Genomic DNA, 42988 nt, shown 5'->3' with positions numbered 1-42988 from the left:
CCACCCGCTATGACAAGACCCGCGAGTCCTACCAGGCCGCCGTCACCATCGCCTCGATCCTGCTCTGGATCTGATCTTTGAAGACGATCTCTAGGGCGCGTCTGACAATTCCCGCCGGGCGGTCGCCGCCAATTGTCAGACACGCCCTAAGCCAGCACCCGGGGCAGCACCACCCGCAGCCACTCCTCCGGCTGCGACAGGTGCGGCGCGTGCCCGGCGCCCCGGTAGAGGTGGCGTTCGGCCTTCGGCAGCGTGAGGTCGACGAGGTCCAGCACCTCCCCGAACATCGGCGCGCTGTCGTCGCTCTGGGTGAGCAGCGCCGGTTCCCCGAACCGGCCGAGGTCGGCGAGGTCGAGGTCGAGGGCGTCCGGGTCGCGCAGCTCGTCGAGGTAGGTGGCCGCGTTGCGCACGTACGTGTGCCGGATCGGCGCGGGCAGCTGCTCCCAGGCGCCGGGGCCGAAGGCCAGGCTGTCCACGTACAGCTCGGCGGCCGCGGCCGACTCGGCCTGCTCCAGCAGCTCCCGTACGGCGGCGATCCGGTCGGCGAAGGCGGTGCCGATGGGCCGCAGGTCGGCGTCGGCGAGCAGGATGCCGCTGCCGGGCGGCTCGTGGACGGCGAGGCCGCGCAGCAGGTCCGGACGGGCGGCGGCCAGGCGCAGCGTGACGAGGGCGCCGTACGAGTCGCCGTAGACGAAGGCGGGGGCGAGGCCGAGGCCCTGGACGAGCCCGGCGAGGTCGGCGGCGTCCTCGTGCACCGAGCCCTGGGTGAGCAGGTCCTCGCTGCGGCTGTGCCCGCGCCGGTCGTAGGTGACGACGCTGGTCCGCCCGACGAGGCCCGGCAGCACCCGGGCCCAGGAGTCGGCGTCGCTCCAGGAGCCGTGCACCAGGACGACGCCGGGGCCCGAACCCCGGGCCTCGTAGTGCAGCGACACCCCGTTCACCCTGATCCCGGCCATCACGAGCCTCCCGGTCCCGGCGCACCGAAGCACACCGAAGCTCACCGAACGAGCGACGGTGCTCCCCCACCAGCCTGACACGGACGCCCTACTCGAGCCCCCGCACCGGAGGCTCGTCCCGCGTCCCGTCCTCCGCGACGACGGTGAACCGCTCCGCCCCCGCCAGCGCGAGGTCGACGGGGTAGAGCGAGGCGGTGCCGTTGACGTCCAGCTGCCGGGTCGTCCGCCCGGTGGACGCCTCGATCCTGGTCAGCCGGTTCCTGGTCATCGCCCACACCGAGTCGCCGTCCAGCAGCACCCCGGTGACCTGGTCATCCAGCCCGGCGGTCCAGCGCCGCCGCCCGTCCGCCAGCGAGTAGGCGACGAGCCTCCCGGTGGCGACGCGGACGGGCCTGCGGCCGCCGCTCATCCGCACGTCCCCGGGCTTGCCGCCGGGGGCGATGTACAGGTCCCCGACCACGACACCGCCGAAGAGCGGGCGGGCGCTGAACTCGTCGAAGGCGTGGACCCCGCCGAGCATCACGTCGAGGTCGTACTCGTCCCCGGAGACGGGGATCGCGGCCCGCTGCCGCCCGTCGCCGTCGAAGCTGAGCACCGCGTGGGTGCCGCCCTGGGACTGGTCGTCCACCCAGACGGCCAGCGGCGCGACGGAGACGACGGCGAGGTTGCGCACGCCCCCTTCGGCGGGCAGGGCGATGCGGCTGCGCTCGCGCCCGTCCGAGGGCGCCAGGGCGCGCAGCACGGGCGGGGCGGCGGCGCCGCACTGGGCGACGGTGACCACCGCATCCGTCCCGCCCGCGACCTGGAGCGGGGTGCAGCCGGCCCCCGCCTCGCTGTGCCACAGGGCCCGGCCGTCGGAGAGCCGTACGGCCCGCCAGTCGTCCTTGCCCTGGAGGACGGCCTCGTCCCCGGCGACGGCGAGCTGGTCGGGGGAGGCGGAGTCGCCGTCCCGGGCGGGGGCGTCGACGGTCTCCGTCCAGCCCTGCGCGCCGCCGGCGAGGCCCAGCGCGGTGACGGCGGCGCACGGCCGGCCGTTCGCGGAGTGCCCGATCAGCCCGACGCGGCCGGGCCCGACGCCCCGGCTCATCGCGCAGACGGTCTCGGCGCCGGGCGGCGTCCACCGCCAGGCGACGGCCCCGCTGGCGCCCCGGTAGGCGACGACCTGGTCGGGGCGCACCCGCACCACGAGGTCCCCGCTGGTCCAGCTGCCCACCGCGCGGGCGGTGGCGGGCCGGTCCGGCGGGGCCTGCCAGGAGTCGTTGAGCCCGTCCCCGGCGAAGCAGCCGAACAGGCAGAGCCCGAGCGCCGTGCCCAGGGCGACGGCGGGCAGGCCCCGGCGGGGGTGGATCAGCGCCCACACCAGCCCGGCACCGCAGGGCATCAGCCCGAGGATGCTGACCACCCCCATCACGGGCAGGCCCGCGCCCCCGAATCCGTTGGCGGGGCCGAACAGCACCGCCAGCCCCATCGCGGCGAACATCGCGCCGAGCACCCCGCCGGCGACGACCATCCAGGCTTCCCGGTCCAGGGCGCGCCCGGGAAACCCCCTACCCCACCGTCTCCCCCGGACGGCGCTGTCCACGGGCCCCTCGGCCATGCCGGTCTCTTCTCCCCCACGCTCCGAAGCCCCTCGGACCGGGGCGGACGATCACCGGATCGTCGCAGAGCGGGGAGGGCGGGCGGAACAAAGAGCATGGAAAACCCTTCACCCCGGACGGGAAGCCCAGCGACTCCGTTCCCCTCGGCCGCGACCCCGCAGACCCGGTCGAGTGAGCCTCACCCCCGGGCAGTGCGCGCACGCCGCCGGGCTCGTTCTGCAGTGCATGACCCCCGCTCCGACTCCCGCTCCGCCCCTCGCTCCGACCCCCGCTCCGCCCCCCGCCCCCCTGTGCCCGCCGCAGGCCGTACCGAGGCGTTCGTGGCGGTGATCGGCCGGGCGACCGCCGCCGTGATCGCCCTCGCCATCCTGCTCGTCCCCGCCGCCGTCACCCCCGAGGCCGCCCGCCCGCCCGAGGTCGGGACCGGCTGGTGGGAGGTCTCCGCCAACGCCGCGAACGTCCGCCGCGACCACTCCGGTACGGACACCGTCCTCGGCCTGGCCCGCACCGGCGACCGCGTCGAGGTCCTCGACACCTGGACCTCGACCCTGGGCGCCCGCTGGGCCAAGGTCCTGGTCGCCCGCACCCGCACCACCGGCTGGGTCCTCTGGTCCCTGCTCACCCACCACGACCTGTGAATCGCATTGGCGAACGGGCGCGTCCGCTGCCTATCGTCGGCGCATGACCACTCGAACCTTCCGCATCATGGTGCGCGGCGTCTTCGACGGCCTCACCGACGGGCAGCGCGCCGAACTCCTCGCCGAGGCGCCCCGGCACGACGTGCTGCACGCGGCCTTCACCCGCGAGGGCCACCTCTCCTACGACCTCACCGCCCGCACCGCCTTCACCTTCCGCTTCCTCGACGAGGGCGAAGAGGAGGAGGACATCCTCCTCGCCACCGAACGCGCCGAACAGGCGGCGCGCGCCTGGCTGGAGGAGCGCGGCTACGGCTGCAGGAACCTCCGCTCCCAGGCCGAGGACCTCTCCCAGGCCCCGCTCGGCAAGCGCCAACGCCGCGCCGCCCAGTCCCCCCGCTAACCCGCCCCACCCCCTCCCCCCGCCACCTCCTTGACGGCTCAGCCCTGACCTATACTTGAGCAGTCAAGGAGGTGGCAATGACAACCCCGACCCCAGCCCCCAGCCCCGACCCGCTCGACACCGCCCTCCGCCTCGTCCGCGCCCAGGCCGCCCTGGTCAAGCGCTTCGACTCCACCCTCGGCGGCCTCCACGGCGTCAGCCTCTCCGACTTCACCCTGCTGCTCCACCTCGGCCAAGCCCCCGGCGGCCGGATGCGCCGCGTCGACCTCGCCGAAGCCCTCGGCCTCACCGCCTCCGGCGTCACCCGGGGCCTCGCCCCGCTCGAACGCATCGGCCTGGTCTCCCGCGAGGCCGCCGCCCGCGACGCCCGCGTCGCCTACGCCGCCCTCACCCCCACCGGCCGCGAACGCCTCGCCGAGATGCTCCACACCGCCCGCCAGGTCGCCGCCGACCACTTCGCCGCCCCCACCTGGAGCCCCGAGGACCTCGACCGCCTCACCACCCTCCTCACCCGCACCGGCGGCACCGCCCCCGACACCCGCCCGCCCGGACCCGCCTCCTAGGCTTGCGCCCCGACGCACCAGCACCAGCACCCGCACCACCGCGAAGGGCCGCAGCATGACCGACACCCCCGACCTCACCGTGGACGGCACCGGCCTGCTCTGCGTCCAACTCCTGCTGCGCCTGCGCGCCAAGATCGCCCACCTGCCCGCCGGCGCCGTCGTCCACATCCGCACCACCGACCCGGCCGCCCCGCTCGACCTGCCCGCCTGGTGCCACCTCACCGGCCACACCTACCTCGGCCCCCTCCCCCACCCCGCCGAGTCCTACGAGGTCTACGGGCTGCGCCTCACCTCCGCTCCCGTCCCCACCCGCCCCGACCGCCCCTGGCACCCCGCTTCCTAGCCGGACACGGCATCAGCGTCCTCAACCACCGCCCCCTGAAAGCCCTCTGGCCACGATCCACCTGACCGAGAGCCCGCTGTGCCACCATGAGGACAGCCGAACACCCCCGTGTCCCAGGGAGGTTGAGCACCATGAACCCGATCCTCAGCTGCCGCTGGCACGACCGCGAGGGCGAGTGGGCGCTGACCGTCGCCCACAACGCCTCCGGCTGGGAGCTGATGGCCTCAGCACCCCGCTGGTCCGAGTCCCTGCCCTTCTCCGACCCCGACGACGTCCGCCGCCTCGCCCAGGCCCTCCTGGACCTCCCCGCCGAGCCCGAGCCCTACGAGTGCGAGTGGCAGCTCACCCGCACCGACCACGAGCGCACCCACTTCGCCACCTTCGCCGTCGGCCTCGACCCCGACGACGACCACCGCCCCTACCTCGCCTACCAGTCCTACTACCACGTCGGCCAGGCCACGGGCCTCGGCCTGGAGGTCATCTGCGAGAACCCCCCGGTCGACCACCTCCGCGCCCAGGCCCACGCCTTCCTCACCACCCACCACTGACCCCACCCCGCCCCACCCCACCCCGCCCCGCCCAGCGGCCACCCACCGCCCCCACCCCCGACTCCCCCCACCCACAGCCCACAGCCCACAGCCCACTCAACGAAAATCGGCCAACGCGCAGGCAGCGCCCGCACGTTGGCCGTGGCCCCCGAAGTCCGCTACGCGGTACGCCGCAGCAGCGCCAGGTACATCGCGTCCGTCCCGTGCAGGTGCGGCCAGAGCTGCACGTCCGGGCCTTCGCCCAGCGCCGGGACGCCCGGCAGCAGCGGCCGCGCGTCGATCCACTCGACCCGCCCGCCCTCACCGCGCAGCACGTCGTCCACCACCGCGCGGGTCTCCGCCAGGTGCGGCGAGCAGGTCGCGTAGCCGACGACCCCGCCGACCCTCGTCGCCTCGATCGCCGAGCGCAGCAGGTCCCGCTGCAACGGCCCGAAGGCCGCCACGTCCGCCGGGCGCCGACGCCACCGCGCCTCCGGCCGGCGCCGCAGCGCGCCCAGCCCGGAGCAGGGCACGTCCACGAGCACCCGGTCGAAGCCGCCCTCGCGCCAGGCCGGCCGCGTCCCGTCCGCCGCGATCACCGTGTACGGGCCGGGGTTGCCCTCCAGCGCCCGCGCCACCAGCCGGGCCCGGTGCGGCTGCTTCTCGCTCGCGACCAGCGCCGCGCCCCGCTCGGCGGCCAGCGCGCCCAGCAGGGCCGCCTTCCCGCCGGGCCCGGCGCAGCCGTCCAGCCAGAGCCGGTCCGGCCCCTCGACCGGAGCCGCGGCCAGGGCGAGCGCCACGAGCTGGCTGCCCTCGTCCTGCACGCCGGCCCGGTTCTCCCGTACGGCGTCGAGCGCCCCCGGGTCACCGCCCTCCGCGAGCCGCAGCGCGAAGGGCGACCAGCGCCCCGGCTCGGCCTCGGGCAGCACCTCGGCCAGCTCGCCGACGGTGACCCGCCCGGGCCGGGCGACGAGGGTCACCTCGGGCCGCTCGTTGTCGGCCCGCAGCAGTTCCTCCACGGCCGTGCGCCCGGAGGCGTCGGGCTGCCAGCGTCCGAGCGAGTCCCACAGCGCGGAGACGACCCAGCGCGGGTGGGAGTGGACGACCGCCAGGTGGTCCTCGGCGTCCTTCTCGTACGGGGGTGCGACCTTCTCGATCCAGGTGTCCAGGTCGTGGGCGCTGATCCGCCGCAGGACGGCGTTGACGAACTTGGCCTTGCCGTCGCCGAGCACGACCCGGGCCAGCTCGACGGTCGCCGAGACGGCCGCGTGGCTGGGGATGCGGGTGGTGAGCAGCTGGTGGGCGCCGAGCGAGAGCACGTCCAGCACCGGCGGGTCGACCTTGCCGAGGGGCCGGTCGATGCAGGCGGCGATGACGGCGTCGTAGGTGCCCTGCAGGCGCAGGGTGCCGTAGACGAGCTCGGTGGCGAGGGCGGCGTCGCGCCGGTCCATGCCCTTCTGCTCGGCTTCGCGCAGCAGCGAGGGGAGGATCAGGTTGGCGTACGCGTCGCGCTCGTCGACGGCGCGCAGGGCGCGGAAGGCGACGATCCGGGCCGGGTCCTTCTTGGGACGGCGGTGCGGGCGGGGGGCGCGGGTCGCGCCGGGCGGGGTGGTCACAGGTGCCTCAAGGTGCTACGGAATTCATCAGACGAAAACGAAACTCGTACGAACACTAACGCCATCCGGAAACCTCAGCCCCCGAACCGCTCCCCCGCCTCCAGCCGCGCCCCGCGCGCCCAGTCCGCGGCCCGCATCTCCTTCTTCCCCTGCGGCCGCACCTCCCCCAGCTCCACGTCGTGGCTCCCGGTCCCGACGCGCACGCTGTTCTTGCCCACCATCGCGACCTCGCCGGGCGCCAGCTCCGCGGACTCCGGCAGCAGCCTGACCGGCCCGGTGACCTTCAGCCGCTCGCCCCGGAACTCCGTCCAGGCCCCGGGCGCCGGCGCGCAGCCGCGCACCACCCGGTCGACCCGCAGCGCGGGGTGGCTCCAGTCGATGCGGGCGTCCTCGACGCTGATCTTCGGCGCGAGGGTGACGCCCTCGCCCGGCTGCGGCACGGCGTGCAGCGAGCCGTCCTCGATGCCGTCCATGGTGGCGGCCAGCAGCCGCGCGCCGCTCTCCGACAGCCGCGTCAGCAGTTCCCCGCTGGTGTCCGAGGGCCGGATCTCCTCCGTGATCACCCCGTAGACCGGCCCGGAGTCCAGCCCCTGCTCGATCAGGAAGGTGGACGCCCCGGTGACCTCGTCGCCCGCCAGCACCGCGTGCTGGACGGGCGCGGCGCCGCGCCAGGCGGGCAGCAGCGAGAAGTGCAGGTTGACCCAGCCGTGCTTCGGGATCTCCAGGGTGCCGGGGCGCAGCAGCGCGCCGTAGGCGACCACTGGGCAGCAGTCGGGGGCGAGTTCGGTGAGCCGGGCGACGAAGTCGGGGTCGCTGGGCTTCGCCGGCTTGAGGACCTCGATCCCGGCCTCCTCGGCGCGCAGGGCGACCGGGCTGGCGACGAGCTTGCGCCCGCGCCCGGCGGGGGCGTCGGGGCGGGTGACCACCGCGACGACCTCGTGCCGGCCGGAGGCGATCAGCGCGTCGAGCGCGGGAACGGCGACCTCGGGGGTGCCGGCGAAGACGAGACGCATCAAGTGCCTTTCTGCGAACGGAACTTCAAAAAACGAACGAACAGGCTCAGCGCGCCGACCCGAAGGTGCCGTGCGGCGAGACCTTGACGACGGGCGCGGGCGCGCCGCCCCACTCCGCCTCCCGGATCGCCTTGAGCGCGGCCTTGCGCTGCTCACGGTCGAGCCGGTCGATGAAGATGATGCCGTCGAGGTGGTCGGTCTCGTGCTGGATGCACCGGGCGAGCAGCTGCGTGCCCTCCACCGTCACCGGCTCCCCGTGCATGTTGAGGCCGCGGGCGACGACCCCGTACGAGCGCCGGGTGTCGTAGCGCAGCCCGGGCAGCGACAGGCAGCCCTCGGGGCCCTCCTGCTCCTCCTCGCTGAGCGAGAGGTCCGGGTTGATCAGGTGCCCGGTGACGCCGTCCACGTGGTAGGTGAACACCCGCAGGGAGATGCCGAGTTGGGGCGCGGCCAGGCCCGCGCCGGGGGCGTCGAGCATGGTGTCGGTGAGGTCCCGTACGAGGGTGCGCAGCTCCTTGTCGAAGGTGGTCACCGGCTGCGCGGTGGCCCGCAGGACGGGGTCTCCGAAGAGACGGATCGGCTGGATCGCCACGGGTTGCGGGCTCCTGTGCGTCGGGGGTTCTCCGGGTTCCGGTGCCCAAGTCTATGCAACGCCCGTGGCCCCTCCCCCGGCCACTGGCATATCCCGAGTCACCGCCACCGCGTTACCCCGGCCCCCGCTTCGGCGTTGGTCAAGAGAGATTGACCGGGCCGGGGGCGCACGGGACACCGCGCCCCCGGCCGAGCCGAACCGTCTGAACCGTACGGAAGGTGGCGCGTAAGCCATGGCCGAGCAGATCAACCACGACGCCCGGGCGCGGGCGAGCCTGCACCTGCTGGTGCGGGACATCGAGCGGGTGAGGCGCCAGGTCGACGCGCTGCGGACGCTCACCGCCCAACTGGGCAACGTGTACCGTCCCCGCCGCCCGAGTACCTCGGCCGGCTTCGTCGTGTACGGGCGGGCGCCCGCGCCGACCGTGCGCCTGGCGCAGGAACTGCGGGAGAGCGTGGAGACGCTGGTCGCGGCGGCGGTCGAGTTCGACCGGGCGCTGGGCTTCTCCTGGGACTCGGTGGGCTCCGCCCTCGGCGTCACCAAGCAGGCCGTGCACCGCCGCTACGGCATGCGCCGCCCGACCAGCGAGCTGCTCGCCGCCGGCGGCGGAGTCCCGGGCCCGACCCGCCCGGACCGCTCCGAGGAGCTGCCCGCCGTCCCCGAGCACACCGCCCTGACCAGCGACCGCCCCGAACGCATCGAGCGTCCCGAACGCATCGAGCGCATCGAACGCCCCGACCGTATCGAGCGCCCCGAGCGCCCCGAGCGCCTCGACCGCCCGGGCCTGAGCACCACCGTCCCCGCCGCCCGCCAGGGCGGCCTCGACCGCGCCGCCCTGGACCGCGCGGCCCACGACCGGGCCACCCCCGCCCCGCGCCCCCCGGAGCGCACCGACCGCCCCGGCATCCCCCTGCGCGGCTGACACCCCCAGCGGGGCGGGGTGGCCCACTCACCCCGCCCCCGCCGGCCACGCCTACGCGCAGGGCGCCGTCACCCGATGTCCAGCGGATCCACCCGCACCCGCACCGCCTCCGGTGTCCGCAGCGCGATCCGCGCGATCTGCGCCGCCTTGAGCGCCGCCGCCAGCGCCGCCCCCTGCCCCGGAGGCACCCGCAGCAGCGCCCGCTCCTGCTCCTCCCCCCGTAGCTTGGACGCGGGCACCGGCCCGAGCACATCGGCCCCCTCCGGCAGCCGGATCAGCCCCAGCAGGTCGGCGACGGCCCCCGGGCTGCCGCTCACCGAGGCCATCCGTGACACCGGCGGGAAGTGCAGCGCCGCCCGCTCGTCCCGTTCGAGCCCGGCGTGCCCCAGCGGATCCCACCGCACCAGCGCCTGCACGGGCCGCGCGGAGGGCTCGGCGACGACGACCACCGTCCCCCCCTCCTCGGAGGGCCGCACCAGCGCCGCCGCCGCGAGCCAGAGCCGCAGCGTCTCCTCACCGGCCCGCAGGTCGGGCCGGCTCAGCAGCGCCCACCCGTCCAGCAGCAGCGCCGCCCCGTAACCCCCGGAGCCCTCCACCACCGGCTCGGCCCCGGGCGTGGAGATGACCAGCGAGGGCTCGTCGGGCACGCTCGTCAGCACCGCGTCCCGCCCGGAGGTCCGCACGGGGATCCGCGGGAACGCCTTGCCCAGCTCCTCCGCCGTCCGCCGGGCGCCGACCACCTGCGCCCGCAGCTTGAACGACCCGCACTCGGGGCAGTGCCAGTCGTTCTCCGGCTCCCCGCACCATCCGCAGCTGAGCGGCGCGTCCGCCGAGGCCGCCTCCAGCGGCCCCTCGCAGCGCCGACAGCGTGCGGGCGTGCGGCAGCGCCCGCAGGCCAGCCGGGGCACGTACCCGCGCCGGGGCACCTGGATGAGCACCGGGTGCCCGGCGGCCAGCGCCTCCCGCGCCGCCTCCCAGGCCACCGAGGGCAGCCGGGCGGCCTGCGCGGCCGCGTCCCGGTGCTGGTCCTGGTCGGTGACGGTCCGCACCCTGGGCGCCGTGCGCCGTACGGTCTCCCGGTCGGCGACGAGCGGCCGCGCCCACCCGGTGCTGACGAGCTGCGCGCCCTCGACGGTCACCGCGTGCCCGCCGAGCAGCACCGCCGCCCCCTCCTCGGCGGCCCGCAGCAGCGTCACCTCCCGCACGTGCGGGTGCGGCGCCCGGGGGTCGCTGTGGCTGCCGTCCCCGTCGGACCAGACGACGACCAGCCCGAGGTCCCGGACGGGCGCGAACATGCTCGCCCGGGTGCCGATCGCGGCGCGCACCGAGCCCCGGCTGACGGCGAGCCAGCGCCGGTAGCGCTCGGCCGGGCCGAGCTCGGCCTCCAGGGCCACGTGCATCCCGGCCCCGAGCAGTTCGGTGAGCGCCTGGTCGACCCTGGTCACCGACCGCCGGTCGGGCAGCATGACGAGCGCGCCGCGCCCCCCGGCCAGCGTGGCCGCCACCGCCCGGGCGATCTCGTACGGCCAGCCGGGCCCGGGCAGCGCCGCCCAGACGGCCCGGGGCGAGCCGCCGCCGGCCAGCGCGGCGAGGAAGTCGGGGCCGGCCGGGTAGCGCTGCCACCCGCCGGGCGCGGGCGCGGCGGGGCGCGGCCGGGGTTCGGGCGAGGGCTCGGCCTCGGCCTTGGCGTGCCGGGGCGGCACGGCCAGCTGCAGCACGTCGGCCAGCGTCCCGGCGTAGCGGTCGGCGACGGTGCGGCACAGCCGCAGCAGCGCCGGGGAGAGCACGGGCTCGGGCGAGAGCACCTGGGCGAGCGGGGCGAGCGGCCCGGGGAACTCGCTCTTCTCCAGCCGGGCGACGATGAACCCGTCGTGCAGTTCCCCGCCCTCGCGCTGCCCCCGCACGACCCGCGCGCCGAAGCGCACCCGCACCCGCACGCCCGGCTTGGCCTCCTCGGCCATGGCCTCGGGCACCTCGTAGTCGAAGAACTTGTCGATGGTGAGCACGCCCTTGTCCACCACCACCCGGGCCACCGGCAGGTGCTCCGCCCGCTTGGCCCCGCGCCACGTCCGGGGTTTGGCCCGCTTGACCGTCTCCCGGATGAAGGCCAGCTGCTCGGGCTCCTCTGTGCTGCTCATCGCCACCAAGTACTACCAGGTCACACCGACACGAAGCGGCGCCCACCCCCGAGCCGGGGATGGGCGCCGCTCCTCACACGAGTACGTCAGTCCTGCACGGCCGCCTTCAGGGCGTCCACGCGGTCCGTGCGCTCCCAGGTGAAGTCCGGCAGCTCACGGCCGAAGTGGCCGTACGCGGCGGTCTGGGAGTAGATCGGACGCAGCAGGTCCAGGTCGCGGATGATCGCGGCCGGGCGCAGGTCGAAGACCTCGGAGACGGCCTTCTGGATGGTGAGGACCGGTACGGTCTCGGTGCCGAAGGTCTCCACGAACAGGCCGACGGGCTCGGCCTTGCCGATCGCGTACGCGACCTGCACCTCGGCGCGGCTGGCGAGGCCCGCGGCGACGATGTTCTTCGCCACCCAGCGCATCGCGTACGCGGCCGAGCGGTCGACCTTGGACGGGTCCTTGCCGGAGAAGGCGCCGCCACCGTGGCGGGCCATGCCGCCGTAGGTGTCGATGATGATCTTGCGACCGGTGAGGCCGGCGTCGCCCATCGGGCCGCCGATCTCGAAGCGGCCGGTCGGGTTGACCAGCAGGCGGTAGCCGTCGGTGACGAGCTTGATGCCCTGGTCGGCCAGCGCCTTGAGCTCCGGCTCCACGACGAACTCGCGCACGTCGGGGGTGAGCAGCGAGTCGAGGTCGATGTCGCTGGCGTGCTGGGTCGAGACGACCACGGTGTCCAGGCGGACGGCCTTGTCGCCGTCGTACTCGATGGTGACCTGGGTCTTGCCGTCGGGGCGCAGGTACGGGATGGTCCCGTTCTTGCGGACCTCGGTGAGACGGCGGGAGAGGCGGTGCGCCAGGGTGATCGGCAGCGGCATCAGCTCGGGCGTCTCGTCCGACGCGTAGCCGAACATCAGGCCCTGGTCGCCGGCGCCCTGCTTGTCCAGGTCGTCCTCATCGCCCTCGACACGGGCTTCGTACGCGGTGTCGACACCCTGTGCGATGTCGGGCGACTGCGCGCCGATGGACACCGACACGCCGCAGGAGGCGCCGTCGAAGCCCTTCTTGGAGCTGTCGTAGCCGATCTCCAGGATCTTGTCCCGGACGAGCTGGGCGATCGGCGCGTACGCCTTGGTGGTCACCTCGCCGGCCACGTGCACCTGGCCGGTGGTGATGAGCGTCTCCACGGCGACCCGGGAGGTCGGGTCCTCCCGGAGGAGAGCGTCAAGGATGGTGTCGCTGATCTGGTCAGCGATCTTGTCGGGGTGTCCCTCGGTCACGGATTCCGAGGTGAACAGGCGGCGAGACACAGCGCTCCCTGGGGTTGCAGCGGCTGCTGACTGAAGGCCCCCGGCCGAAACCGAGGACATCCGGAAAGACTTGATTCCTGGAGTCTAACGGGATCGTTCCGTCAAACGTCACCCGCTTCGGGAAATAGAGATCGGTTCTGGAGAGAAATCGATCACTTATCGGCCGGATCGAGGCCATTCACGACGAGATCCCACACCACGTCCGCCAGGGCTTCCTTGGGGCCCACCGGTACCGGCGTCTCGGACCCGTCCGAACCCAGCACCACGGCCTCGTTCACGTCCGACCCGAAAGCCTTGCCGTTGCCCACCTCGTTGACGACCAGCAGGTCACAGCCCTTGCGGGCGAGCTTGGCCCGGCCGTTGGCGAGCACGTCGTCGGTCTCCGCCGCGAAACCCACCACCACTTGGCCCGAACGGGGACGGCTGGCCGAAATCTCGGCCAGCACATCGGGATTGCGCACCAGCGCGACCGGCGCCGGTTCGACGCCCTCGACCTTCTTGATCTTGCCGGTGGCGTACTCGGCGGGGCGGAAGTCGGCCACCGCCGCGGCCATCACCACGGCGTCCGCGTCCCCCCCGGCCTTGAGCACCGCCTCCCGCAACTCCAGCGCGGTGGAGACGTGCACCACGTCCACCCCCGCCGGATCGGGCAGCTCCGCATTGGCCGAGACCAGCGTCACCCGGGCGCCCCGCGCGGCGGCCGTCACGGCCAGCGCGTAGCCCTGCTTGCCGGAGGAGCGGTTGCCGAGGAAGCGCACCGGGTCCAGCGGCTCCCGGGTGCCGCCGGCGGAGACCACCACGTGCCGGCCCGCCAGGTCGGTGGGCACGGCGCCGCCGCGGCGCAGCACCGCCTTGCACGCCTCGAAGATCGCGGACGGCTCCGGCAGCCGCCCCTTGCCGGTGTCCTTGCCCGTCAGCCGCCCGACGGCCGGCTCCAGGACGATCACGCCCCGGCGGCGCAGCGTGGCGACGTTCTCCCGGGTGGCCGGGTGCTCCCACATCTCGGTGTGCATGGCGGGCGCCATCACCACCGGGCAGCGGGCGGTCAGCAGGGTGTTGGTGAGCAGGTCGTCGGCCAGTCCGTGGGCCGCCTTGGCGATCAGGTCGGCGGTGGCGGGGGCGACCACGACCAGGTCGGCCTGCTGCCCGATCCGCACGTGCGGCACCTCGTGGACCCGCTCCCAGGTCTCGGTGGCGGCCGGGCGCCCGGACAGCGCCGCCCAGGTGGCCTCCCCGACGAAGTGCAGCGCGGCCTCGGTGGGCACCACGGTGACCTGGTGGCCCGACTCGGTGAACCGGCGCAGCAGCTCGCACGCCTTGTACGCGGCGATCCCGCCGCTGACACCGAGGGCCACGCGGGGGGCGTCCACAGTCGGGTTCATCTCTCCGGCCTCTCTCCGCATCGGGAACCCGCCCACCCTACGGCCCCGCACACAGAGCGAGAAACGCCGGAGGGCCCGGCGGAATGTTTCCGCCGGGCCCTCCGGGAAGAGTCGTGAACCGCCTCAGGCGGCACCCTCGATCGCCTCGGCGGTCAGCATGCCCGCGTTGATCTCGCGCAGCGCGATCGACAGCGGCTTCTCGTGCACGTGGGTGTCGACCAGCGGGCCGACGTACTCGAGCAGGCCCTCGCCGAGCTGCGAGTAGTACGCGTTGATCTGGCGCGCGCGCTTGGCCGCGTAGATCACCAGGCTGTACTTCGAGTCGGTGGCCTCAAGCAGCTCGTCGATCGGCGGGTTGATGATGCCCTCGGGCGCGGTCATGGAAGAGGACACGCGAAAACCTTCCGAAAGGGTGGAAAAAAAGACAGACAGGTCAGGCTACACCGAGCAAGGCTAGCAGTTCGGCCGCTACCTGCTCGACCGAGGTGTTGACAAGGGTCGTGTCGAACTCCGACTCCGCCGCCAGCTCGACCTTGGCGGCCTCGAGCCGCCGCTCGATGACGTCCTGCGGCTCGGTGCCCCGCCCGGTGAGCCGGCGCACCAGCTCGTCCCAGCTCGGCGGGGCCAGGAAGACCAGCTGCGCCTCGGGCATCGACTCGCGCACCTGGCGGGCGCCCTGCAGATCGATCTCCAGCAGGACGGGCTCGCCGCGCTCCAGCTTCTCCAGCACCGCCGCACGCGGGGTCCCGTAGCGGTTCCCGGCGAACTCGGCCCACTCCAGCAACTCGCCGTTGGCGACGAGCTTGTCGAACTCGTCGTTGTCGACGAAGTGGTACTGGACCCCGTTCTTCTCGCCCGGCCTCGGGTGGCGGGTCGTCGCCGACACCGAGAGCCAGACCTCGGGGTGCATCTTCCTCATATGAGCGACGACCGTGCTCTTGCCGACCCCCGAGGGGCCGGAGAGCACGGTCAGCCGCGGACGCTCACTCATGCACCGATTATCCCGGATCGCGGACGATCCCGGCACCACGGGGGCACGATCAGGCGGCGCCGCCGCCGAACTCCCGCTCCAGGGAGGCGATCTGGTTCGTGCCGAGACCTCGGACACGTCGGCTCTCACTGATGCCGAGGCGCTCCATGATCTGCTTGGCACGGACCTTACCGACGCCCGGAAGGGACTCCAGCAGGGCCGACACCTTCATCTTTCCGATGACGTCGTTGTCGTTCTTGCCCGCCTTGATGACCTCGTGCAGGGAGGCGCCGGAGTGCTTGAGCCGGTTCTTGACCTCGGCGCGCTCCCGGCGAGCCTCGGCGGCCTTGGCGAGCGCGGCGGTGCGCTGTTCAGGGGTAAGGGGCGGAAGAGCCACGCCGTTCACCTCAGGGTGTGGAAGGTAGGAATTGAGCTATGACTGTTTTGGTTCCCAGGACACCGTCCGCAAGTGGAACCACAGGGCTCTGACCTGCGGGAGCTACGAGTTCGCGGCTCACCGATGACCTATCGCCGGACACTACCCGCATTGCGGCGCCGCGTCAGGAAAAGAACACGAAAAGTCCTGGTCAGCCAAGGCCGACCAGGACTTTCCCGGGCAAAATGACCGCGATTGCGAGGCTTGGGCACCGCCGATGTGACGGCGCTCACGTCAACTCGGGCGCCGCGCCGCCGTCCTGCGGACACTGCGCACGGTCACCGAACGGCTACCCCGAGGGTCACCGCCCCGCCTCGCAGGGCTACTTGACGGCCTCCGCGAACTCGCCCACGAACCGCTCCGCCGACTCCCGCAGCGCCGCCACCGACGGCCCGTGCCTGAGCACGTCCCGGCTGACGCTCGGCACCACGTTGAGCACCGAGGCGCCGAACACCCGCGGCAGGTCCGCCATGGTCGCGCCCTGGGCGCCGATGCCGGGGGCCAGCAGCGGGCCGTTGATCGCCAGGTCCACGCCCGCGTCGTCCAGCGTCGCGCCGACCACCGCGCCGAAGGAGCCCAGCGGCTCGGCCCCGGCGTTCTCCGCCGCGAGCTGCCGCAGCACCGAGGCCGCCACCGACTCCCCGCCGGCCCCGAGGGCGCGCTGCACCTCGGCGCCCTCCGGGTTGGAGGTCAGCGCCAGCGCGAAGGCGCCGCAGCCGTTCTCCTTCGCCAGGTCCAGCGCCGGGCGCAGCGAGCCGAAGCCCAGGTACGGGCTCACCGTCACCGCGTCCGAGAACAGCGGGCTGCCCGGCGAGAGGAACGCCTCGGCGTACGCGGCCATGGTGGAGCCGATGTCGCCGCGCTTGGCGTCCATCAGGACGAGCGCGCCGGCCGCCCGGGCCTCCTCCACGCTCCTCTCCAGCACCGCGACGCCCTTGCTGCCGAAGCGCTCGAAGAAGGCGGCCTGCGGCTTGAGCACGGCCACCCGGTCGGCCAGCGCCTCGACCACGGTGCGGCTGAAGGTCTCCAGTCCGGCGAGGTCGTCGCCGAGGCCCCAGGCGGCCAGCAGCGAGGCGTGCGGGTCGACGCCGACGCAGAGCTGGCCACGGGTGTCCAGGGCCTCGCGCAGGCGGGCACCGAAGGGGGCGAGGGTCATGTCTAGATCTCCGATGGTGGTAGCGGGGGTCAGGAGGGCGTGTCTTTCGGATCACGTCGGATGAGCGGGCGGCGTTGGGGTGCGTGCATCGGCGGTGCCGAGGAGGGAGCCCATGCGGAGCATCGGCGACCGAGGAGAAGCCGTCGAGGTGCGTGCCCCGGCGGCGCCCGCCCGGCGTGATCCGAAAGACACGCCCTAGCGCACGGCGCTGCCGACGGCCTCGTCCAGGCTGCGGAAGCCGGAGGCCCGCAGGCGCGCGGAGAGGCCCTTGTGGATGCGGCGGCACCAGAAGGGGCCCTCGTAGATGAAGGCGCTGTAGCCCTGCACGAGGTCGGCGCCGTGGACGATCCGCTGCCAGACGTCCTCGGCGGTCTCGATGCCGCCGACCGAGACCAGGGTCAGCCGGCCGCCGGTGCGGGCGCGCAGCCGCTGGAGGACCTCCAGGGAGCGGGCCTTGAGCGGGGCGCCGGACAGGCCGCCCATGCCGATCTCCTCGACGCGGGCGGCGTCGGTGCGCAGCCCCTCGCGGGCGATGGTGGTGTTGGTGGCGATGATGCCGTCCAGGCCCAGCTCCAGGGCGAGGTCGGCGACGGCGTCCACGTCCTCGTCGGCCAGGTCGGGGGCGATCTTGACCAGCAGCGGCACCCGGTGGGCGGTGGTGCGGTCGGCGGCCTCGCGGACGGCGGCCAGCAGCGGACGCAGCTGGTCCACGGCCTGGAGGTTGCGCAGCCCGGGGGTGTTGGGCGAGCTGACGTTGACCACCAGGTAGTCGGCGTACTTCGCCAGCCGCTCGGTGGACTTGACGTAGTCGGCGACGGCCTCGGCCTCCGGCACGACCTTGGTCTTGCCGATGTTGACGCCGATCACCGGGGTGGAGGTGGTGTGCGGGCGGGCGGCCAGCCGGGCGGCGACGCGGGCGGAGCCCTGGTTGTTGAAGCCCATCCGGTTGATCAGGGCCCGGTCCTCGATCAGGCGGAACATCCGGGGCTGCGGGTTGCCCGGCTGGGGCTCGCCGGTGATGGTGCCGATCTCGACGTAGTCGAAGCCGAGCATCGCCAGGCCGTCGATGCCGATGCCGTTCTTGTCGAAGCCCGCGCCGAGCCCGAACGGGCCGGGCAGGTCGAGCCCGAGGGCCTTGGTGCGCAGCGCCCGGTCCTGCGGGGCGAGGACGAGCCCGACCAGGGTGCGCAGGCCCGGCACGGAGTTCGCGAGGCGGATCCAGAAGAAGCCGAGGTGGTGCGCCTTCTCCACGTCCATCTTCTTGAACACGAGGTCGAAGAGCAGCTTGTACAAGGGGGTCAACTCCCGCAGGTGGTGAGCGGATTCGGACATGGGAGTGGGGGGCACCCGAGGAAGTCCGGGGCCCCCCACTGTGGTGGTGCTACCTGCGGCCGGCGTTGATCAGCTCGGCGTGCTCCTGGAGGGACATCACGCCGACCTCGTCGCGCAGCTGCGCGTCCATGCCCTGGACGGCCGCGCCCATCGCCTGGACGGTGGTCAGGCAGGGCACCCCGCGCGAGACGGCCGCGGTGCGGATCTCGTAGCCGTCGAGGCGCCCGCCGGTGCCGTACGGGGTGTTGATGATGAGGTCGACCTCACCGTCGTGGATCAGCTGGACGATGGTCTTCTCGCCGTTGGGGCCCTCGCCCTCGCTGTGCTTGCGCACCAGCGTGGACGGGATGCCGCCGCGCTGGAGCACCTCGGCGGTGCCGGCGGTGGCGAGCACCTCGAAGCCGAGGCCGACGAGCGCGCGGGCCGGGAAGACCAGGTTGCGCTTGTCGCGGTTGGCGACGGAGACGAAGACCTTGCCCTTGGTCGGCAGCGCGCCGTACGCGCCGGACTGCGCCTTGGCGTAGGCGGTGCCGAACACCTTGTCGATGCCCATGACCTCACCGGTCGAGCGCATCTCCGGGCCGAGCACGGTGTCGACGCCGCGCCCGTGGATGTCGCGGAAGCGGCTCCACGGCATCACGGCCTCCTTGACGGCGATCGGGCAGTCGGCCGGCAGGGTGCCGCCGTCGCCCTCGGCCGGGAGCAGGCCCTCGGCGCGCAGCTCGGCGATGGTGGCGCCGAGCGAGATCCGGGCGGCGGCCTTGGCCAGCGGCACGGCGGTCGCCTTGGAGGTGAACGGGACGGTCCGGGAGGCGCGCGGGTTGGCCTCCAGGACGTAGAGGATGTCCCCGGCCAGGGCGAACTGGATGTTGATCAGGCCGCGCACCCCGACGCCGCGCGCGATGGCCTCGGTGGAGGTCCGCAGGCGCTTGATGTCGTGCCCGCCGAGGGTGATCGGGGGCAGGGCGCAGGCGGAGTCGCCGGAGTGGATGCCGGCCTCCTCGATGTGCTCCATGACGCCGCCGAGGTAGAGCTCGGTGCCGTCGTAGAGCGCGTCGACGTCGATCTCCACCGCGTCGTCGAGGAAGCGGTCGATCAGCACCGGGTGCTCGGAGATCAGGCCCGCGTGGCGCTCCAGGTAGGAGGCCAGCGACGCCTCGTCGTAGACGATCTCCATGCCGCGGCCGCCGAGGACGTACGAGGGGCGGGCGAGCACCGGGTAGCCGATCTCGTCGGCGATGGCCTTGGCCTCGGCGAAGGAGAAGGCGGTGCCGTGCTTGGGGGCCGGCAGGCCCGCGTCGCGCAGCACGCGGCCGAAGGCGCCGCGCTCCTCGGCGAGGTCGATCGCCTCGGGCTGGGTGCCGACGATCGGCACGCCGTTGTCCTTGAGCGCCTGGGCCAGGCCCAGCGGGGTCTGGCCGCCGAGCTGGACGATGACGCCCGCGAGCGGGCCGGCCTGCTGCTCGGCGTGGACGATCTCCAGGACGTCCTCCAGGGTGAGCGGCTCGAAGTAGAGCCGGTCGGAGGTGTCGTAGTCGGTGGAGACGGTCTCCGGGTTGCAGTTGACCATCACGGTCTCGTACCCGGCCTCGGCCAGCGCGAAGGAGGCGTGGACGCAGGAGTAGTCGAACTCGATGCCCTGGCCGATGCGGTTGGGGCCCGAGCCGAGGATGATCACGGCGGGCTTGGTGCGCGGGGCGACCTCGTTCTCCTCGTCGTAGGACGAGTAGAAGTACGGGGTCTTGGCGGCGAACTCGGCGGCGCAGGTGTCGACGGTCTTGAACACCGGCCGCACGCCCAGGGCGTGGCGCACCTCGCGGACGACGTCCGGCTTGAGGCCGCGGATCTCGCCGATCTGCTGGTCGGAGAAGCCGTGGCGCTTGGCGTGGCGCAGCAGCTCGGGGGTGAGCTCGGGGGCCTCGGCCAGCTCGCCGGCGATCTCGTCGATGAGGAAGAGCTGGTCGACGAACCACGGGTCGATCTTCGTGTACTCGAAGACCTCCTCCGCGGTGGCGCCGGCGCGGATGGCGTCCATGACGGTGTTGATCCGGCCGTCGGTCGGCACGACCGCCTTGGCCAGCAGCTCGGCCTTGTCGCCCACCGGGGACGTCCAGGTGAACTGGGAGCCCTTCTTCTCCAGCGAGCGCAGCGCCTTCTGGAGCGCCTCGGGGAAGTTGCGGCCCATGGCCATGGCCTCGCCGACGGACTTCATGGTGGTGGTCAGCGACGCGTCGGCGCTCGGGAACTTCTCGAACGCGAAGCGCGGGACCTTGACCACGACGTAGTCGAGGGTCGGCTCGAAGGACGCCGGCGTCTGCTCGGTGATGTCGTTGGGGACCTCGTCGAGGGTGTAGCCGATGGCCAGCTTGGCGGCGATCTTGGCGATCGGGAAGCCGGTGGCCTTGGAGGCGAGCGCCGAGGAGCGGGAGACGCGCGGGTTCATCTCGATGACGATGACCCGGCCGTCCTCGGGGTTGACCGCGAACTGGATGTTGCAGCCGCCGGTGTCGACGCCGACCTCGCGGATCACGGCGATGCCGATGTCGCGCAGGATCTGGTACTCGCGGTCGGTGAGGGTCATCGCCGGGGCGACGGTGATCGAGTCACCGGTGTGCACGCCCATCGGGTCGAAGTTCTCGATGGAGCAGACGACCACGACGTTGTCGCTCTTGTCGCGCATCAGCTCCAGCTCGTACTCCTTCCAGCCGAGGATGGACTCCTCCAGGAGCACCTCGGTGGTCGGCGAGAGGGCCAGGCCCTGGCCGGCGATGCGGCGCAGGTCCTCCTCGTTGTGGGCGAAGCCGGAGCCGGCGCCGCCCATGGTGAAGGAGGGGCGCACGACGACGGGGTAGCCGCCGAGGGTGTCCACCCCGGCGAGGACGTCGTCCATGGTGTGGCAGATGACCGAGCGGGCGGACTCGCCGTAGCCGATCTTGGCGTTGACGGCCTCGACGACGCCCTTGAACAGGTCGCGGTCCTCGCCCTTGTTGATCGCCACCACGTCGGCGCCGATCAGCTCGACGCCGTACTTGTCCAGCGTCCCGGCGGCGTGCAGGGAGATGGCGGTGTTGAGCGCGGTCTGGCCGCCCAGGGTCGGCAGCAGCGCGTCGGGGCGCTCCTTGGCGATGATCTTCTCGACGAACTCGGGGGTGATCGGCTCGACGTACGTGGCGTCGGCGATCTCCGGGTCGGTCATGATCGTCGCCGGGTTGGAGTTGACCAGGATGACGCGCAGGCCCTCGGCCTTGAGGACGCGGCAGGCCTGCGTACCCGAGTAGTCGAACTCGGCGGCCTGGCCGATCACGATCGGGCCGGACCCGATCACCAGGACGGACTTGATGTCAGTGCGCTTAGGCACGCTGGCCCTCCATGAGCTTCACGCTGTGCTTGTCGTCGCCTCGCATGAGCTCGACGAACCTGTCGAACAGGTAGGCGGCGTCGTGCGGGCCGGCGGCCGCTTCGGGGTGGTACTGCACGCTGAACGCGGGGACGTCGAGGGCCTGCAGGCCCTCGACCACGTCGTCGTTGAGGCAGACGTGGGAGACCTGGACGCGCCCGTACGGGGTGTCGCTCACCTTGTCCAGCGGCGCGTTCACGGCGAAGCCGTGGTTGTGGGCGGTCACCTCGACCTTGCCGGTGGTGCGGTCCTGCACCGGCTGGTTGATGCCGCGGTGGCCGTACTTGAGCTTGTAGGTGCCGAAGCCCAGCGCGCGGCCGAGGATCTGGTTGCCGAAGCAGATGCCGAAGAACGGGGTCTTCCGCTCCAGCACGGCCTGCGCCAGGGCGACCTGCTGGTCGGCGGTGGCCGGGTCGCCCGGGCCGTTGGAGAAGAACACGCCGTCGGGGTTGACGGCGTAGACGTCCTCCAGGGTGGAGTTCGCCGGGAGCACGTGCACCTCGATGCCGCGCTCGGCCATCCGCTGCGGGGTCATCGCCTTGATGCCGAGGTCCAGGGCGGCCACGGTGAACTTCTTCTCACCGATCGCGGGGACGACGTACGCCTCGGTGGTGGCCACCTCGGCGCACAGGTCGGCGCCCTTCATCTCGGGCGACTGCTGCACCCGGGCCAGCAGCGCGGCCGGGTCGGCGAGCGCCTCGCCGGAGAAGATGCCGCAGCGCATGGCGCCGCGCTCGCGCAGGTGGCGGGTCAGGGCGCGGGTGTCGACGCCGCTGATGCCGACGACGCCCTGGCGGACGAGCTCCTCGTCCAGCGAGCGGCGCGAGCGCCAGTTGGAGGCGACGCGGGCGGGGTCGCGCACGACGTACCCGGCGACCCAGATCCGCGAGGACTCGTCGTCCTCGTCGTTCCAGCCGGTGTTGCCGATCTGGGGGGCGGTCATCACGACCACCTGGCGGTGGTACGAGGGGTCGGTGAGGGTCTCCTGGTAGCCGGACATGCCGGTGTTGAAGACCGCCTCGCCGAAGGTCTCGCCGATCGCGCCGTACGCCTCGCCGCGGAAGGTCCGGCCGTCCTCCAGGACGAGCACGGCGGGGACGCGGGCCCGCCGTTGGCGCTGCGTGGTGGGGGCAGGTGCGGTCATCGAGTGGCCTCTTCCGTCTTCGTCTTCGTACGTGTTGCGAGTTGGGCGATCGCCTCGACCCAGGCGGTGTGCTCGTCGGGGTGGTCGGCCCGGAAGCCCGAGTCGAGGGCGGTGCCCTCGTGGTTCCAGGTCACGACGAGCAGTCCGGACGGGACGACCTTGCCGGCGATCCCGGAGTCCGTGCGGGCACCGGTCAGGTCCTCCGCCGGGATCCACAGGTCGACGTCGCCGGGGCGCCGCACCAGCAGGCCGTCCTCCCCGAGGGTGAGGTCGGCCCGGCTGCGGGTGCCCAGGCCGTGCGCGACGACCCGGTCCAGCCAGTTCCCGGCCGTGGTCGTGCCGTGGTACCGGCCGCTGGTCTCCAGGATGGTGCGCCCGGCCTTCTCCGGCACGGCGGGCAGCGGCGGCATGCCCGACTGCAGGGTGCGCCGCCAGTTCCAGCCCTGGCGCATCAGCCAGTAGACCAGGCCGATGATGATCAGCAGGCCCACGGCCCAGCCGATGTAGCCGGGCCAGTTGGTGACCTTCGCCTGCTCCTTGGCGAGAGTCGTGATCACGCCTGGCCGCCCTGCTCGGCGAGCTCCCCGGCGAGGACGGTGGCGCGCCCGCGCAGGAAGGTGGCGTGCACCCGTCCGGGCAGGTCCAGGCCCTTGTACGGGGTGTTGCGGCTGCGGGTGGCGAAGGTGTCCGGGTTCACGGCACCACGGTACGCGGGATCGAAGAGCACCAGGTTGGCAGGCTCACCGACCGAGATGGGGCGGCCCTGTCCGGTGAGACGGCCGATCCGCGCCGGGCGGTGCGACATCCGGTCGGCGACGCCCTCCCAGTTCAGCAGGCCCGTGTCGACCATGGTCTGCTGCACGACCGACAGCGCGGTCTCCAGGCCGACCATGCCCATCGCGGCCACGGCCCACTCGCAGTCCTTGTCCTCGTCCGGGTGCGGCGCGTGGTCGGTGGCGACGGCGTCGATGGTGCCGTCCGCCAGCGCCTTGCGCAGCGCCTGGACGTCCTCGGCGGTGCGCAGCGGCGGGTTCACCTTGTACACCGGGTCGTAGGTGCGGACCATCTCGTCGGTCAGCAGCAGGTGGTGCGGGGTCACCTCGGCGGTGACGTCCCAGCCCTTGGACTTGGCCCAGCGGACGATCTCGACCGAGCCGGCCGTGGAGAGGTGGCAGACGTGCAGCCGGGAGCCGACGTGCGCGGCGAGCAGCACGTCGCGGGCGATGATCGACTCCTCGGCGACGGCCGGCCAGCCGCCGAGCCCGAGCTCGCCGGAGACCTGGCCCTCGTTCATCTGGGCGCCCTCGGTCAGCCGCGGCTCCTGGGCGTGCTGGGCGACGACCCCGTCGAACGCCTTGACGTACTCCAGGGCGCGGCGCATCAGCACCGCGTCGTCCACGCACTTGCCGTCGTCGGAGAAGACCCGCACATTGGCGGCGGACTCGTGCATCGCGCCGAGCTCGGCGAGCTTCCTGCCCTCCAGGCCCACCGTGACGGCGCCGACCGGCTGGACGTCGCAGTAGCCGGCCTCCTGGCCGAGGCGCCAGACCTGCTCGACGACACCGGCGCTGTCGGCGACCGGGGTGGTGTTGGCCATGGCGTGGACGGCGGTGAAGCCGCCCATCGCGGCGGCCCGAGTGCCGGTGAGGACGGTCTCGGCGTCCTCGCGGCCGGGCTCGCGCAGGTGGGTGTGCAGGTCGACCAGGCCGGGCAGGGCGATCAGGCCGGTGGCGTCGATCTCGATGTCCGCCTCGACGGCCAGAGCGGTGCCGATCGCCGCGATCACGCCGTCGGCGAGGTGGAGGTCCTGCGGGGCGCCGCCCAGGATCTTGGCGTTGCGGATCAGGTAGCTCGTCACTGGGCGGTCTCCACGGAGTCGGTGCGGGGGGCGGCGGCGGGGGCGTCGGCGAGGGTGGCTCCGCCGAGCAGCAGGTACAGGACGGCCATCCGGACGGAGACGCCGTTGGCGACCTGCTCGACCACGGTGCAGCGCGGCGAGTCGGCGACCTCGGCGGTGATCTCCATGCCGCGGACCATCGGGCCGGGGTGCATGACGATGGCGTGCTCGGGCAGCTGCGCCATCCGCTGGCCGTTGATGCCGTAGCGGCGGCTGTACTCGCGCTCGGTCGGGAAGAACGCGGCGTTCATCCGCTCGCGCTGGACCCGCAGCATCATCATCGCGTCGGTCTTCGACAGGACGCTGTCGAGGTCGTAGCTGATCTCGCAGGGCCAGTTCTCGATGCCGATCGGCAGCAGCGTCGGCGGGGCGACGAAGGTGACCTGGGCGCCGAGGGTGGTCAGCAGGTGCACGTTGGAGCGGGCGACGCGGCTGTGCAGCACGTCGCCGACGATCGTCACCCGGCGCCCGTTCAGGTCGTTGCCCAGGCCCGCGTTGAGGTGGCGGCGCATGGTGAAGGCGTCGAGCAGCGCCTGGGTGGGGTGCTCGTGGGTGCCGTCACCGGCGTTGATCACGCTGCCGTGCAGCCAGTCGGACTGCGCGAGCCGGGCCGGCGCGCCCGAGGCGTGGTGGCGGATGACCACGGCGTCGGCGCCCATCGCCTGGAGGGTCAGCGCGGTGTCCTTGAGGCTCTCGCCCTTGGAGACGGAGGAGCCCTTGGCCGAGAAGTTGATGACGTCGGCGGAGAGCCGCTTCTCGGCGACCTCGAAGGAGGTCTTGGTGCGGGTGGAGTCCTCGAAGAAGAGGTTGACGACGGTGCGGCCGCGCAGCGTGGGCAGCTTCTTGACGGCCCGTCCGGAGAGCTGGGCCAGCTCCTCGGCGGTGTCCAGGATCAGCAGCGCGTCGTCACGGGTGAGGTCGGTGGTGGAGACGAGGTGGCGCTTCACGCGGTTCTACTCCGGAAGGTGCGGTTCGGACGGCTCGGCGGCCGGGGCTTGCGAGCTGTGCTGATGGCGAGCGGAACTCGACGCGCCGGCGTGATCACGGTCCCCGACCAGGACGGCGTCCACGCCGTCGGAGTCGGCGAGGCGCACCTGCACGGCCTCGCGCAGCGAGGTGGGGAGGTTCTTGCCCACGTAGTCGGCGCGGATCGGCAGCTCGCGGTGCCCGCGGTCGACGAGGACGGCGAGCTGCACGGCGCGCGGACGGCCGATGTCGCTGAGCGCGTCGAGGGCGGCGCGGATGGTGCGGCCGGAGAAGAGCACGTCGTCGACGAGGATGACGAGCTTGCCGTCGATGCCGCCGGACGGGATCTCGGTGTGCTCCAGGGCGCGGGCGGGCTTCAGCCGCAGGTCGTCCCGGTACATGGTGATGTCCAGGGTGCCGAGCGGGATCTCGCGCCCGGTGATCTGCGCCAGCCGGCCGTGCAGGCGGCGGGCGAGGTGGACACCTCTGGTGTGGATGCCGAGCAGCACGACGTCCTCCGCGCCCTTGGCGCGCTCGACGATCTCGTGCGCTATCCGGGTGATGACCCGGGCGATGTCCGAGCCGTCCAGCACCTGGTGCGGCGGCCTCGGGGTCGAATCCTGGTGTTCCTGGCGTGCGGTCATGCCGAAGCGGACCTCCTTCCCCGCCTCACTGGACGGGCCTTAAAGGATGTCTGGGATCGCCCCGCCGATCCGGCGTGGGCTTCGGGTCATCCTATCAGCGCGCCGAGCGGCAAGTGGACCTCCATCATTCCGCTTCAACGGGTTCACGCCGCCGATGCACCGACGATGCGGGCCATTCGCACGAGTGCCCCATTCGGCTTGACGCAACTACCTTACTCTACGTAACCTCACAGTGAGTTACGAGACGGACGTCGAACCCACCGGTAACACGTCGGCAATCGCCCGTGACCCACCACTGAACGCGAAGCAATCTCGTCCGGGGAGATCAATGTCCAGCGACTACGCGAAGCAGCTCGGAGGCAAGCTCCGAGCGATCCGCACTCAGCAGGGGCTCTCCCTGCACGGTGTCGAGGAGAAGTCCCAGGGGCGCTGGAAGGCAGTCGTCGTCGGCTCGTACGAGCGCGGCGACCGTGCGGTCACCGTGCAGCGGCTGGCCGAACTGGCGGAGTTCTACGGCGTCCCGGTGCAGGAGCTGCTGCCCGGCGGCACGCCCGGCGGCGCCGCCGAGCCGCCGCCGCGCCTGGTCCTCGACCTGGAGAGACTGACCCAGGTGCCTTCCGAGAAGGCCGGCCCGCTGCAGCGCTACGCGGCGACCATCCAGAGCCAGCGCGGCGACTACAACGGCAAGGTGCTCTCGATCCGCCAGGACGACCTGCGCACCCTGGCCGTGATCTACGACCAGTCGCCGTCGATCCTCACCGAGCAGCTGATCTCCTGGGGCGTGCTGAACCCCGACGCGCGCCGCGCGGTGCGCGAGGAGGAGGCGAGCTGACGCTCGCCGCACCGGCTCCGGCCAGGGGAAACCCTCCGGCGGCCAGCAGCCTGCACGCAGAAACGTCACGGCGCGGCATCCCGGACTCCGGGGTGCCGCGCCGCGGCGCGTACGGCCCGCATGCGTCGGCGTGCACCGGCACGCCTCAGCAGACCGTCCCCAGGCTGTAGCCCGGCCGGGCCGCCACGCCGTCCATCCGCACCGGCCGGTCCGCCGGCGCCCAGTCCGGCCCGCCGCTGGACCAGGCCCAGGCCGCCGGCAGGTACTCCCCGCAGGTCGCCGCCGAGCCCTGCGAGCCGTGCAGCACCGCCACGCCCGGCAGTTCCAGCGCCAGCCCGGCGCACAGCACCGCGCAGACCAGCTCCATGTCCTCGTCGTTGATCCGCACCACGCCGTCCTCCCACTGGAGGACCCGCGCCGAGGCCGTCAGCCGCCCGCCGGGCGCGTCCACCCGCAGGCGCAGCTCGTACACCCCGGCGCCCGCGCCGACGAGCATCCGGCGGAACACCTCGCCGCCGCGCTGGTAGGCGGCCCGGACCCAGCGGGCATGCTCTTCGTCCACGTCGTCGCCGCCGCCGTACAGCGCGCCGTCCAGCAGCAGGTCCGCGTGGCAGAGCGTCAGCCCGTTCTCCCGGGCGCGAACCAGGCGCGGCAGGAAGTCCCCTGACAGCTCCTCACCCTGATACGGCAGCAGCTGGGTGCGCAGCGGGGGGTTGACGAGGTAGCGGTCGCGGGCCGTGGGTTCGGCCGGGTCCAGCCCGTGCAGCAGGCAGAACTCGGCGAAGTCCTGCGGGTGGAACATCCGGGCGCGGACGGTGTCGAAGCGCTCCAGCGCGTCGGCGAGCAGCTCGGCCGTCTCGGCCAGGTAGCGGTCGAAGTCGGCGGCGTCGGTGACGCCCCAGGCGCGGGCCCGCTCGAAGTCGGCGGCACTGGCGAGCACCCCGATGACGAACGCCTGCTCGGCCCCCTCGGCGTGCTGACGCCGGTGCGGCACCCGGGCGAGCGGACGGTGGCCGCCACCGGCGCGGTCGGGGTTACGGCGGGCGCGGCCCTGGTCGCTGCTCATCGGTGGCTCCTGGCGTCGGCGGGTGACGGTCGGCGGCCGGTCGGCCGCTGACCGTCTTCCTCCCCATCGCCGGGCGGCGCACACGTACGGCGTGTCACAGGAATGTAACCGAACGTGAGTCGGATTTTTCCGCCTCGGAAAGACTCAGGCGCTACGCGGCACCCGGGCCAGCTGGCGGGACTGGGCGACCAGACGGCCCGTCTCGTCCCAGACCTCGGCGTCCTCCTCGAAGTACCCGCCGGCCAGGTTGCGGGTGGCGTGCACGACCCGCAGCCAGCCGGGCGCGGGCTTGGCGCGCAGGTGGACGGTCAGCTCCACGGTCGGGGCCCAGCCGGGCATGCCCAGGTCGAAGGTGACCGGCGGCAGCGCGTCGGCGACCAGCAGGAGCAGCAGCGGATCCGGCTCACGGCCGTCGGCGAGGCGGAACCAGCCCTGGATGCGCCCCTGGCCCGAGGGCCGGCCGAGCGCCCAGCCGACGGTGGCCGGGTCCAGGCGCAGGTCGAAGCGCTCCAGCAGGGCGGCCCGCTCGACGAGTTGGCGGGGCGCGTGCTCGATGCCGATGCACTGGTCCGGCGGCGGCAGCTGCGGCGGGGTCGCACTGGTGCGCACCTCGCCCTCCAGGGCGCCGAGGTCGCCGTGGCTGGCGACCACGCGCAGCCGTTCGACGCCGTCCTGGCTGAGCGAGGCGGTGCCGGTGGAGAGCCCGCGGCCGCTGCGCAGCACCTCGGTGCGGACGGTGGCCGGGCCGGGGGTGGAGGCGGAGAGGTAGTAGCCGCTGATCGAGACCGGGTCCGGATGCTCCCCGTGCTCCAGCGCGAGGGCGTGTCCGGCCACGGCGAGCAGCAGCCCGCCGTTGACGCCGCCGCCGATCTGCCAGCCCTCGCCCAGTTCGCCGTCGTAGCGACCGGGCTCCTCGGGGTGTCTGGTCAGGGCGATGCCCTGGTCGAACTCGCTGCGGGTCGCGGTGGTCATGGGAGGTGGCCTGCCCTTCGCACGGGTCGTTCCGGTCGCCAAGTTACTGGCGAGTAGGCCTCCACCTTACGCCGCCCGGGTGAAACGCGGAACGGCCGTCGGCCCGGAAGATCCGGACCGACGGCCGTGGTGTTCGCGTCGCCGACGGGGTCAGCGGCGGATGCTCGGCTTCAGCTCCAGGAACCGGGCCAGCATGCCGTTGACGAAGGCCGGGGAGTCGTCCGTGGAGAACTCCTTGGCGATCTCGACGGCCTCGTCCAGGACGACCGCGTCCGGGACGCCGTCCTCCCAGATCAGCTCGTACGCGCCGAGGCGCAGCACGTTCCGGTCGACGATCGGCATGCGGTCGAGCTCCCAGCCCACCGCGTACTGCTCGATCAGGTCGTCGATCCGGCGGGCGTGCTGGACGTACCCCTCGATGAGCTCCATCGTGTACTCGGCGACCTGCGGGGTGCCCTCGTCGGGCTTGGGCTCACGGGCGCGGGCCACCCAGTCGGCGAGGACCTGCTGCGGGTCGACCCCGCGGTGGTCGGCCTCGAAGAGGATCTGGAAGGCCCTGGTACGGGCCTTGCTACGTGCGGCCGACACGGACTTACTTCACCCGGCCGAGGTAGCTGCCGTCGCGGGTGTCGACCTTGACCTTCTCACCGGTGGTGATGAAGAGCGGCACCTGGATCTCGGCGCCGGTCTCCAGGGTGGCCGGCTTGGTGCCACCGGTGGAGCGGTCGCCCTGGACGCCCGGCTCGGTCTCGGCGATGAGGAGCTCGACGGAGGTCGGGAGCTCGATGTAGAGGACGGCGCCCTCGTTCGTGGCGACCAGGGCCTCGAAGCCCTCGAGCAGGTAGTTGGCGGCGTCGCCGACCACGCCCGGCTCGATGGTGATCTGGTCGTAGGTGTCCATGTCCATGAACACGAAGTTCGAGCCGTCCTTGTACGAGAACTGCATGCCGCGCTTGTCGACGTTGGCGGTCTCGACCTTGGTCCCGGCGTTGAAGGTCTTGTCGACGACCTTGCCCGTCAGGACCTCCTTGAGCTTCGTCCGCACGAAGGCCGGGCCCTTGCCGGGCTTGACGTGCTGGAACTCGACGACGGACCAGAGCTTGCCGCCCTCCAGCTTGAGGACCATGCCGTTCTTGAGATCGTTCGTGGAAGCCACGGGCGCACTTACTCCTGGATATAGCTGTCAAGGAACCAAGGATCGCGTCCTGCCTTCACAGGGCGAGGAGCTCCTTGGTGGTGATGGTGAGCAGCTCGGGCCCGCCCTCTTCGAGGGGGCGTACGACGAGCGTGTCCTCGATCCGGACCCCGCCCTTGCCCGGGAGGTGGACTCCAGGGCCGACGGTGACCGGCACGCGGCTGTCCAGTTTACCCATGTCCGTCGGGCCCAGGCGCGGCGCCTCCCGGATCTCCAGCCCGATGCCGTGCCCGATCGGATGCGGGGACGCCTCCGGGTACCCGGCCGCCTCCAGCACCTGCCGCGCGGCCCGGTCGGGCACGCACTGCTCCGCCCCCGGTTCCAGGGCCTCCCGGCCCGCCCGTTGGGCGCGGAAGACCAGCCGGTGCAGCTCCACCTGCCAGGGCGCGGGGGCGGCGCCGATCACGAAGGTCCGGGCGGTGGAGACCCCGTACCCGCGGTACTGCGCGCCGAGCACCACGGTCAGGAAGTCGCCCTCCTCCACCCGGCGGTCGGTGGGCTGGTGGGCGCTCTGGCCGGAGTGGCCGCCGGTGCCGACGGAGACGGGGAAGGCGGCCCGGTCCGCGCCGTGGTCGATCATCCGGCGCTCCAGCTCCATGGCCAGGTGCCGCTCGGTGCGGCCGACCAGGATGGACTCCAGCAGCTCGCCGAGAGCCTGGTCGGCGATCTCGGCGGCGATGCGCAGATCGGCGATCTCGTGCTCGTCCTTGACCACCCGCAGCCGCTCCACCACCAACCCGAGGTCGGCCAGCCGGGCGCCCTCCACCAGGGCGGCCACCGCCCGGTGTCGGCTGACGGTCAGGTCGTGCTCCTCCACCGCCAGGCCCGCCACGCCCAGCCGCGCGGCGGCCTCCGCGGCGGCGAGGGCGGTGTCCACCCCGGCGGGCACCGGCACCTGCTCCACCTCGGGCGCGATGAGGTGCTCCCCCGCGTCGTCCGGCGGCAGGTCGTCCGGCACCGTGAGCAGCGCTCGTTCCCTGGTCAGCAGCAGCGTCGCCCCGCAGGGCGCGCAGCCCGTCAGGTACCGCACGTTCGCCGCCCGCGTCACCAGCGCCGCCTCGACCCCCGAGGCACCGCAGTGTTCCCTCACCCGCTCCCGGCGGGCCGCGTACGCATCCACCATGCCCCGAGCCTACGGACCCCCGCCCCGGCCCGCCCCCCGAGAGACGCCGCGGCGAGGGTTCATCGGGGCGGCGGCCTCACACCTGCTGGCAGGACGGGCACCAGAACAGGTTCCGCGCGGCGTGCTCCTCCGTGCGCACCTCGGTGCCGCAGACCAGGCAGGGCATCGCCGCGCGCCGGTACACGTACACCTCGCCGCCGTGGTCGTCCTTGCGCGGCGGGCGGCCCATCGCCTCGGGGGTGTGCTCGGGCCGGACGGTGTCGATCCGCCCGGCGCCGGCGCCCTCGCGCATCAGGGCCACGAGGTCGGCCCAGATCGCGTCCCACTCCCGGCGGGTGAGCTCGCGCCCGGCCCGGTGCGGGTCGATGCCGTGGCGGAAGAGCACCTCCGCCCGGTAGACGTTGCCCACCCCGGCCAGCACCTTCTGGTCCATCAGCAGCGCGGCCACGGTCGTACGGCTGGCGGATATCCGGCGCCAGGCGGCCTCCGGGTCGGCGTCCGCACGCAGCGGGTCCGGCCCGAGCCGGGCGGCGACGGACGCCTTCTGCGCCTCGGTGACCAGCGCGCAGGTGTTCGGGCCGCGCAGGTCCGCGTAGCCGTCCTCGTTCTCCAGCCGCAGCCGGATCATCCCCACCGGCTCGGGCGCCCCGCCCTCGCCGAAGGTGAACCCGCCGTACAGCCCGAGGTGGACGTGCACCCAGCCGCCCTCCTCGAAGCCGAGGAACAGGTGCTTGCCGAACGCCTCGGCGCCGGTGAGCAGTTGACCGTCGATCGCCTTCGCCTCGTCGGCGAAGCGGCCCTGCGGGCTGGTGACGCGGACGGCGCGGCCGCCGAACGCCCTGCGGTTCTCGGCGGCGAGACGGTGGATGATGTGGCCTTCGGGCACGGGCACGGCCTCCCACGGGCGGTTCGGACGGTTCGACTCGGACTGCGTCCATCATCCCAGCCGCCACCGACACTCCCGGCCGCCCCGGAAGCCGCGGAAAGCCGCAGCTCAGCGCACGGGCATGCCCGCCAGCCGGGCCAGGATCACCCGGTCGAGCTCGGCGGCCGTCCCGGCCACGTCCAGGTAGGAGTTGTCGATGATCGGCAGCCCGGAGTTGTACCAGCCCGCCATCCGCCCGTGGATGCGCGCCACCTCCTCGTCCCCGAGCCGCCGGGTGCCACTGCGGCGGGCGTTGCGGCGCAGCACCGAGTCCAGACTCGGCAGCAGCACCACGGGGATCATGCCGGGCCCGATGTGCCGCTTCCAGCCGCCGAGACCGATCGCCGGGCGGTCCGGGAAGACGGCGTCGTCGATGATGCAGGAGATGCCGTTGGCCAGGTAGTTGCGGCAGGCGAAGCCGCAGGTGCGGCGAGCCAGGCGGTACTGCGCCTCGGAGGCGTTGTTCCAGCCGGCCTGCGGGTTGGCGAACCCGGCCTGCACCCACTCGCGGACGTCGTCCAGGCTGATGTGCGCGGTCGGCGTCGGCCGGCGCTCGGCCCAGTAGCGGGCGACGGTGGTCTTCCCCGCCCCGGCGGGCCCGATCAGCAGCACCGCGATCGGCCCGGCGGGCGCGTGCGGGCGCGGCGGGTGGGCGGGCAGCTGGACGGGCGTTCCGGCGGGCAGCACGAAGTGCCCGGTGCCGCCGGGCGGCATGGGCAGGGCCTGCAACTGGACGGTCCCGTGCCCGGCGTGCGCGGGCACCGGCGCGGGCGGGGGCACGGGTGCGGGCGCGGCGGCCGGCCCCGGACGGACGGGCTGCGCGGGAGGGGGCGGCGGAGGCGGCGGCGGAACGGGCGCTCCCGCGCCCGCGCCCCCGACCGTCCGCACCGGCGGAGCGGCGGGACGCGGCGGGACCTGCCCACCTGCGGTGTACTGCGTCACGGAACCCTCCCCACACCTCTCAGCGGGGACATTACACGGCGGCCCGGCGGCGGGCACAGTCCGCCACCGGGCCGTCGACGAGGCCCCACCCGGGGTGGTGCCCGGCCGTCAACGCGTGGTCAGTTGCTCCGCCAGTGCGCGCAGCGCCAGTTCGTACGAACCGATCCCGAACCCGGCGATCGTCCCGGAGGCGACGGCGGCGATCACCGAGGTGTGCCGGAAGGTCTCCCGGGCGTACGGGTTGGAGATGTGCACCTCGATCAGGGGCGCGGTGCGCTGCGCGGCGGCGTCGCGCATCGCGTACGAGTAGTGCGTGAACGCCCCCGGGTTGATCACCACGGGCACCTGGCCGTCCGCCGCCTCGTGCAGCCACTCGACCATCTGCTGCTCGGAGTTGGTCTCGTGGACCTCGACCTCGAAGCCGAACTCCTTGCCGAGCGCACCGCAGCGCTCGACCAGCCCGGCGTAGGAGGTGGCGCCGTAGACGTCCGGCTCCCGGCTGCCCAGGCGGCCGAGGTTGGGGCCGTTGAGCACCATCACCCTGGTCACGAGGAGACCTCCGCGTAGGCGGCGACCAGCAGGGACGGGTCGGGGCCCTCCAGCACGGAGGTCTTGCCCAGGCCGTCCAGGACGATGAAGCGGATCAGGTCGCCGCGCGACTTCTTGTCGATCTTCATCGCGTCCAGCAACTTCGGCCAGGCGTCGGCCCGGTAGCTCAGCGGCAGACCGACGGAGGCCAGCACGGCGCGGTGCCGGTCGGCCGTCTCGTCGTCCAACCGCCCGGCCAGGCGGCCGAGTTCGGCGGCGAAGACCATACCGATGGAGATCGCCGCGCCGTGCCGCCACTTGTAGCGCTCGTTGCGCTCGATGGCGTGGCCCAGGGTGTGGCCGTAGTTGAGGATCTCGCGGCGGCCGGACTCCTTGAGGTCCCCGGAGACGACGTCGGCCTTGACCTGGATGGCGCGGCGGATCAGCTCGACGGTGTGCGGCCCGGCCGGGGACCTGGCGCCCTCCGGGTCGGCCTCGATCAGGTCGAGGATGGCCGGGTCGGCGATGAAGCCGCACTTGATGACCTCGGCGAGGCCGGAGACGTAGTCGTGCTTGGGCACGGTCTCCAGGGTGTCGAGGTCGGCCAGCACGCCCACCGGCGGGTGGAAGGCGCCGACCATGTTCTTGCCCTCGGCGATGTTGATGCCGGTCTTGCCGCCCACGGCCGCGTCGACCATGCCCAGCAGCGTGGTGGGCATGGAGACCCAGCGCACCCCGCGCAGCCAGGTGGCGGCGACGAAGCCCGCCAGGTCGGTGGTGGCGCCGCCGCCGAGGCCGACGACCACGTCGCTGCGGGTGAAGCCGGTCTGCCCGAGCACCGACCAGCAGTACGCGGCGACCTCGGCGCTCTTGGCCTCCTCGGCGTTGGGCACCTGCAGCCCGATCGCCTCGTAGCCCTCGCCGGCCAGGTCCTCGCGGATCGCGTCGGCGGTGGCGGCCAGCGCCTCCGGGTGGATGATCGCGACCCGCTTGGCCCGGCCGCCGATCAGCGGCGCCAGCTCGCCGAGCAGCTGGTGCCCGATCAGCACGTCGTACGGGTCGTGGCCGGCGCTGCCGCCGACGTGAATCCTGACGATGGGGTCAGTCATGGGGGGTCTTCAGCTCCAGTGCTTCCAGTACGGCGTCCGCGACCTGTTCGGGCGTACGGCCCTCGGTGTCGACGACGGCGGTGGCCACCTCCAGGTAGAGGGGGCGGCGGGCCTCCATCAGCTCGCGCCAGCGGGCGCGGGGGTTGACGGCCAGCAGCGGGCGCGGCGCGTCCAGGCCGACCCGCTTGACGGCGTCCGCCAGCGGGACCTCCAGGAACACCACCGGCAGCTCGCGCAGCAGCGCCCGGGTGGCCTCGGCCATCACCGCGCCGCCGCCGAGCGCCAGCACCCCGGCGTGCCCGGTGGCCGCCGCCCGGACGGCCTCGGCCTCCAGCGCGCGGAAGTGCGGCTCGCCCTCGTCGATGAAGATCTCGGGGATCGGCTTCCCGGCCGTGGTCGCGACGTCGGCGTCGGTGTCGCGGAACCCGACGCCCAGCCGCTCGGCCAGGGCCCGCCCGACGGTGGACTTGCCACTGCCGGGCGGGCCGACCAGCACGACGACAGGCGTGCTCATGCCCCCGCCTCGCTTCGCTCGGCAGGCCCGGAGCACAACGGGCACCTCTCGATGATGGGCTCGCTTCGCTCGCTCATCGCACGATCAGGTGGTCGAGGTAGCTCTGCACGTTGCGACGGGTCTCGGAGACGTTGTCGCCGCCGAACTTCTCGTTCACCGCGTCGGCCAGCACCAGCGCGACCATCGCCTCGGCGACGATCCCGGCGGCCGGCACCGCACAGACGTCCGAGCGCTGGTGGTGCGCCTTGGCCGGCTCACCGGTGCTCACGTCCACGGTCTGCAGCGCCCGCGGCACGGTGGCGATCGGCTTCATCGCGGCGCGCACCCGCAGCACCTCGCCGGTGGACAGGCCGCCCTCGGTGCCGCCGGAGCGGCCGGAGGCGCGCTTGACGCCCTCGGGGGTCGGGAGGATCTCGTCGTGCGCCTGGGAGCCGGGCACCCGGGCCAGCTCGAAGCCGTCGCCGACCTCGACGCCCTTGATCGCCTGGATGCCCATCAGCGCGGCGGCCAGCCGGGCGTCGAGGCGGCGGTCCCAGTGCACGTGCGAGCCCAGGCCCACCGGCACGCCGTACGCCAGCACCTCGACCACGCCGCCCAGGGTGTCGCCGTCCTTGTGGGCCTGGTCGATCTCGGCGACCATCGCCTTCGAGGCGTCCTGGTCCAGGCAGCGCACCGGGTCGGCGTCCAGCTTCGCCTCGTCCGAGGGCAGCGGCAGCACACCGGCCGGGGCCTTGGCGGCGGCCAGCTCGACCACGTGGCTGACGATCTCGATCCCGGCGACCTCGCGCAGGTACGCGCGGGCGACGGCGCCCAGCGCGACCCGGGCGGCCGTCTCCCGGGCGCTGGCGCGCTCCAGGATCGGGCGGGCCTCGCCGATCGAGTACTTCTGCATGCCGGCCAGGTCGGCGTGGCCGGGCCGGGGGCGGGTCAGCGCCTCGTTGCGGGCCAGGCCGCCCAGCACCTCGGGGTCGACCGGGTCGGCCGACATGACCTGCTCCCACTTCGGCCACTCGGTGTTGCCGACCATGATCGCGACCGGGCTGCCCATGGTCAGGCCGTGCCGGACGCCACCGAGGAAGGTCACCTCGTCCTGTTCGAACTTCATCCGCGCACCGCGGCCGTAACCGAGCCGGCGGCGCGCCAGCGCGTCGGCCACTACGGCAGTAGTGACCGGTACACCGGCGGGCAGGCCCTCCAGCGTCGCGACGAGTGCGGGGCCGTGCGACTCCCCCGCCGTGAGCCAGCGCAACGTACCCAACGGAGCTCCTTCATCAGCGGGCCGGCCCACGGCACCGCCGCAGCCCGCCCGGACGTACCTTCTGCCCGAATCCTTTCATGCCGCGGGGCCGCGCAAGGGCCGCGTTCCGCGTAGCGGACAGCACGTGGACACCACCCGGGACGGCGGCCGCCCGGTCAGGCCCCGGCCTAGCTCGTGGCCAGCGCCTTCTCCCCGGCCTCGCGCATCGCGGCCAGCGGGCCGGGCCTGCGCCCGGTGAACGCCTCGGACTGCAGCACCGCCTGGTGCACCAGCAGGTCCAGCCCGCCGAGGACGGTCGCCCCGCGCTCGGCGCAGGCGGCGGCCAGGGCCGTCGGCCACGGGTGGTAGAGCACGTCGAACAGCGCGCCCGGCCGCTCCGGCAGGGCCTCCGCGAACACGTCCGTGGCGCCCACCGGCGTGGTGGAGACGGTCAGCGGCCGCTCCAGCGCCTCCGCCCCGCGCTCCCAGTCGGCCGTACGGACGGCCACGCCGAGGCGCTCGCCCAGCTCGGCCATCTCCCGGGCCCGCTCGGGGCTGCGGACGTAGACCACCACCTCGCCGGTGCATATCTGGGCCAGCGCCGCCAGCGCCGAGGAGGCCGTGGCCCCCGCCCCCAGCACGGCCGCGCCCGACACCTCGGCGACGCCCCGCTCACGCAGCGCGTTCACCAGCCCGGGCACGTCGGTGTTGTCCCCGGTGCGCCGCCCGTCCTCGGTGAACACCACCGTGTTGACGGCCTCCACCGAGCGGGCCGTGGCGCTGACCTCGTCCAGCAGCGGGATGATCGCCCGCTTCAGGGGCATGGTCAGCGACAGCCCGGCCCACTCGGCCTCGTCCAGCCCGGCCAGGAAGCCGGGCAGCGAAGCCTCGTCGACCTCGAACCGGTCGTACCGCCAGCCGTCCAGCCCGAGCGCCGCGAAGGCGGCCCGGTGCAGGTCCGGCGAGAGCGAGTGGGCGATCGGCGAACCGAGCACGGCGGCACGGTGCTTGCTGGTCAACGCTGCTCCTCAGCAGGTGGTCAGGACTTCTTCCCGGTGCAGTGGCCGCGGTCCTTGTCGAAGCCCTCGCCGGCGTTCTTGCAGAACTCCTCGACGTTGGCGTAGTGCTCCTTGGACGTCTCGGCGAACCGCGTCGTGCTCGGGTCCATCGCGATGAAGTACAGCCACTTGCCGTCCGCCGGGTGCAGCACCGCCTGGAGGGCTTCGTCGCCGGGGTTGGAGATCGGCGTCGGCGGCAGGCCCGGGTTGATGTAGGTGTTGTACTTGTTGGACGCGTCGTCCATGTCCTTGCGGTCGAGGGTCTTGCGGCCCAGCGAGTACTGGAGCGTGGTGTCCATGCCCAGGCGGTGGTTGATCTCCCCGCCCGCGGCCAGGCGGTTCTGGATGGTCTTGGCCATCTTCGCGAAGTCCGTCGGGTTGTTGCCCTCGCGCTGGAGGATGCTCGCCTCGATGACGACCTCGTAGCCGTTCTTGAGGTTCACCGAGGCGGCCTGGCCGTCCAGGGCCGCGTACTTCTCGGTGGCGTTCTTCACCATCTGCTTGAGCAGGTCCTCGGGCTTCATGCCGTCGGCGACGTTGTACTTCGTCGGCCAGAGGAAGCCCTCGATGTTGCCGTTCGCGTACGCCGGCAGGCCGAGGTCGTTGACCTGCGCCTTGGCGACGTTCGCCGTGGTGCCCTTCTGGAGCTTCAGCTTGTCGTCGATCTTGGCGTAGATCTCGGTGGAGTTGAGGCCCTCGGGCAGCACCAGCGAGGCGCCGCCCATCTGGTCGACGAACGCCTTGACCGCGGCGGCGGCCGACATCTCCTTCTTCATCGCGTAGAAGCCGTACTGGACGGCCCTGCACTTGGGCTCGGGCTCGCACGCCTTGGTGAAGGCGTCGACGCTCTTGACCACGCCCGCCTTCTTCAGCTTCAGGCCGATCTGCCCGCCGACCTCGCCCTTGGCGACCTCGATCTGGACGCTGCCGGTGCCGTCGCCGGTGAAGTCCGGCGGCGGGCCGAAGTGGTCCTGGTAGAAGCCGTAGCCCCACCAGCCCGCGCCGCCCATCGCCCCGAGCAGCACCAGGGCGACCAGCAGGCAGGCGCCGCCGTTGCGGCGGCCGGCCTTCTTGCCGCTCTCCTTGCGCTTCTTCTTCGCCTCGCGGGAGTCGTCCTGCTCGCCGAGGAAGCCGCTCTCCTGCGGGGACTCCTCGTCCAGGTAGGCGCCGTCCTCGTGGTGAGCGTCCCACTCCTCGGGCTCGGCCTGCGGCTCGTGCCCGACGTGCCCGGTGTGCCCGGTGTGCCCGGCGGCCGGATCGCCTCCGGCCTCCAGGGCGGCGGCCTCGGCCTCCCAGTCGATGCCGTCCGGGCCCGGCCCGGCCACCGGCTCGGGCGCCGGGGCCTGCCGCTGGGCCCGCTGCTGCGGCTGGACCTGCTGCTGCACCTGCTGCGGGTAACCCTGCTGCTGCTGCGGGTACTGCCCGTGCTGCGGCATCTGCTGCTGCTGCTGTTGCTGCTGCTGCGGGTAACCCTGCTGCTGGTACTGGCCCTGCTGCGGGTACTGCCCCTGCTGGGGCATCTGCTGCTGTTGCTGCGGGTAGCCCTGCTGCGGCATCTGCTGCTGGCCGTACTGCCCCTGCTGCCCCTGCTGCCCGCCGAAGGTCTGGCCCTGCTGCGGGTACTGCCCCTGCGGCATCTGCTGCTGGCCGTACTGGCCCTGCTGGCCCTGCTGCTGCTGGTAGTACTGCTGCTGCTCCTGCTGCCACTGGCCGTCCTGCTGGCCGGGGACCGGCTGCTGGCCGCCGTACCCGGCATCACCGGGGTGCCACGGCTCGCCCTGGGGGCCGTAGCCCCGACCCACCTCGGTCATCGATCCCCTTAACCGACAGTGACGACCGACGGATCAAAGCGGCCGTCCGGGACGCCGTCCCGGTTGAATCTCGAACCGGCGTGCTAGCGCAACGCCTGGGAGGAGACGTTACCGTACCGCAGCCGGGCCGCCGGTGGCCGGACGTACCGTCAGTGCTCGACCTCCCCGCTCTCCGCACCCACCGTCACGGAGTCGCCGCGCCCGAGGGGCTCACGGAAGCCGACGCGGAGGCGGACGCCGAGGCAGTCGCCGAGGCGCTCGGCTTCGCCACCGCCCGGTTGGCGTTGAACTCCGCGACGTTGCGCTGCTGCACCTCGAAGCTGTCGGTGAACCGGGTATCCCCCGGCTTCACGGTGACGAAGTACAGCCAGTCCCCCTGCGGCGGGTCCAGCGCCGCCATGATCGCCTCCCGCCCGGGGTTGGAGATCGGGGTCGGCGGCAGCCCGGCGTGCAGGTAGGTGTTGTACGGGGAGTCCAGCTTGGTCTCGGTGACGCTGGTGTTCAGGGTCGAGCGGCCGAGCGCGTAGTTGATGGTGGAGTCCAGCTGCAGCGGCATGCCCTTGGCCAGCCGGTTGTAGATGACCCTGGCCACCTTGCCCATGTCCTCGGTGTTGTCGGCCTCGCCCTGCACCATGCTGGCGACGGTCACCAGCCCGTACACGTTCTGCCCGAGGTTGCGGGCGACGACCTCCGCGTCGTCCCGGCTGAACTCCTTGCCGGCCCGCTCCACCATCTGCTTCAGCAGGTCGAGCGCCGTGGTGCCGTCGGTGACGCTGTACGTCGCCGGGAACAGGTAGCCCTCGGGGGCGCCGGCCGCGAACTCCGGCAGGCCCAGCTCGGCGGTCTGCTCCTTGGCGACGCGCTGGGCGGTGCCCTCGGGCAGGTTCAGCTTCTTGTCGATGGCCGCGTAGACCTGGTAGCCGCGCCAGCCCTCGGGGATGGTCAGGCCGTTGGCGTTGGCCGGGTCGATCAGGATCGCCAGGGCCGCCGAGGCCGACATCTTCTGCTTGAGGGTGTACGTCCCCGGCTGGATGCGCCCGGCCGCCGCCGCGCTGCCCTTCGCCGCCCTGGTGAAGGCGAGCGAGCTGGCCACGACCCCGTTGCGGACCAGCGCGGAGGCGATCTGCGCCAGGCCCGCGCCCTCGGGCACCGAGACCTGGACGCTGCCGTCGCCCGGCCCCCGGAAGTCGGCGGCGGCCGCCGGACGGCGCTGCCCCTGGAACCAGGTGTAGCCCGTCAGCCCGATCCCGCCGAAGACGGCGATCAGGGCGAGCGCGGTGAGCCCGCAGGCCAGTCCGTTACGCCGTCGGTGCGGATCGGGCGCATCGGGGCGCGGACGGGGCGCACCCGGCGGCCGGCCCTCCGGCTCCACCACCGGCGCGCCCAGGTGACCGGGCGTGAGCCCCGGGTGGAAGTCCTGGTCGAACATGGCTCGCGCCCCCTCGACGGTCCCGCAACGGCCTGGATGCCTCCGTGCCGGTCGGGATCGGTCAGGGGTGATCGGCAGCCGAGCCGGAAGCGAACGAAAAGGGGGCCCGTGCGGACGCGTCCGCACGGGCCCCTCTTCGGGACGTTAGACCAGGCCGGTCAGCCGGCCGCCTCGACGCTCTCGCCGGGCGGCCTTCCGCTCACCCGTTCGGACTCAAGGGCGGTCTGGAGGATCACCACCGCGGCGGCCTGGTCGACCACCGAGCGGCCCTTCTTCGCCTTGACCCCGGAGGCGCGCAGCCCGTGGGTGGCGGTGACGGTCGTCATCCGCTCGTCCACCAGCCGCACCGGCACCGGGTAGAGCCGGTTGGCCAGCCGCGCCGCGTACGCCCGGACCTTCTCCGCCGCCGGGCCCTCCTTGCCGCTGAGCGAGCGCGGCAGCCCGACGATCACCTCCACCGCGTCGTACTCCTCGACGATGGCGGCGAGACGGGCCTGCGACTTCACCCCCGCGGGGACGGTCTCCACCGGCGTGGCGAGCACCCCGTCGGGGTCGCAGGACGCGACCCCGATCCGGGCGTCACCGACGTCGACGGCGATGCGCCGTCCGCGGCGGAAGGGCTTCGGCTCCTGCTCGAACATCAGGAGGCGCGCTCCGCGACCAGGCCGCGCACGGCCGCGATGGCCTCGCCGACCGCAGCGGCGTCGGTGCCGCCGCCCTGGGCGACGTCGTCCTTGCCGCCACCGCCGCCGCCGAGGGTCTTGGCCGCGGTGCGGACCAGCTCGCCGGCCTTGATGCCGCGGCCGCGGGCGTCCTCGTTGGTGGCGATGACGGTCAGCGGGCGGTCGTTCGCCACGGTGAACGCGGCGACCACGGCCGGGCGCGAGCCCAGGCGGCCGCGCACGTCCAGGACCAGCTTGCGCAGCTCGTCGGCGCCCACGCCGTCGGCGACCTGGGCGGCGACCACGGAGATGCCGTGCACGTCCTCGGCCGAGTCGGCCAGGCCCGCCGCGGCGGCCAGCACCTTCTCGGCGCGGAAGCGCTCGATCTCCTTCTCCGCGTCCTTGAGCTTGGCGAGCATGCCCGAGATCTTCTCCGGCAGCTCCTCCGGGCGGCCCTTGACCAGCTCGGTCAGCTGGGCGACCACGGTGTGCTCACGGGCCAGGAACTTGTACGCGTCGACGCCGACCAGGGCCTCCACGCGGCGCACGCCGGAGCCGATGGAGGACTCGCCGAGCAGCTTCACCAGGCCCAGCTGGGAGGTGTTGCCGACGTGCGTGCCACCGCAGAGCTCCTTGGAGAAGTCCCCGATGGTGACGACGCGCACCTCGTCGCCGTACTTCTCGCCGAACATCGCGATGGCGCCGGCCTTGCGGGCCTGGTCCATCGTCATGACCTCGGCGGTGACCTCCAGCTCGCGGGTCAGCACGTCGTTGATCTTCTGCTCGACGTCCACCAGCACGCTGCCCGGAACGGCGGCGGGCGAGCCGAAGTCGAAGCGGAAGCGGCCCGGCGCGTTCTCCGACCCGGCCTGGGCGGCCGTCGGGCCGAGCGCGTCGCGCAGGGCCTGGTGGGTCAGGTGGGTGGCCGAGTGGGCGCGGGCGATCGCCCGGCGGCGGTCGATGTCGATCGTGGCGTACGCCGAGGCGCCGAGCACGACCTCGCCGAACAGCACCCCGCCGGAGTGCACGATCACGCCCGGGACGGGCTGCTGCACGTCGCGGATCTCGACGACCGCGCCGGACTCCAGGCGGATGCGGCCCTGGTCGGCGAGCTGGCCGCCGCCCTCGGCGTAGAACGGGGTGCGGTCGAGGATGATCTCGACCTCGTCGCCCTCGGAGGCGGCCGGCGCCGGGACGCCGTCCACCAGCAGGCCGACGACGGTGGCCTCGCCCTCGGTGAGGTTGTAGCCGGTGAAGACGCTGGCGCCGGACTTGTCGGCGACCTCGCGGTACGCGGCGACGTCGGCGTGGCCCATCTTCTTGGCCTTGGCGTCCGCCTTGGCGCGGTCGCGCTGCTCCTGCATCAGACGGCGGAAGCCGGCCTCGTCCACCTGGAGGCCCTGCTCCTCGGCCATCTCCAGGGTGAGGTCGATCGGGAAGCCGTAGGTGTCGTGCAGCTTGAACGCCTGCTCGCCCGAGAGGACGGCGCCGCCGGCCTGCTTGGTCTCGGTGACCGCGACGTCGAGCAGGTTGGTGCCGGCCTTCAGCGTCTGCAGGAAGGCCACCTCCTCGCCGACGACGACCGTCTCGACGCGCTTGCGGTCGGCCTCGAGCTCCGGGTACTGCGGGGCCATCGCCTTGATGGCGACGTCGATGAGCT

General features: G+C 73.1%; 41 protein-coding genes and 1 pseudogene (1 of these 42 only partly in view). 7 read left to right on the top strand and 35 right to left on the bottom strand.

Translation table 11 applies throughout. The annotated features are described in order from the left end of the window. Positions 1-146: 146 nt before the first annotated feature. Positions 147-956: an alpha/beta fold hydrolase gene (locus ACIBCA_RS22580; protein ID WP_396284727.1), complete on the bottom strand. Its 810-nt coding sequence runs from the start codon at positions 954-956 to the stop codon at positions 147-149. Positions 957-1044: 88 nt separating this feature from the next. Further along, positions 1045-2466: a PQQ-binding-like beta-propeller repeat protein gene (locus ACIBCA_RS22575; RefSeq protein WP_396284726.1), complete on the bottom strand. Its 1422-nt coding sequence runs from the start codon at positions 2464-2466 to the stop codon at positions 1045-1047. Positions 2467-2874: 408 nt separating this feature from the next. On the opposite strand from ACIBCA_RS22575, the gene ACIBCA_RS22570 reads away from it, so the two are divergent. From ACIBCA_RS22570 to ACIBCA_RS22550, 5 genes are all read left to right on the top strand, one after another. After that, the gene (locus tag ACIBCA_RS22570) at positions 2875-3192 is read left to right on the top strand and encodes an SH3 domain-containing protein (RefSeq protein WP_396284725.1); all 318 of its coding nucleotides are present in this window, start codon (positions 2875-2877) and stop codon (positions 3190-3192) included. 43 nt (positions 3193-3235) lie between these two features. After that, positions 3236-3592 (top strand): DUF6204 family protein, encoded by a 357-nt coding sequence (locus ACIBCA_RS22565; protein WP_396284724.1) that lies wholly within the window; start codon positions 3236-3238, stop codon positions 3590-3592. Between the two features lie 77 nt (positions 3593-3669). Further along, the gene (locus tag ACIBCA_RS22560) at positions 3670-4155 is read left to right on the top strand and encodes a MarR family winged helix-turn-helix transcriptional regulator (RefSeq protein ID WP_396284723.1); all 486 of its coding nucleotides are present in this window, start codon (positions 3670-3672) and stop codon (positions 4153-4155) included. Positions 4156-4210: 55 nt separating this feature from the next. Continuing rightward, entirely contained in the window at positions 4211-4498 is a 288-nt protein-coding gene (locus tag ACIBCA_RS22555; protein WP_396284722.1) for a sulfurtransferase TusA family protein, read from the top strand. 131 nt (positions 4499-4629) lie between these two features. Beyond that, positions 4630-5046: a hypothetical protein gene (locus ACIBCA_RS22550; RefSeq protein WP_396284721.1), complete on the top strand. Its 417-nt coding sequence runs from the start codon at positions 4630-4632 to the stop codon at positions 5044-5046. 158 nt (positions 5047-5204) lie between these two features. Here the strand turns inward: ACIBCA_RS22550 and ACIBCA_RS22545 are convergent, their stop codons facing one another. The 3 genes from ACIBCA_RS22545 to def all read right to left on the bottom strand — a co-directional run bounded on the left by ACIBCA_RS22545 (position 5205) and on the right by def (position 8246). Next, positions 5205-6641 carry an RsmB/NOP family class I SAM-dependent RNA methyltransferase gene (locus ACIBCA_RS22545; protein ID WP_396284720.1) on the bottom strand — a complete coding sequence of 479 codons (1437 nt, stop codon included), beginning with the start codon at positions 6639-6641 and terminating at the stop codon, positions 5205-5207. A gap of 74 nt (positions 6642-6715) precedes the next feature. Continuing rightward, complete coding sequence (gene fmt, locus ACIBCA_RS22540) at positions 6716-7654, bottom strand: methionyl-tRNA formyltransferase (protein WP_396284719.1); 939 nt, start codon at positions 7652-7654, stop codon at positions 6716-6718. 46 nt (positions 7655-7700) lie between these two features. Beyond that, positions 7701-8246: a peptide deformylase gene (def, locus tag ACIBCA_RS22535; RefSeq protein ID WP_396284718.1), complete on the bottom strand. Its 546-nt coding sequence runs from the start codon at positions 8244-8246 to the stop codon at positions 7701-7703. A 232-nt stretch (positions 8247-8478) separates the two neighbouring features. Between def and ACIBCA_RS22530 the strand changes: the two are divergent. Next, positions 8479-8823, top strand: a pseudogene (locus ACIBCA_RS22530) (hypothetical protein); the annotation flags it as partial. A gap of 413 nt (positions 8824-9236) precedes the next feature. On the opposite strand, the gene ACIBCA_RS22525 reads toward ACIBCA_RS22530, so the two are convergent. The 14 genes from ACIBCA_RS22525 to pyrR all read right to left on the bottom strand — a co-directional run bounded on the left by ACIBCA_RS22525 (position 9237) and on the right by pyrR (position 25925). Next, the gene (locus tag ACIBCA_RS22525; protein ID WP_396284717.1) at positions 9237-11306 is read right to left on the bottom strand and encodes a primosomal protein N'; all 2070 of its coding nucleotides are present in this window, start codon (positions 11304-11306) and stop codon (positions 9237-9239) included. An 86-nt stretch (positions 11307-11392) separates the two neighbouring features. Further along, positions 11393-12601, bottom strand: coding sequence for a methionine adenosyltransferase (metK, locus tag ACIBCA_RS22520; RefSeq protein ID WP_396284716.1), 1209 nt, complete (start codon positions 12599-12601; stop codon positions 11393-11395). A gap of 152 nt (positions 12602-12753) precedes the next feature. Next, entirely contained in the window at positions 12754-13983 is a 1230-nt protein-coding gene (coaBC, locus tag ACIBCA_RS22515; protein ID WP_396284715.1) for a bifunctional phosphopantothenoylcysteine decarboxylase/phosphopantothenate--cysteine ligase CoaBC, read from the bottom strand. A gap of 123 nt (positions 13984-14106) precedes the next feature. Next, positions 14107-14376 carry a DNA-directed RNA polymerase subunit omega gene (rpoZ, locus tag ACIBCA_RS22510; RefSeq protein WP_031072480.1) on the bottom strand — a complete coding sequence of 90 codons (270 nt, stop codon included), beginning with the start codon at positions 14374-14376 and terminating at the stop codon, positions 14107-14109. A 40-nt stretch (positions 14377-14416) separates the two neighbouring features. Then, positions 14417-14974 (bottom strand): guanylate kinase, encoded by a 558-nt coding sequence (gene gmk, locus ACIBCA_RS22505; RefSeq protein ID WP_396284714.1) that lies wholly within the window; start codon positions 14972-14974, stop codon positions 14417-14419. Between the two features lie 49 nt (positions 14975-15023). Beyond that, positions 15024-15350 carry an integration host factor, actinobacterial type gene (gene mihF, locus ACIBCA_RS22500; protein ID WP_030290269.1) on the bottom strand — a complete coding sequence of 109 codons (327 nt, stop codon included), beginning with the start codon at positions 15348-15350 and terminating at the stop codon, positions 15024-15026. 361 nt (positions 15351-15711) lie between these two features. Then, positions 15712-16545, bottom strand: a complete 834-nt coding sequence (gene pyrF, locus ACIBCA_RS22495; RefSeq protein ID WP_396284713.1) for an orotidine-5'-phosphate decarboxylase — start codon at positions 16543-16545, stop codon at positions 15712-15714. Positions 16546-16740: 195 nt separating this feature from the next. Then, a complete protein-coding gene (locus ACIBCA_RS22490) occupies positions 16741-17838 on the bottom strand; it encodes a quinone-dependent dihydroorotate dehydrogenase (RefSeq protein ID WP_396284747.1) in 1098 nt (365 codons plus the stop codon). Between the two features lie 88 nt (positions 17839-17926). Beyond that, complete coding sequence (gene carB, locus ACIBCA_RS22485; protein WP_396284712.1) at positions 17927-21235, bottom strand: carbamoyl-phosphate synthase large subunit; 3309 nt, start codon at positions 21233-21235, stop codon at positions 17927-17929. Then, positions 21228-22418: a glutamine-hydrolyzing carbamoyl-phosphate synthase small subunit gene (carA, locus tag ACIBCA_RS22480; protein WP_396284711.1), complete on the bottom strand. Its 1191-nt coding sequence runs from the start codon at positions 22416-22418 to the stop codon at positions 21228-21230. Before carA ends, carB begins: the two co-directional genes overlap by 8 nt. Continuing rightward, entirely contained in the window at positions 22415-22975 is a 561-nt protein-coding gene (locus tag ACIBCA_RS22475) for a hypothetical protein (protein WP_396284710.1), read from the bottom strand. Before ACIBCA_RS22475 ends, carA begins: the two co-directional genes overlap by 4 nt. Then, positions 22972-24276 (bottom strand): dihydroorotase, encoded by a 1305-nt coding sequence (locus ACIBCA_RS22470; protein ID WP_396284709.1) that lies wholly within the window; start codon positions 24274-24276, stop codon positions 22972-22974. The genes ACIBCA_RS22475 and ACIBCA_RS22470 overlap by 4 nt, the downstream gene beginning before the upstream one ends. Beyond that, positions 24273-25262 carry an aspartate carbamoyltransferase catalytic subunit gene (locus ACIBCA_RS22465; RefSeq protein WP_396284708.1) on the bottom strand — a complete coding sequence of 330 codons (990 nt, stop codon included), beginning with the start codon at positions 25260-25262 and terminating at the stop codon, positions 24273-24275. Before ACIBCA_RS22465 ends, ACIBCA_RS22470 begins: the two co-directional genes overlap by 4 nt. A 6-nt stretch (positions 25263-25268) precedes the next feature. Then, a complete protein-coding gene (gene pyrR, locus ACIBCA_RS22460) occupies positions 25269-25925 on the bottom strand; it encodes a bifunctional pyr operon transcriptional regulator/uracil phosphoribosyltransferase PyrR (RefSeq protein WP_396284707.1) in 657 nt (218 codons plus the stop codon). Between the two features lie 328 nt (positions 25926-26253). Between pyrR and ACIBCA_RS22455 the strand changes: the two genes are divergently transcribed. Then, positions 26254-26757 (top strand): transcriptional regulator, encoded by a 504-nt coding sequence (locus ACIBCA_RS22455; protein WP_031072501.1) that lies wholly within the window; start codon positions 26254-26256, stop codon positions 26755-26757. A gap of 145 nt (positions 26758-26902) precedes the next feature. On the opposite strand, the gene ACIBCA_RS22450 is transcribed toward ACIBCA_RS22455, so the two are convergent. The 16 genes from ACIBCA_RS22450 to alaS all read right to left on the bottom strand — a co-directional run. Continuing rightward, complete coding sequence (locus ACIBCA_RS22450; protein ID WP_396284706.1) at positions 26903-27823, bottom strand: hypothetical protein; 921 nt, start codon at positions 27821-27823, stop codon at positions 26903-26905. Positions 27824-27967: 144 nt separating this feature from the next. Then, positions 27968-28795, bottom strand: coding sequence for a thioesterase family protein (locus ACIBCA_RS22445; protein WP_396284705.1), 828 nt, complete (start codon positions 28793-28795; stop codon positions 27968-27970). 150 nt (positions 28796-28945) lie between these two features. Further along, positions 28946-29383, bottom strand: coding sequence for a transcription antitermination factor NusB (gene nusB, locus ACIBCA_RS22440; RefSeq protein ID WP_396284704.1), 438 nt, complete (start codon positions 29381-29383; stop codon positions 28946-28948). 4 nt (positions 29384-29387) lie between these two features. Next, entirely contained in the window at positions 29388-29951 is a 564-nt protein-coding gene (efp, locus tag ACIBCA_RS22435) for an elongation factor P (protein WP_396284703.1), read from the bottom strand. Positions 29952-30006: 55 nt separating this feature from the next. Continuing rightward, complete coding sequence (locus ACIBCA_RS22430; RefSeq protein ID WP_396284702.1) at positions 30007-31113, bottom strand: aminopeptidase P family protein; 1107 nt, start codon at positions 31111-31113, stop codon at positions 30007-30009. A 76-nt stretch (positions 31114-31189) separates the two neighbouring features. Then, the gene (locus ACIBCA_RS22425; RefSeq protein WP_396284701.1) at positions 31190-31999 is read right to left on the bottom strand and encodes an Fpg/Nei family DNA glycosylase; all 810 of its coding nucleotides are present in this window, start codon (positions 31997-31999) and stop codon (positions 31190-31192) included. Positions 32000-32107: 108 nt separating this feature from the next. Beyond that, positions 32108-32980 carry an AAA family ATPase gene (locus ACIBCA_RS22420; protein ID WP_396284700.1) on the bottom strand — a complete coding sequence of 291 codons (873 nt, stop codon included), beginning with the start codon at positions 32978-32980 and terminating at the stop codon, positions 32108-32110. A gap of 108 nt (positions 32981-33088) precedes the next feature. Further along, entirely contained in the window at positions 33089-33517 is a 429-nt protein-coding gene (aroQ, locus tag ACIBCA_RS22415) for a type II 3-dehydroquinate dehydratase (RefSeq protein ID WP_396284746.1), read from the bottom strand. An 8-nt stretch (positions 33518-33525) separates the two neighbouring features. After that, positions 33526-34617, bottom strand: a complete 1092-nt coding sequence (gene aroB, locus ACIBCA_RS22410; protein ID WP_396284699.1) for a 3-dehydroquinate synthase — start codon at positions 34615-34617, stop codon at positions 33526-33528. Further along, entirely contained in the window at positions 34610-35131 is a 522-nt protein-coding gene (locus ACIBCA_RS22405; protein WP_396284698.1) for a shikimate kinase, read from the bottom strand. The genes aroB and ACIBCA_RS22405 overlap by 8 nt, the downstream gene beginning before the upstream one ends. 73 nt (positions 35132-35204) lie before the next feature. Next, positions 35205-36389, bottom strand: a complete 1185-nt coding sequence (aroC, locus tag ACIBCA_RS22400) for a chorismate synthase (protein ID WP_396284697.1) — start codon at positions 36387-36389, stop codon at positions 35205-35207. A 167-nt stretch (positions 36390-36556) separates the two neighbouring features. Beyond that, positions 36557-37387, bottom strand: coding sequence for a shikimate dehydrogenase (locus ACIBCA_RS22395; RefSeq protein ID WP_396284696.1), 831 nt, complete (start codon positions 37385-37387; stop codon positions 36557-36559). A gap of 20 nt (positions 37388-37407) precedes the next feature. After that, positions 37408-39237, bottom strand: coding sequence for an endolytic transglycosylase MltG (gene mltG, locus ACIBCA_RS22390; RefSeq protein ID WP_396284695.1), 1830 nt, complete (start codon positions 39235-39237; stop codon positions 37408-37410). A 184-nt stretch (positions 39238-39421) separates the two neighbouring features. Next, positions 39422-40666: an endolytic transglycosylase MltG gene (mltG, locus tag ACIBCA_RS22385; protein ID WP_396284694.1), complete on the bottom strand. Its 1245-nt coding sequence runs from the start codon at positions 40664-40666 to the stop codon at positions 39422-39424. A 158-nt stretch (positions 40667-40824) separates the two neighbouring features. Further along, positions 40825-41307: a Holliday junction resolvase RuvX gene (ruvX, locus tag ACIBCA_RS22380; RefSeq protein WP_396284693.1), complete on the bottom strand. Its 483-nt coding sequence runs from the start codon at positions 41305-41307 to the stop codon at positions 40825-40827. Next, a protein-coding gene (alaS, locus tag ACIBCA_RS22375) for an alanine--tRNA ligase (RefSeq protein WP_396284692.1) crosses the window boundary here: on the bottom strand, positions 41307-42988 show its 3' portion. It continues 988 nt past the right edge of the window; 1682 of the gene's 2670 nt are visible here — the last part of the coding sequence; the start codon falls outside the window, past its right edge — the gene reads right to left on this strand; its stop codon occupies positions 41307-41309. The genes ruvX and alaS overlap by 1 nt, the downstream gene beginning before the upstream one ends.

The sequence above is a fragment of the Kitasatospora sp. NPDC051170 genome (genome assembly GCF_044455705.1).
Taxonomy (GTDB): Bacteria; Actinomycetota; Actinomycetes; order Streptomycetales; family Streptomycetaceae; genus Kitasatospora.
This window is presented reverse-complemented; position numbering and strand designations above follow the sequence as displayed.

What these genes read in the sequence shown, in the direction of transcription:
- ACIBCA_RS22580 (WP_396284727.1), bottom strand. Translation starts at nt 956, where the DNA reads ATGGCCGGGATCAGGGTGAACGGGGTGTCGCTGCACTACGAGGCCCGG.
- ACIBCA_RS22575 (WP_396284726.1), bottom strand. Translation starts at nt 2,466, where the DNA reads ATGGTCGTCGCCGGCGGGGTGCTCGGCGCGATGTTCGCCGCGATGGGG.
- ACIBCA_RS22565 (WP_396284724.1), top strand. Translation starts at nt 3,236, where the DNA reads ATGACCACTCGAACCTTCCGCATCATGGTGCGCGGCGTCTTCGACGGC.
- ACIBCA_RS22560 (WP_396284723.1), top strand. Translation starts at nt 3,670, where the DNA reads ATGACAACCCCGACCCCAGCCCCCAGCCCCGACCCGCTCGACACCGCC.
- ACIBCA_RS22555 (WP_396284722.1), top strand. Translation starts at nt 4,211, where the DNA reads ATGACCGACACCCCCGACCTCACCGTGGACGGCACCGGCCTGCTCTGC.
- ACIBCA_RS22550 (WP_396284721.1), top strand. Translation starts at nt 4,630, where the DNA reads ATGAACCCGATCCTCAGCTGCCGCTGGCACGACCGCGAGGGCGAGTGG.
- fmt (WP_396284719.1), bottom strand. Translation starts at nt 7,654, where the DNA reads ATGCGTCTCGTCTTCGCCGGCACCCCCGAGGTCGCCGTTCCCGCGCTC.
- ACIBCA_RS22525 (WP_396284717.1), bottom strand. Translation starts at nt 11,306, where the DNA reads ATGAGCAGCACAGAGGAGCCCGAGCAGCTGGCCTTCATCCGGGAGACG.
- coaBC (WP_396284715.1), bottom strand. Translation starts at nt 13,983, where the DNA reads ATGAACCCGACTGTGGACGCCCCCCGCGTGGCCCTCGGTGTCAGCGGC.
- gmk (WP_396284714.1), bottom strand. Translation starts at nt 14,974, where the DNA reads ATGAGTGAGCGTCCGCGGCTGACCGTGCTCTCCGGCCCCTCGGGGGTC.
- pyrF (WP_396284713.1), bottom strand. Translation starts at nt 16,545, where the DNA reads ATGACCCTCGCCCCCTTCGGTGCCCGCCTGCGCGAGGCCCTGGACACC.
- carA (WP_396284711.1), bottom strand. Translation starts at nt 22,418, where the DNA reads ATGACCGCACCTGCCCCCACCACGCAGCGCCAACGGCGGGCCCGCGTC.
- pyrR (WP_396284707.1), bottom strand. Translation starts at nt 25,925, where the DNA reads ATGACCGCACGCCAGGAACACCAGGATTCGACCCCGAGGCCGCCGCAC.
- ACIBCA_RS22455 (WP_031072501.1), top strand. Translation starts at nt 26,254, where the DNA reads ATGTCCAGCGACTACGCGAAGCAGCTCGGAGGCAAGCTCCGAGCGATC.
- ACIBCA_RS22450 (WP_396284706.1), bottom strand. Translation starts at nt 27,823, where the DNA reads ATGAGCAGCGACCAGGGCCGCGCCCGCCGTAACCCCGACCGCGCCGGT.
- ACIBCA_RS22445 (WP_396284705.1), bottom strand. Translation starts at nt 28,795, where the DNA reads ATGACCACCGCGACCCGCAGCGAGTTCGACCAGGGCATCGCCCTGACC.
- ACIBCA_RS22430 (WP_396284702.1), bottom strand. Translation starts at nt 31,113, where the DNA reads ATGGTGGATGCGTACGCGGCCCGCCGGGAGCGGGTGAGGGAACACTGC.
- aroQ (WP_396284746.1), bottom strand. Translation starts at nt 33,517, where the DNA reads ATGGTGCTCAACGGCCCCAACCTCGGCCGCCTGGGCAGCCGGGAGCCG.
- aroB (WP_396284699.1), bottom strand. Translation starts at nt 34,617, where the DNA reads ATGACTGACCCCATCGTCAGGATTCACGTCGGCGGCAGCGCCGGCCAC.
- ACIBCA_RS22405 (WP_396284698.1), bottom strand. Translation starts at nt 35,131, where the DNA reads ATGAGCACGCCTGTCGTCGTGCTGGTCGGCCCGCCCGGCAGTGGCAAG.
- mltG (WP_396284695.1), bottom strand. Translation starts at nt 39,237, where the DNA reads ATGACCGAGGTGGGTCGGGGCTACGGCCCCCAGGGCGAGCCGTGGCAC.
- mltG (WP_396284694.1), bottom strand. Translation starts at nt 40,666, where the DNA reads ATGTTCGACCAGGACTTCCACCCGGGGCTCACGCCCGGTCACCTGGGC.
- ruvX (WP_396284693.1), bottom strand. Translation starts at nt 41,307, where the DNA reads ATGTTCGAGCAGGAGCCGAAGCCCTTCCGCCGCGGACGGCGCATCGCC.